This is a genomic window from Larkinella terrae, from assembly GCF_009668025.1.
Taxonomy (GTDB): domain Bacteria; phylum Bacteroidota; class Bacteroidia; order Cytophagales; family Spirosomataceae; genus Larkinella; species Larkinella terrae.
The window spans coordinates 980886-1038556 of the sequence record NZ_WJXZ01000001.1; the positions used below are offsets into that span (position 1 = coordinate 980886).

Here is a 57671-nt window from a genome sequence, read left to right on the forward strand (position 1 = left end):
AATATTCACTAATCATTTGATCGAAAGTACGAATAAGATGAAAACCCATTCTTTTCTTTAATCTCGATAAAATACAATAAATATGAAGAACAATCACTACTCTCTGAGCAAACTCACGCTCTGCATTCTCCTGGCGACGATCATTAGTCGCGAAGGTTATTCCCGGATTCCGGCGTCGGTGGCCGAAACCGGTGCTTCCGGCCGACTGGTGTCAAAAACCGCCATCGGTGTAAAAGGCCGGGTCACTTCCGAAAAAGGCGAAGCACTGGTGGGCGTGAATGTCATTCTGAAAGGCACTTCGACCGGGATGACGACCGATGCCAACGGCGATTACACCATTAACGTTCCGGACGGTTCTTCGGTACTGGTTTTTAGTTTCATCGGCTACAAAAAACAGGAAATTCTGGTCGGCAACCAGAGCATTCTGAACGTGACGATGGCCCCCGACGACCAGACGCTGAACGAGGTGGTGGTGACGGCCTACAGCTCCCAGCGGAAAAAAGACATTACCGGGGCGGTTTCGGTTGTCAACGTGAGCGAGATCACCAAACAGCCGACCGGTTTCATAACCAACCAGTTACAGGGGCAGGCGGCTGGCGTCACGGTCATTTCGTCGGGGCAGCCGGGTAGTGATCCGCAAATCCGGATTCGCGGCATCAACACCTTCGGAAATAATACCCCGCTCTACATCGTCGATGGTGTGCCGACGCAGAACATCACCAACCTGAATCCCAACGACGTGGGCTCGATTCAGGTGCTGAAAGACGCCGGAGCGGCCTCCATTTACGGGTCGAGGGCGTCGAACGGGGTGATTATCATTACGACCAAAAGAGGACACGGGAAAATTAATGTCCAGTATGATGGCTATTACGGCACGCAAACGCCCCGGAAAGGCAACGTCTGGGACCTGCTGAGCCCGCAGGAGGAGGCCAATTTGCGGTGGGTGGCCAACAAAAACTCGGGCATTCCAATCAACGATCCGATGTACGGCAAGGGTGCGACACCGATTTTGCCGGACTACATCCTGCCGCTCGGGAAAATGGAAGGCGATCCGACGGTCGATCCGGCCAAATATTACGTCAACCCGAATTACACCAGCGCCGACGATTACAACACGTTTTACCGCATCATCAAAGCCAACAAAACCGGTACGGACTGGTTTCACGAAGTCTTCAAACCGGCCACCAACACCAGCCACAACATCACGGTAAACGGCGGCACCGAACGCGGAAGCTACTTATTTTCATTGAATTACCTTCATCAGCAGGGAACGCTCCTGAGCACGTATCTCAAACGGTATTCGCTGCGGTCCAACTCCCAGTTCAACGTTTCCGACCATGTCCGCATCGGTGAAAACCTCACGTACACCATCAGCCAGAACCCCAAAATTGACGAACAGGCCGCCAACAACGTCATTACGGTCACATACGCGATGGCTCCGATTCTGCCGGTTTACGACATTATGGGCAATTACGCCGGTGCGTTCAACACGGGTTACAACGGCAACAATCCTGTCGCCAATCTGCAGCGCCAGGCCCGCAGCAACCGCGACATGGGCCACCGGTTATTCGGTAATATGTACGCCGAGGTCGATTTCCTGAAAAATTTCACGCTCCGCACCAATTTCGGGGGCGAAACCTACTTCAATTCAGCGCGCTCGTTCTGGTATCCGATGTACGAAAATCCGGAAAACTCGAACACCAATTCCTATTCCCAAAGCTCGAACAACGGTTACACCTGGACCTGGACCAACACGCTGACGTACCAGCAACAGTTCGGCACCGACCACGACCTGAAAGCCGTGGTCGGCACGGAAGCGTATCAGAACATTTTTGAGAATCTCGGCGGAACCACCCTGAGCTACTTCACCTTCGACCCGAATTACACGACGCTTTCGACCGGTTCGGGCATTCAAACCAACTACAGCGGCCGCAGCCAGGAAACGCTGCGCTCCGAATTCGGGCGGGTCGATTACAGTTTCCGGGATAAATACCTGCTGAGCGGCACCATCCGGCACGACGGTTCGTCCAAATTCGTGCAGTACCAGTACGGCTGGTTTCCGGCGGTCAGCGCGGGCTGGCGGGTTTCGAAAGAAAGCTTTATGACGGGCGTCAAATGGCTTTCCGACCTCAAACTGCGCGGAAGCTGGGGCGTGATGGGGAATCAGTTGAACGTCAACGCCAACAACGGTTATTACACCTTCGTGATGGACAAAAGTGCCTCGTATTACGATCTGGGCCGCACGAACAATTCCAACATGGCCGGTTTTCAGGTGGGGCAAATCGGGAATCCGAACGCCAAATGGGAGAAAAACATCAACGCCAACATCGGAATTGACGCGACGCTGCTGAACGGCGCGATCGACATTACGGCGGATTTTTTCCGGAAAGACATCAAGGATCTGCTCTACAATCCGGCGATTCCGGGCACGCAGGGTGTCGGTACGGTACCGTTCGTCAACATTGCGGGCGTTAAAAATACCGGTCTGGATCTGTCCGTCAACGGCCATAAAACGTTCGGCAACGACCTGAAACTGAACGTCGGCCTGACCTTCACGACCTACAAGAACGAAGTAACGCGCGTCACCGACAACACCAATTTCTTCTATTCGACGGGCCGTCAGCACAACGGCGTTGACTTTGTCCGCAACGAAGTCGGCCATCCGATCGGTTCGTTTTACGGCTACCAGATTGAGGGGTTCTGGAACTCGACGGAGGAACTCAATCAGGCCAACGCGAAGGCACAGCAGGCCACTGGCAGCCCAACTGCCGTGTACCAAACCGATCAGGCGCTGGGCCGTTTCCGGTATTCGGATACCAACGGCGACGGCCGGATTACGCCCGAAGACCGGATTTTTCTGGGCAACCCCAACCCGGATTTCAACTACGGGATCAACATCGGCCTGAATTACAGGCAGTTCGATCTGAGCGCGTTCTTCTACGGCGTTCAGGGCAACGACCTCTGGAATTACAACCGCTACTACACCGATTTCTTCGCGTCGTTTTTACAGGCCAAAAGCAAAACCGCCTATTACGACGCCTGGACGCCCGAAAACCACAACGCGAAAGTGGCGATTCAGGAAACCAAGATGACCTTCAGCACGAACGGCGCGCCCAACTCGTACTACGTCGAGAACGGTTCGTACCTGAAACTCAAGAATGTCCAGATCGGGTACAATTTACCGACGGCGCTGGCGAAAAAAGTGGGCGTCGCCAACCTGCGGGTGTATGTGCAGGCGGCCAACCTCTTTACGCTGACCAAATACACGGGTCTGGACCCGGAAATCAGCGGTTCGGCGGTCAGTTTTGGCGTCGATCGGGGCGTTTACCCCAACGATCGCCAGTATTTAGCCGGACTTCGGTTTAGTTTCTAACATACCCCCAACCCCCTGAAGGGGGCTTAACTCATCCGGTTTTTTAGCCCCCTTTAGGGGGTTGGGGGCAAATTTCTAACGCTAAAAATCATTCTCATGAAACCCATACGACTCATTCTGTTACTGCTCACGGCCGTCGGTTTTTCTGCGCAGTCGTGCAAAGAAAACTTTCTGGATTACACCCCGCAGGGTGCGCTGAGTGAAGACGTTCTGGCCACCAAAGCCGGGGTAACGTCTTTATTGATCGGGGCTTATGCCGCTTTGGACGGGCAGGGTGCCTACGGCGGCAACATCAGCGGTGGAACGGCCTGGGCCACGCCCCCCGACAACTGGATTTACGGCAGCGAATACGGCGGGGAAGCCCACGCCAACGCCCTGTCAACCAGTATTGAAGCCACCAACGCGTTCTTCAACGAAAAATGGAAGGCCGATTACGCCGGTGTCAGCCGCTGCAATGCCGTGTTGCGGGTGGTTAACAAAGCCAGTGACATGTCCACGGCCGAAAAAAACAACGTTATCGGACAAGCCCGGTTTCTGCGGGGGTATTTCTATTTCGATCTGAAGAAAATGTTCAATAAGGTGCCGTGGATCGACGAAACAACGACGGATTTCAAGCAACCGAACGACAAGGATATCTGGCCAAAACTCATCGACGATTTCAAGTTCGGGATGGACAACATGCCTGAAATCCAGAAGGATGCCGCCAGTGCGAACAAATGGGCGGCAGCGGCTTTTCTGGCGAAATCGTATCTGTATCAGCACAAATACGCCGAAGCGAAAACACTGTTCGACCAGGTGATTACCAGTGGAAAAACCGCTAAAGGGCTGGCCTTCGATTTGAATCCCGAATTTGAAGACAACCAGCGCCCCGAAAAAGAATTGACCAGTCCCGAAGCACTTTTCTCGGTGGAAATGTCGGCCAACGTCGGCAACGGAACCATCGCAACGGCCAATCAGGGCAGCATGCTCAACTTCCCGATCAACAGCCCGTTCCGGTGCTGCGGCAATTTCACACCTTCCATGGATCTGGTCAATTCGTTCCGTACCAATCCCGAAACCGGTCTGCCGTATCTCGACGATTACAACGCGAACGGGGTCAAATCGGACATGGGAGTACTTGCCAATCAACCGTTTACGCCCGATGCGGGCACCATCGATCCGCGTCTCGACTGGACGGCCGGTCGGCGGGGCATTCCGTTTAAAGACTGGGGCTTGATGCCGGGGCAAGCCTGGATTCGGACGCAGTCGGCAACGGGGCCGTACGTCAACCTGAAAAATATTTACTGGAAAGCCACCAGCGATAAATATTACGACGGAATTGCCTGGGCACCAGGCTCGGCCATCAATTACATCGTGATCGGTTTTTCCGACGTATTGCTGATGGCGGCCGAAACCGAAGCGCAACTCGGCAATCTCGACAAGGCGCAGACGTACGTCAACCGGGTCCGAAACCGGGCGGCCAATCCGGCGGGATTTGTCTACAAATACAACGACGACGCCAAGCCGGAAGCCGGTTTTTCGAAGATTCCGGCGGCCAATTACAAAATTGCTGCGTATCCGGCCGGAGCCTTTGCGGCCGGGGGAAAGGACTTTGCGCTCAAGGCCGTTTACTTCGAACGAAAACTGGAACTGGCGATGCAGGGCCACCGGTTTTTCGACCTGGTTCGCTGGGGCATTGCGGATAAAACACTGAACACCTACTACGCGTTTGAGTCCAAACTGGTTTCGGAAGCGATCGGGATGAGTTTCATTCCGAATAAAAACGAATATTACCCGATTCCGCAGGCCCAGATCGACATCAGCACGATCAACGGCAAGCCCACCTTGATTCAGAATCCGGGCTATAAATAATGGACGCTTCAGTGAGTATGTAAAGATGGATTTCGGCTACTCACGGTAGAACAAAGGACTGATTTCATGAAGCCACTGCGCCGGTATTTGACACTCTTATTAGGATTTTGGATGATGTACCCAATGACGCTCTCCGCGCAGCAAACCCGCAACCTCTTAAGCCGGTTTTCAGCCGACGAGGTTGCGCGCTCGCTGCTGCCCCGGGCGGACTGGAAACCGTTTCCGAAAACCGCCGAGGAATGGCGCAGCCTGTTACCGGATTCGGCGCGAAATGCCATCGTTCAGAATGCCGAAAAATACCGGCAGACTCCGTTTGAAGCCATTCCGGCGTCGCTGATGCTGGAATACCAGCGGACGGGAATCCGGATCAATTACGAAAACGTTTCGCTCCAAAAACGAACGCAGTTATTCGCCCTGATTCTGGGTGAAGTGATGGAAAATAAAGGCCGGTTTATGGACGCCATAACGGACGGAATCTGGTCGATTTGCGAGGAAAGTTTCTGGGGCGTTCCGGCGCATTTATACCAGCAGAAGGCCGGTTTGGGGCTGGTCGATACCGAAGATCCGTCCGTTGATTTATTCGTCAGTGATACCGGCACCTTACTGGCGCTGGCGGATTACTTTTTAGGTGCCAAATTGGATGCGGTTTCGCCCCTGCTGCGGAAACGGATTTACAACGAGGTCAACACCCGGATGTTCACGCCTTTCGAAAAAGACAGCGGGCGGTATTGGTACCTGAAAAAAGGAACGAAAGAAACGCCGGTCAACAACTGGAATCCGTGGGTGATCAGCAACTGGATGGCGAGTTTACTGCTGCTGGAAAAGGATGACGCGCGCCGGGCCAGCGAGATTCGGCACGCGATGACGTTGCTGGATCACTACCTGAACTGGCTCGGCGACGACGGCGCCATCGACGAAGGACCCAGCTACTGGAACGGTGCCATCGGGCGGCTCTTCGATGCGCTGGTGGTGCTGGAAAGTGCCTCCGCGGGCCGCCTGACCATTTACCGGGAACCGCTCATTCAGAACACGGGTGCCTACCTGTACAAAATGCACATCGCCGGAAACTATTTCATCAACGTCGCCGACGCATCGCCGGTTGTGAATGCCGACGGTCTGCAATTGTACCGGATTGGAAAAACCGTGCACAACACGACGATGCGCCATTTTGGTGCCTGGCTATTTCACCGGAGCGCGGGCCAGCGGGCGCTTTCCAACGGCTCGACCCGCCTGTCGGTGCTCCTGAATCTGCTGGCTTTTCAGGAATGCGTGGCTCAGAAAGGCCGTCCGCCGATGCTGCCCGATGTCTGGTTATCCAGCATTCAGCAGATGGCGGGCCGGACGACAGGCGGTTTATTTGTGGCTTCCCACGGCGGTCACAATGCCGAAAGTCACAACCACAACGACGTCGGCGATTTCATCGTTTATGCCGACGGGCAACCGGTTATCATCGATGTCGGCTTCGGGACCTACACCGCCAAAACGTTTTCCAAAGACCGGTATTCACTCTGGTACAACAGTTCGGCCTACCATAACCTCCCGGTAATCAACGGTTTTCAGCAGGCAGCGGGCGGCCAATTCGAAGCCCGGAATGTACATTACAACAAAACCACAGGCCGCTCTGCTTTACAAATGGACATTGCGGCTGCGTACCCGGCCGAAGCGGGCGTGCAGCAATGGCAGCGAACCGTGGCGCTGGAGAAAACGGCCAATACCGTGTCCATTACTGACACTTACGTTCTGAAAAAACCTGTCCGGGAATTAACCCAAACGTTCATGACGGTTTGCCCGGTCGATCTGAGTCAGGCCGGGCAAATCCGGTTTGACCTGCCGGGTTCCAGACCGGTTTCGCTGGCGTACGATGCCTCGGCCTGGTCAGTCAGAAAAGAGCAGATGCCGGGCGATGCGCCGGACGAAAAACGGCTGGTCGAAAACTGGGGCCACCGCCCCATCTGGCGCCTGTTGCTGGTCAGCAAAACCAACAAAAAAGCGGGCACATTCAAGTATACAATCAAGCAATAAACCACCCTGTCAGCGGCTGAAAGCCCTGACAGCGGTGGAAATTTTCGACTTAAATCAACCACCACCGCTGTCAGGGCTTTCAGCCGCTGACAGGGTTTGGCTATTCCTAAACCCATGATGAACTACCGCATTCTGATCCAACTTCTAATCGTCTGGCTGTTACCTCTTTTAGCCTTTCCGCAGGACGATCTTTCCCAAAAACCGTACCGCGACCTGACGCACGAAAGCCGGGTTTTCGGTCATCCGAAATCGTACCGGCTGTACCTTCCGCAGGGGTATGAAAACTCGGCGAAACGTTACCCGGTCGTGTATTTTTTTCACGGTTGGGGCGGTCGGCATTCCATGGATGACAACGCCAAACTCGAGTATGCAATGCTGAAACGACTGGTGGATAAATACGACCTGATTATGGTCATGTGGGACGGTAACATCGACGGAAAAGAACCACGTCCCTACAATGTTGGCAATCACGAAGACGTCAAGTTTTCGGTCCAGATGAAGGATTATTTTCCGGAACTGGTGTCCTACATCGACCAGACCTACCGAACGTTAACCGACCGCAATCACCGGGGTATCATTGGCTTTAGCATGGGCGGTTTTATGTCTTTGTTTTTGTCTGGTAAATACCCCGATCAGGTGTGTGCGGGTGTCAGTATCATGGGCAGTCCGGAGTTTTTTGTGGGGTCGCCGGAAAACCATACGCTGTACCCGGTTCGCTACACGTTTAAAAATTTACAGGACGTGGATTTCCGCATTCATACCAGCGACACCGACATTCTGTACAACCTGAACGAAGAAGTGAAATACGGAGCGGCCTGGGAGGGCAAACCGGTTGAATCCGAGACTTTTCCCGGCGGGCACCGGGTCGATAACGCGGGCGAAACCATCATTTTCGAAAAGGCGTTGAAATTCGTGGCCGACTCGTTTAAAAAAGTCCATCAGGCACCCGAACGCTGGTCGCATTACGATCTCTACCCAAGCTTTCGTTTGTGGGGTTATTCGGTCGAAAGCAACAAACAGCAACCCGGTTTTATCTTTCTTAAAAATGTGGACAAAACCGGGTTTGGCGGTTATACGCGTCAATGGCTCCCCGACGGACCACCGCTCGCCATCGCCCCCCTGAAAGTGACAACAGCCCCGATTTATGCTCCCAACAAAACCTACCAGGTTGTTACGTATTCGGCCACGACCGGCAAAATCGTTTTTAGTGAAAAAACGAGCAATTCGACGGGGCAGGTAGCGGTTGAACTGGACGCGAAGGGGAGCGAGGTCGGGATTTTCAATAAAACCGATGCGCCCAACTGGGTGTGTCTGGATTATAAAATCAACGGAAAAAGCCGCTTTCTGACGGCCGGATCGACGAATAAGCTGGCGCTTCGGCTATTTAATCGGGGCGGTGAAAAAATGGGGGCACAGCCGGTTCGGGTCGTTATTCGCTCGGCGGATGGAGCGGTTGTTTTGCAGGATTCGGTGGTTCAGGCAAAGCCCGTCGCCAGCGAACACATTTTGTCGTTATCACCCTTTTTGATTGCCTGTTCTAAAAAACCGCCCCTGCACTCCGAACCCTCCTCCATCAAATTGAAGGTAGCGATATACACAGGCAATCAGGTATTTACGGACGAAATCAGCGTTCCCGTTCGCTACGATGTACCGGTTTTTAGTGAGCTCAAAGTCGATGATGGGCTGGTGATCCGGGACAAATCCAAAGGGACCGGCAACGCCAACGGCGTCGTAAATCCCGGCGAAAAGATCATGCTGTATGCAGGCAAAAACCGGCTCCGGCTGTATCCTGAAGATCCGTGGGTGCGGGAAGAATGGGCCGACGAAATGATTCCGGCGCGCTGGCCGGACGGTTTTACGCAGCAATCCGTGATTCAGATTTCCCCCGATTGCCCGGACGGCCACGAGATCGAATGTCTGGCAAGTTACGAAACCAAGACGTTCAACCCCATCGAGCGCAAAGTAACCTGGGGAAAAGTCAAATTCACGGTTCGGCGAAAGTGAACGTTAGACAAAGGAGGATAGACAATCGACTAAAAGTCAATAAAATACTCTCCCCTCTCCTATCTCTTGTCTAATGGTCTGGTATAGCAATAGAAGATGGTGAAAAAGTAAAAACCGGGCGAGGTTTCCTCCGCCCGGTTTTTTGTATACAATTGATTACAGCAAAAACTTCAGCCGGATTACTTCTTTTTCGTTCAGATACCGCCACGATCCGCGCGGCAATTCTTTCTTCGTTAAACCGGCATAAACCGTCCGGTCCAGCTTCGTCACTTCGTACCCGAAATGCTCAAAAATCCGGCGGACAATGCGGTTGCGGCCGCTGTGAATTTCGATGCCAACCACCTGCGCATCCGGCGTTACAATGCCCAGATCGTCGGGTTTGATGTAGCCGTCTTCCAGTTCAAAACCATCCCGAATCGCTTCGAAATGCTCGTTGGTCAACGGTTTATCGAGTTCGGCCTGGTATACTTTCCGGATTTCATTCGACGGATGCGTCAGTTTTTCCACCAGTTCGCCGTCGTTCGTCAGCAGCAGCAAACCGGTCGTATTGCGGTCTAACCGGCCCACCGGATAAATGCGGTATGGCGTTGCCCCGGCCACCAGTTCCATGACGGTATGGCGATCTTCCGGATCTTCGGTCGTCGTGATGTAATCTTTTGGCTTGTTCAGTAACACGTACGTCATCTTCTCTGGATTCAGAACCCGGCTGCCGTATTTGATCACGTCGGTAGGCTGCACTTTGTAACCCATTTCGGTCACGACCTTGCCATTGACACTGACATCTCCCCGGGCAATCAGTTCGTCGGCGTCCCGGCGCGAGCAAATGCCCGAATTGGCAATGTAGCGGTTCAGCCGAATCAGTCCCGAATCCGGATCACGCGGCTTTTTATCGTTGCTGCGCTCACCATTTTTAACCTTTTCGTGACCGATTCGCTTCTGTTTTTTATCACGCGGATCACGGCCTCCGAAGGCCTTTTCCTTCATTTTGTCCAGATCATATTCCGGTGCCCGCGAGCTGCCCACCTGGCGGCTCCGGCTATCTTCAATCTGGCGTTGTTTTTCTTCCTCGTTTTCGTCGCGACGTGGCCGGTCAAAACGCGGTTCACGCTCATTTCGCCGGGGCCGATCCGACGGGAACCGGTCTGCATCCCGGCGCGGGCTACTGCCCTCAAATCGGCCGCTGTCCCGCTGACCTCCCCGGTTTTCATCCCGATTAAAACGCGGACGATCATTCCGGTCCGCATCCCGCCGGTCGGGGCGGTCGCCATAGCTGCGTTCGTTGCCAAACCGGTTTTCCCGGCGCTCGGGCTGGTCCGAATTGGACCCCGATTCGCGATTACGGGACCGGTCGCCGTAGGAACGCTCTCCACCAAAACGGTCGTTCCGCGATTCCGACTGGCCGGAACGACCAAACCGGGGCCGTTCTTCGCGCGATTCCGGGTTACCAAACCGGCCTTCCCGGTTTTCGTTCCGATCCGAGCGGTCGTTGTCCCGGCGGAAGCCCCGGTTTTCATCCGGATTAAAACGCGGGCGCTCGTCCCGGTCGCGGTTGAAGTCCCGGCGCGGGCCACCACCTTCGAACCGACCGCTGCGGTTTTCATTGCGATCCGGCCGGTCATCATTCCGGTCGAAACGCGGGCGATCCGAACGATCGTTGTCATTCCGGCGGAAACCCCGGTTTTCGTCCCGATTGAAACGTGGACGCTCTTCCCGATTGCGGTCAAAATCACGGCGTTCACCGTAACCGCGTTCATTGCCGGACGGGTTGTCCCGGCGCGGTCCGCCTTCGAACCGGCCCCCGCGCGGATTTTCGTTGCGGAACGAATCGTTGCGTTGCCGATCCGACCGATCAAAGGAACGACGGTCGTCATTCCGTTCAAAACGCGGGCGATCGCCGGAAAACCGGTTGGAGCGGTTGTCGTCCGACCGCCGACCACCGTCGTCCGGGCGGTTTCCGCGCGGTTTATCGTAGCTCCGTTCCCGGCGTTCGAAGTCCGTATTGCCGTCTTTCCGATCGGCATCTTTGTTGAATTTGCTGTAAAATTGCGGGTTTGATTCCGGCCTTCCTGACCCCTCTTTCCTGTCGCCCCGGCGGCCTTCTGATTCGTCTCTTTTCTTGCTCATAGAAGTTGCAGTATCACTACTGTAATTATAGTTAACCAAATTGATTTTCAGCCAGTTTCAAAACGGATTCTGAAATGGGATGCAAAGTTAGCGTATTTTAACGTAACTTCTGGCTTTGTTCTGAAACGGAACATTTTTTAGTCCGAAAAGGATTTCGGAAATTACCGAAATTACGATTCTGCCCCTATTCCCCTACGAGATGGCTGCTGCAAAAACGCCGAAACAACCTGAAACCAAAAAACCGCTCTGGAAACCGGACCGGCGACTCATCGACCAATCCCAGCTAAAGCGGTACCTGGACTGGCTTTTCGTCAAGAAAGGACTCTATTTCCGCGATTATCACGATTTGTGGGACTGGTCGGTCACGGATCTGGAAGATTTCTGGCAAAGTATCTGGCAGTTTTTCAACGTACAAAGCCACCGCGATTACCAGGAAGTGATCGAAAAACCGGCTTCGGGTATGATCGGAACGCGCTGGTTTGTGGGCGCCACGCTGAACTACGCCGAGCACGTTTTCCGCAACAAAACCAGCGAACGTCCGGCCCTTCTTTTTCAGTCGGAACAGCACCCGCTGACTTCCGTCAGTTGGTCGGAGCTGGAACAAAAGGTAGCCGCCATCGCCCAGTTCCTGCGCGAAAACAACGTCAGGCCCGGCGACCGCGTGGTATCGGTGCTGCCCAATATTCCGGAAGCGGTCGTTGCCTTTCTGGCTACCACCAGCGTGGGAGCCATCTGGTCGAGTTGTTCGCCGGATTTTGGTACCCCCAGCATTGTCGACCGGTTTCGGCAAATCGAACCCAAAGTCTTGTTTGCCGTCGATGGCTATTCGTATAACGGAAAAAAAATCGATAAAACCGACGCTCTGGAAGATTTGCAATTGGCTTTGCCCAGCCTGAAAAGGGTGGTTTGGGTGTCGAACCTCGACCCGCATTTTGAGCCAGCGCCGACGGGCCGCAGCAAGTCGATTTTGTGGAATACGGTTTTGCAAACCGATCCGGCGGTGCCGCTGACGTTCGAACCGGTGCCGTTCGACCACCCGATCTGGATTCTGTTTTCGTCAGGAACAACGGGCAAGCCGAAAGCCATTACCCACAGCGTCGGGGGCTGTTTGCTCGAACACCTGAAAGCGCTGGCGTTACATCAGGACGTTCAGCCCGGCGACCGGTATTTCTGGTATTCAACGACGGGCTGGATGATGTGGAATTATTCGGTGGCGTCGCTGCTGGTGGGCGCCACGCTGGTTATTTACGACGGTTCGGCGGGTTATCCCACCATGGACGTGCTCTGGAACCTGGCCGACCGCGTCCGCATCAACCATTTCGGGGCGGGAGCGGCTTATTTGCTGGCGTGTATGCGCGCGGGCCTGTCCTATACCGACGGTTCGAAACTGGCTCATCTCAAAACCATCGGCTCCACGGGTTCGCCCCTGCCGCCCGAAGGGTTCCGTTGGGTGTACGAGTCGGTCAAGAAAGACGTCTGGCTAATTTCCATCAGTGGCGGCACGGACATTTGCAGCGCGTTTGTCGGCGGCTGTCCGCTCCTGCCGGTTTACGAAGGCGAAATTCAGTGCCGGTTGCTGGGCTGTAAACTGGAATCGTTCGACGAAAATGCCAAACCGGTTCGGGAGGAACTCGGCGAAATGGTCATTCTGGAACCCATGCCCTCAATGCCACTTTATTTCTGGAACGATAACAACGGCGAACCCAACGGAAATCAGAAATACCGGGCCAGTTACTTTGAACAATACGACGGCATCTGGCGCCACGGCGACTGGATTAAAATTACCGACCGAAAAACCGTCATCATTTACGGCCGCTCCGACGCGACGCTCAACCGCGACGGCGTGCGAATCGGTACGAGCGAGGTTTACAGCGCCGTCGAGAGCATTCCCGAAGTGGCCGACAGCCTGGTGGTTTGCCTGGAACTGCCCGGCGGGCGGTATTTTATGCCGCTTTTTGTGGTCCTGAAAGGCCAAACCGACGGACCGGCGACCGAACTCAGGGAAGATGTGGCCCAGCAAATCCGGCTGGCACTCCGCTCGCAATACAGCCCCCGACATGTGCCGGATGCGCTTTTTCAGGTGCCGGAAATCCCGTATACAATCAGTGGAAAAAAGGTGGAAACACCGATCAAAAAGATTCTGATGGGCCTCTCTTCCGAGCGGGTTGCCAGCCGCGATACGCTCCGGAATCCGTCGGCCCTGGACGTCTTTATTCAGCTCGCCGACACCATGAAATCGGATTTGATGGTAAAATAGGAGACTCGAAATAAATTCTATATCTTTCAATATAAATGGGCAAACATTTTGCCTGTATTTTAACGTTAAATACATACCCACGGAATGCTCCATTTAGTCCGTGGAATTCGTCACAACTAATACCAAGAACCTACAGAATGTTTCGCGGATGAATGTCCGTATTTACGACTTATGAGAGAACCTGAACGCGAAAAAATCCAGAACGACAGGGCGTCCGTCCGGCTGCCGATGTTACTGGGCATTACGCTGGCGGCCGGCATGTTGATCGGCGCAACGTTTTTTGGGGGCGGAAAAAGCATCAACAACATTGGACGAGGTTATTCCAAATTCAAGGAAGTTCTGCAACTGATTGAGAATAACTACGTTGACTCGGTCAATACGGATGATCTGGTGGATTATTCCATCTCCAAAATGCTGGAAAAACTCGATCCGCACACGACGTATATGAACCCGACCGATGCCGTGGCGGCCCGCACGCAACTGGAAGGCGGTTTCGATGGCATTGGGGTTGAATTCAACATTTATAAAGACACGGTTTACGTCGTAACGCCAATGGCCGGGGGACCGTCGGAAACCGCCGGTATCCTGAGCGGTGATAAAATCATCAAGGTCGACGATACCGACATGACGGGCAGCAAGCTCGACAATGCCCTGGTTTTCAAAAAATTACGCGGCAAAAAAGGCTCGGAAGTCAAGCTATACGTGCTGCGGAAAGGCGAGAAAAAACCGCTGACGTTTACCATTCATCGCGACCGGATTCCGACCTACTCGGTCGATGCGGCTTACATGGTCGATGACAAAACCGGTTACATCAAGGTAAACCGCTTCTCGGAAACAACCTACGATGAATTCAAGAAAGCGCTGGGAACGTTGAAACAGAAAGGCATGACCCAGATGGTGCTCGACCTGCGCAACAACCCCGGCGGTTACATGGATCGGGCGACGAGCCTGGCCGACGAGTTCATTTCCGGCGACAAACTGCTGGTGTATACTGATGGCAAGGATGATCGCTACGACCGCCAGACTAAGGCCCGAATTGCCGGACAGTTTGAAGACGGCCCCGTGATTGTGCTGATGGACGAAGGCAGCGCGTCGGCGTCGGAGATTGTGGCGGGTGCGTTGCAGGATCAGGACCGGGCGCTGATTGTCGGACGGCGGTCGTTCGGAAAAGGGCTGGTGCAAATGCCGGTGATGCTGTCCGATGGCTCCGAACTCCGGCTGACGATTTCCCGGTATTACACGCCAAGCGGCCGGAGTATTCAAAAACCGTACGTCGCCGGTCACGGGGAGGATTACGAAAAAGACCTGGAAATGCGCTCGAAAAGCGGGGAATATTACATCGCCGACAGCATCAAGAACAACGAAAAATACAAGTTCAAAACGATGGGTGGCCGGACGGTTTTTGGTGCCGGTGGGATTACGCCCGACGTTTTCGTTCCCCGCGACACGCTTTTCATGACCAAGTACCTGATTCAGTTGTTTAACAAAAACATTGTGCGGGAAATGGCGATGGAATACGCCAACGATCACCGCAAACAACTGGAAAAAGACGGTTTCCCGGCTTACAAGAAGAACTTTGTCGTCAGCGAAACGATGTTGAAACGCCTGACAGACGACGCGTCGGCGCAGGGCATCAAGTTTAACGAAGCTGAATACAAGCGTTCGAAGAAATACATCCAGACACAGCTCAAGGCCTATATTGCCCAATATGCGTGGCGGCAAGGCCACCGCGACGGTCTGAATAACGAGTTCTTCGAAATGCTGTCGGAAGGCGACGAAACGTATAAAAAAGCCCTGACGCTCTTCGATCAGGCCCGGCTGCTGGAAAAAGGCGGTTATGCCTCCCACAAGTAATCAAAAAAAAGGGCGGTTTTAAAACCGCCCTTTTTTCATTTCATCATCTTGCTCAGTTTACCAGATGCGTTCATCTGGTTCATTTTCTTCATCATTTTTCGCATCTCGTCGAACTGTTTCAGCAGGTTGTTCACTTCCTGAATCGATGTTCCGCTGCCGTTGGCGATGCGTTTTTTGCGGTTTCCGTCAATAATATCGGGGCGTTCGCGTTCGATGGGCGTCATCGAGCCGATGATGGCTTCGATGGGTTTGAACGAATCGTTGTCGATATCGACGCCCTTCATCATTTTGCCCATGCCGGGAATCATGCCGATGAGGTCTTTAATATTCCCCATCTTCTTGATTTGCTGCAACTGGCCCCGGAAATCGTTGAAATCGAACTTGTTCTGCCGCATTTTGGAGCTGATGCGCTTGGCTTCGTCTTCGTCGAACGCCTGTTGCGCCCGCTCAACGAGCGAAATCACATCACCCATACCCAGAATCCGGCTCGCCATCCGATCAGGGTAGAAGATATCGAGGGCTTCCATCTTCTCGCCCGTACTGATAAACTTGATCGGTTTCTGCACCACGCCCCGAATCGAGAGCGCGGCCCCACCGCGGGCGTCACCGTCCAGCTTGGTCAGCACCACGCCATCGAAATTCAGCCGGTCGTTGAAGGTTTTGGCCGTATTAACCGCATCCTGACCCGTCATCGAATCCACGACGAACAGCGTTTCGGTCGGGTTCAGCGATCTTTTGAGGTTTTCCACCTCTTTCATCATCACCTCATCGACGGCCAGACGACCGGCAGTATCGACGATGACAACTTTCTTACCGGTTTTGCGGGCGTGCGCCAGGGCGTTCTGCGCAATTTCGACGGCATTTTTGTTTTCCGGTTCGGCATAGACCTCCACGCCCACCTGCTCGCCCAGAACTTTCAACTGGTCGATAGCCGCCGGGCGGTAAATATCGCAGGCCGTCAGCAATACATTGCGGCCCTGTTTTTTGAGGTAAGCCGCCAGTTTCCCCGAGAAGGTCGTTTTACCCGAACCCTGCAAACCGGCAATCAGAATAATGGCCGGGTCGCCTTTGAGGTTGATGCTCTGCGCTTCACCGCCCATCAGGTCGGTCAGCTCTTCCTGAACGATCTTGACGAACAGTTGGCCCGGTTCAACGGCGATGAGGACTTTGCGGTCGAGCGCCTTCTCCTTGACGCGGTCGGTCACCTCTTTGGCCACTTTGTAGTTAACGTCGGCATCGGTCAAAGCCCGACGTACTTCCTTAACAGTTGTGGCAACGTTAATCTCGGTAATCCGGCCCTGGCCTTTTAAGGTCTTGAAAGCCTGATTGAGTTTATCCTGAAGATTTTCAAACATGATTCAATTTCTAATTTACCTCCGTTTAACTCTGATTTTCTCCGCTCAACTCCGCGAAAGAGCTTAAAATTATTTCGCGGAGTTAAGCGGAGAAAACAGAGCTAAGCTGAGAATTACAAAGTTAGTGAATTTAGGGGAGGTTGGAAATACCTGCCGGTAGTCTACCCGGCGATTTGCCGTTGCCGCCGGGTCGAAGCCTGCTGCAGCGAGGTTTTCAGGACATTCAGCAGGATAGGCTTGGAAATGTAATCATCCATTCCGGCTTCCATACATTCTTCCCGGTCTTCTTTCATGGCATTGGCGGTCATGGCAATGATAACGGGTTGCGGCCCCGGTTGCTGGCGAATGTACCGGGTTGCATCCAGCCCATTCATTTCCGGCATCTGCACATCCATCAGGACAACATCATAAAACTGCTCCCGCAACATGGAGACAACTTCCAGCCCGTTCTGGGCCAGTTTGGGCTGATAACCCAGCTTATGCAGAATGTTCAGAATCAGTTTCTGGTTAGCCAGGTAATCTTCGGCGATCAGAATACTGAGCGGATTTTCTTTCGCAAACTCGTTCGATAAAAGCTGCTGGGCCGGTCGGGCAGCCGCGATAAGGCTTTCGTCGGGTTGTTTGAGCTGTTTCTGAACCAGATCGAAAAGCTGCTGCTGCCGGATGGGCTTGGTCAGAATCGCCGAAAAAAGATTGGGGTGCGATTTGCGGGTGTCTTCACCAATAGAACTCAACAGAATGATCGACAGCCGCGGGTGCAGTTCCTTGATGCGCAGCGCCAACTCGACCCCGTTCATTCCCGGCATTTGCATATCGGTGATAACCAGGTGAAAAGGCGGATTTTCAGCCAGCAACGTCAGCGCCTGCTGACCCGATAAAGCCGTCACCGGAACTAATTTCCACTGCTCAAACTGCGTTTTTAAAATGGTGAGATTCGTCTGGTTATCATCGACGATCAGCACCCGCTTTCCTTCATTTTCGCCGGTGTTGAACAACACATAATGCCGTTTGGCCTCCTGACTGACCTGGCAGCGCATCGTAAAGGTAAAGGTGGTTCCCCGACCTTCGTCACTTTCGACCTCGATGGCACCGCCCATGAGCTTCACCAGCCGCTCGCTGATGGCCAGCCCTAAACCCGTCCCGCCGTACTTCCGGGTCATCGACGAATCGACCTGTGAGAACGCCTTGAAAAGCCGTGGAATTTTGTCTTCGGCAATACCGATCCCGGTATCCCGCACCTGAAAAACCAGTTCCAGCTCCTGGTCACTGATGCGCTCTTTCACGGCCGCCTTGACAAACACCTCGCCCCGCTCGGTAAATTTGACGGCATTTCCGACCAGGTTAATCAAAATCTGGCGCAAACGGAGGCCGTCGCCGATGATGTGCAGCGGCACATTGTGTTCAAACTGATAGACCAGATCCAGACCGGTTTCGGTCGCTTTTCGGGCAAACAGGTCGAGCACATCTTCGACGCAATGCCGCAGGTCGATATCGCCCAGTTCCAGCTCCAGACTGCCGGACTCGATCTTGGAAAAGTCCAGAATGTCGTTGATGACGCCCAGCAGGTTGGTTCCGCACTGGTGAATCGTATCGACGTATTCGTATTGCTCTTCCGAGAGCTCGGTTTCCTGAAGCAGGTACGTCATGCCCAGCACGCCGTTCATAGGCGTCCGGATTTCGTGGCTCATTGTGGCCAGAAAGACGCTTTTGGCCATATTGGCTTTTTCGGCTTCTTCCCGCGCCTGTTTCTCCTGTACGCGCTGTTCGTGAATTTCTTCGACAAGAGCCTGTAAATGTTCCGACTGGCTTTGCAACTCTTCGGTCTGGTGCAGCACCTCCGCGGTTCGCTCACTCACAATTTCTTCCAGTTTCTCTTTCTGGGCTTTGAGGGCACGGGTACGCAGGCGGTAGAGCAGGTAAGGGCTGGCGAGAAAAGCCAGTGCCATGATCGATCCAAACCACCACGTCTGGTAGAGGGGCGGTTTGATGATGAGCCGGAAGGCGGTTCCGGTGTTGTTCCAGACGCCATCGTTGTTCGAAGCCCTCACCCGGAATGTGTACAGACCGGGGTCCAGATTGGTGTACGTAACGGTTCGTTTGTTGCTTTTGTAATTCCAGTCTTCGTCAAACCCTTCCAGTTTGTACGCATACTGGTTTTTTTCGGGTAATGAATAATTCAACGCGGCAAATTCGAACGTTACGCTGGACTTTTTGTAGGAGAGCGTCATTTTGTTCGACCGGATCAATACCGGCTTATCGAAAACCAGCATTTTCGTGATAAAAACCGCCGGAATGAAGGGATTATCCCGCAGGCTATCGGGAAAAAACGAATTCAGGCCGGAAATGCCCCCAAAAAACAATTCGCCCCGGTGGCCTTTAAAAACCGACATCCGGTTAAACGGGCTCTTCTGTAACCCATCGCCCGCGTCGAAATTCCGGAACGCCTTTTTCTCGAGATTAAGCCGGGACAAGCCCTTGTTGGTGCTCACCCAAACGTCACCCCGGCGATCGCTGGCAATGCCCTGAATCACTTCATTGGCCAAACCCTGTTTTTGCCGGTAGGCCACAAACGACTGCGTTTTGGAATCAAAACGGTTCAGGCCGCCGTTGGTACCGACCCACAGCCGTCCCTGTTCGTCTTCGTATAAACTATTGATCAGGTTGTGGCTCAAGCTGTTCGGAACTGCGCGGTCGTGCTGGAAAGACGTAAAGGTGTTGGTTTGGGGATTGAACAAATTCAGCCCTCCGCCTTCCGTGCCAACCCACAAATTGCCGTTGTGGTCGTAGCAGATCGAGCTGATATACCCCTGGCTGATGCTGCCCGGGCGGGCGGGGTCCGGGCGAAAATGGGTAAAAATGCCGGTTTTTTTGTCATACCGGCTAATCCCGTTGCCGATCGTTCCCAGCCAGATTTCTCCTTTCTTCCCTTCGACAATGGTGCTGATGGATTCGCTGCTGAGTCCGGTCCCATCGTCGCGGTATCTAAAGTTCACGAACCTGTTCGTCCCTTTTTTCAGCAGACTTAGTCCGGCTTTGTAATTTCCCACCCAAATATCTTCATCGCTGTCCTGGTAAACGCTCATGATGAAATTACTCCCAACGCTCTTCGGATCAGCCGCACTGTGCCGGTAGCGGATGTACTGATTGGTGGCTCTCATCAGGACATTTAAACCGCCCCCATCCGTTCCCATCCACAAATTACCCTGGCGGTCTTCCAGAACCGACATTATATTGTTGTTATTCAGGCTGTTCGGATTGTTGTTGTCTTTCTGATACAGCTCGAATTTAGCGGGTTCGTGATCGATAAAATTGATCCCACCGCTGTAGGTTCCGATCCACATATTCCCGCTGCGGTCCTGACAGATGGCGTAGATCGAGCCGTTATTGATTCCCTGGCTATTGTTTTCGTCGTATCCATACCGGGTAAATGCGGTCCGGTTTTTGTTAAGCACGCTGATGCCGCCATTTTCGGTACCGACCCACAAATTCCCTTTGTCGTCTTCTTCCAGCGAATTCAGGTCATTATGACTAATTGATGTCGGAACGGCCGGATTATTCAGAAATCGAGTGAACGTTTCCTGATCCGGATTCAGCCGGTTTAAACCGCCCCCTTCCGTCGCAATCCAGATTTTCCCGCTCGCATCCTGCAATAACCTTTTAAGGTTGTTGTGGCTTATGGAGGATTTATTGGCCGGATTATTTTCAAAATGCCGGAAGGAATTAGTGGCCGCATCGAGCCGATTCAATCCCCCGCCGAACGTAGCCACCCAAACCTGCCCACCGCGATCGACCAGCACATCCCGAATCAGGTCATTACTCAGGCTGCTGCTATTGCCGGGTTGGTTCATGTAGCGGGTAAACGTGTGACTGACGGTATCAAACCGGTTGAGTCCGCCGTCGGTTCCCACCCAGAGCCGACCCCGGCCATCTTCCGTAATGGACATTACCCGGTTGTTACTGAGGCTCTTATCATCGTTTTTGGCGTGTCTGTAAATTGTAAAACCGCCGGTTCGATTATTCAGCATACACAAACCGCCATCGTCGGTTCCGACCCACAGCCGCCCCTGCCGGTCTTCATAAAGTGAGCGAACGTAATTGTCGCTCAGACTGGTGGGCCGTTGCGGATCGTTGCGGTAAACCGTAAATGTATAGCCATCGAACAGATTCAGTCCGTCCTGCGTGCCAAACCACATGAACCCTCTTTTATCCTGCAAAATGCAGGTCACATTGCTTTGCGAAAGACCTTCGTTGGTAGTTATGTGCTTAAACTGAACGGTACCCGTTTGAGCCCCAGCTGAATGGAAAAGCAGAAAAAAAATCAAACCCGCAACTATAAAGCTTTTCATGGAAGGCCAGAAAGTTCTTAACTTACAAATTTATACTATTTCGAATGGAATCATATTAATGTCTGATAATTGAGTATAACTAACAAAAATTGGTCCTAAGTCTTAAACTTGAACGACTTTGGATTAAGTCAATGAAAAATCAATCCGCCAAACACCTGTCTTCGCCATATCTTACAGGGAGGTAACTGATTATTTTTTTTATTTTTCGATTTAAAGTACAATCCGGGCAGGAATAAAAAGTGGCATCAACTTGACACACAAATGCCATTAACTAATTTATGATCAGCTATTTGACAGATTCACAAAACTAATTTCGGCTGGATTATGGCGCGCAGCGAACAAACCGTAGATCTTCCGCCCGTCCGCTGCTAATCTTCGGGAAACGGCGATAAATCTACGGGATGTGGTGCTCAATTAATTGCCAAAAGATATTGCAGGCGCTCCTTTTTATACGACGGCATGGGAGGCCATAAGTAGATTCACTTACGACTTGCCGGAAGCAGTCCGCTGCCTGCGATAAACGAGCCGGGTTTCTGCTCAGGTATTGGTATTTAAACCGGTCTATTCGGCTTTTTTCACGTTATGCGCGTTGAGTCCTTTCGGCGTCGTTTCCACTTCAAAAGCGACTTTGTCGCCATCTTTTACGGCATCCACCAGGCCGCTGATATGAACAAAAATACTATCCTGCGTTTCCTGATCCCTGATAAAGCCGTAGCCTTTCGACTCATTGAAGAACGTCACCGTACCTTTTCTGATTACATCTGCCGGTACGCCGACTTCCTGTCTGGAAACACCAATCTGGATATCTTCCGTATTGATCGTTTTCTTTTTTCGCAGGTCCGGGGGCGTTGACGAAATGTTGCCATTTTCATCGACGTACGCCATCATTTCGTCCAGCCCTTTTCCTCTATCCGAATTGGCTTTCCGCTCTTCTTTTTTTTCCGCTTTTTCTTTGTTCTTTCTTTGCCGGTTTTTTTCTTTTTCTTTCTTATTAAAGGTTTCCTGCGTTCTGCCCATACTATCGTTTGTGTTTAATGATAAATTGTCTTTATACGCCGTTACGCACAGCCCCTGAATCCGGAGGCTTTTAGATTTGATGAAGATCTGACAAGGAAGCGGAGTCGTGACGAGAAGGGGTCTTCTTTTTTAAGCCGGTTCTCCGAAAATTAGTTCATTTCCGGTTGGATTGACCGACAAACGAATTCGTGGGCGATTCGGGCCGCAACCCTGCCTAATCCGGAATTTCAGGCAATTTATTGGGCGTCGGAGGAGTTTGCCTGAACCTGAAACGGTAAAAATTATTTCACTGAAATCCGCCCGAAGACCGCTAACTTGCTGCTGGAGAAACCCATCAAATTCTATTCCCGCAAGGTACGGAAATAATTTACCGATCGCACGAAGGAATGAAACTCCATTTAAATTAAAACCGCCCAAAAACCGCAGGCGCATCCTTTCCAATGGCTGACCCAAACCATCGAAGACAACAAAGAAGGAACTTAACCTTTCTTATCCTCCTGTTAATCAGAAGCTTTACTACCCTTGCGCAGGAAGCAAAGTGGGACAGCACCATCCGGCCGGACATTTACAAGGCCCGGGTTGATCTGTTTCGCTCGCTGCCGCATTCGCGGAAAGACGTGGTTTTTCTGGGTAACAGCCTCACATTCTGGGCCGACTGGAGCGACATGCTGGGCGATACGCGCTACAAAAACCGGGGCATTCCGGGCGACATGACGTTTGGCGTGCTCGAACGACTGGACGAAGTTATTCAGGGAAAACCGGCCAAAGTGTTCATCCTGATCGGGATTAATGATCTGGCCCGCAACGTCCCCGACAGCCTTATTGTGCGGAATTACCGCCGAATGGTCCGGCGGATCAAAACCGGGTCGCCCGCAACCCGCATTTATTTCCAGACGCTGCTGCCGACCAACGATTCGTTTCAGAAGCTAAAGAGCCATTACAACAAGGAGCAACACATTCAGACGCTCAATTCGGCCCTGAAAGAGATGGCCGCAGCCGGGCAGTTTGAGGTGATCGACCTCCACCCGCATTTCGTGGACGAAACCGGCAAGCTCAAAAAAGAATACACCTGGGACGGCGTTCACCTGACGCTGGCCGGCAACCAGAAGTGGGTGGAAGTTTTAAGCAACGGTGGGTACGTGAAAGTCCGGCGTTGACGTCCGGTTTCGGCCTCAGGCATTCAAACCGCCATCCATCAGCAGGTTCTCGCCATTGATGTAGGCCCCGGCCTGCGACGCCAGCAACACGATGGGCCCTTTGATGTCGTCCCGGTTGGCCATGCGACGCAGCGGTACTTTTTTGGTATAATTCTCCAGAAACCGCTCCGGCTGGTGGTTGAACAAACCGCCGGGACTGATGCAGTTGACCCGCACGTTTTTGCCCGCCAGCACCTGCGCCATGTACTTCGTCAGGTTGAGCAAACCCGCGTTGTGGAAGAAATAATCGGGGGGCGGAGTGCCCATCGTCGTGCCTTCATAATTGGACAAATCCGGGCCGTACATGCCCATCATCGAGCCAATGTTGATGATGCTGCCGCCACCGGCCTGCACAATCAGATCGGCCATTTCGCGCAGAATATCCATTGAACCGGTTGCGTTGACCCGCATCGATTCCGCAAAATCGGCCATCGAGCCGTCGTAGCCTTTCATTGGCCGCGAAACCGCATTGTTGACGAACACATCCAACTTGCCAAACTGCGAAAGAATCTGCGCTTTCAGATTTTGGACAGAAACCGGATCGCCCTGGTCGACTTGTAAGGCGTGGACATCCAGTCCGCTGGCCCGAAACTGAGCCGCAACCTCTTCACTGGCTTCTAAATTCCGGGAGGCAATAATCACCGTAGACCCGGCTTCGGCCAGCCCTTCCGCAATGCATTTTCCGTATTTCCCGGCACCACCCGTCACCAGACTGACTTTGCCTTTTAAGCTAAATAACTCGTTGATATGCATGAAGTTGTTTGCGTTTAGTTGAGCCAGCCCATCCGGTCCCAATGTGGTAGATCCAGAAATTTCGGGTTGGGATACGCCAGGGCTTTCGCCCGCGCCATCGTGTCGGCGTCGAGAAGCGGTCCGTTGATCGACGCCAGGGATTGGTTGAGGTAATTCAGGTTATCAATTCCGACCAGAAGCGCTGAAACGGCGGGAAAGGACGCCACAAACCGGATGGCGAGCGTCGATAAATTCGGAAAACCGGTCTGCACCAGTTCATCAAACCGGCGAATGTGGTTTTCAACCTCGGCCAGAGCCGGATGCAGTTGCTGGCCTTTGCTCGTCAGCAAGCCTTTGAGCAACACCGACCGCACCACGATGCCGACGCCTTTTTCGGCCGCCAGATCAAACAAAGCCGCCTGCCGCTGATCCATCAGGTTGAACGGCAATTGAACCACGTCCCAGACGCCGGATTCGATGGCTTTCCGGGTTTCTTCGACGGAATAAGTGGAAACCCCGGTACTCCGAATTGCGCCCTGCGCTTTTAGAGTGGCAAATACTTCCGGGATTTCGTCATTCGCCAGAATGCCCAGATCAGCCTGGTGGAGCATGTAAACATCGATGTAATCGGTTTGCAAAGCCGTCAGACTTTCCAGCAACGACGTTTTGATGATCTTTTTCAGCGTGGCACCGTCCGGCAAATCGCCGTTCGTGTCCCGAATCTGGCGGCATTTGGTTTCCAGAATCACCTGCCCGCGCCGGTCGTGAAATGCCTTGCCCATGATGGTTTCGCTGTCGCCATAAAGCCGGGCCGTGTCGAAAAAATTAACGCCGGACTCGATGGCGGTGTGCAACAACTGAACGGCTTCCGACTCCGTGATCATATCGGCCTGGCTCTTGACGCCAATGCCGTACGGCATGCCAATTTCGACTCCTCCGAAGGCTAATTCCGAAACCTCAATCCCGGTTTTTCCCAGTGGTTTTTTTCTCATCACTTATAACCGCCCTGCGCCGGTTGAGCGGCCGTGACGTCGTTGTTGAATTTGCTGACCAGACTATGACAGTAGTTGCTGACGCCCACGACATCGGCCCCGACATTGATGAATTTGTAACCCAGCGAAATAAATTCTTCCAGCCGGTCGATGGGTCCGGTGGTAGCGGCAAACTTACCGTGTCGGATGCATGCTTCCGCGACGCGTTTCCGGGCATCCACCAGCCGGGGGTGATTCCACTCGCCGGGCGCACCGATGGCCTGGCTGAAATCGCCGGGGCCGAAAAACAGCATGTCCACGCCGTCGAGGGCCGCAATTTCGTCCAGTTCGTCGAGCGGTTCGGGGTCTTCGATCTGGAGTCCCACAAACCGCTGCCGGTTGGCTTGCTCGAGGTAGTCACTGAACGCCATGTTGGTATACGCGCCATCGGCATTTCCGCCGTCGATCGCCCGCAGGCCCTGCGGATGAAACCGGGTCATTTTCACCACGTTCTTCGCGTCTTCCACGCCCATGCAGTGCGGCACCAGAATACCGCTGGCGTCCAGCTCAAGCGGCCTGACGTAATCGCTGTAACTGCCGCGCGGCACCCGCACCATGATGTCGGCCTGCTGCGATTTGGTGGCCCAGATGTGGGAGCTCACCACCGACCAGTCCTGTCCCTGGTGTTCCTGATCGATCCAGATGCAGTCAAAACCGGTCATTGCCACCAGCTCCGACACCTGTGCATCACCAATATTTACTTTAAAACAACTGACGACTTCGCCAGCTCGTAACTTCTTCAAAACCCGGCTTTCGCGCATGTTCATGGTAAAATCTGTTTTCCGTTTCGTTATACCCGCTTCAACTGCATGGGATAGACTTTATTGGCATTCCACTGACAAACATACACATTCTCGTCCGCGTCGATGCAAACGTCGTGCGGATGAACAAAAACCGGTTGTTGCTGGAGTTGGGTCTGTAATTTTCCGTCGACATAAACCGGTTCCGTTCCGCCGGGTGTCGAGATCACGCGGTCGTTTTCGTCCAGAATAGTGAGGTAGCCCGAACCGAAATTCCGGTTGGTCGTCGACCGGAAAACCGCAGCAAAAACGAATCGATCGTGCAAAACCGGTCGGCAGACAAAGGAACCGGGCAGCGAAATAGTAGCCAGGTAGTTGCCGTCCAACGTAAAGCGCTTCAGGACGTTATCGTTCCGGGAAGTAATCAGCAAGGTCGGCTCACCCGGTTTTCGGGTGTCGAGCGCAATCCCGTGAACGCAGTCAAACTGCTCGTTTTCGCTGCCCCGGCCACCCCAGTGCCGGATGTATTCGCCCTGCGGAGTATACTGGATGACGTACTGCAAGCCGTAGCCGTCGGTGACGTAAATGTCGCCGGTGGGGCCAATGGCGGTTTCGGTCGGCATAAACTGTTCCGCCGAGGTGTAGTGAGCAATTTCTTTGGGATAATCGATCGTCATTATTTCCCGGCCTTCCAGCGTCGTTTTAATGACCTGATGGCGTTCAATATCGGTGATGAACAAAAATTCCTCGCCGTTTTCGTTGGCCAGGGTCATTCCGTGCCCGCCGGGATAATCCGTTCCCCACGCATCCAGCAGTTTCCCCGAGCGGTCGTAGATCAGGATGTTGTTACGGGTTTCATTGGTCAGCATGAAAATCCGGCCGCGGGCGTCGATTCCCATTTCGTGGCAGTCGTTCACCGGATGCGTCGCCGGATTCAGATTTCCCCAGTCCTGCAACACCCGGTAGCGGTGGGTGTTGTGACCAATAACGGTGTTCGGATCGATCATTTTACGCGGTTTCAGCCTGGAGTTTCTTCTGGTAAGCCGCTTTGGCTTCGGTATCTTCCTGCGCCGATGCCGCCCAGTAAATCCAGCCGAGCGCCTTGCGCGTGCGCTCGCTGCGGTTGGCTTCCGCCCAGTGAATGGTCATCGAATGGTGAATCAGCAGATCACCCGGTTTGGCCGGAAATGCCACGGCTTTGGCCTGATCGTCGTCGGTCCAGAAATCCGTAATGCCCTGCGAAAAACCGAGCGTCTGCGTCCGGCCGTGCGGACGAACGCCGTGGAGGTGCGAACCGGTCACGTACCGAACGCAGCCGTTTTCGGCGTCGACGTCTTCCAGTGCCAGCCACATGGTGGCGGCTTCGGCCGGTTTCAGCATGAAATAGTAATTATCCTGGTGCGGGGGAGTCGGTTTGCCGATGCGGGGCGGTTTGTTGAAATATTCCAGCGTTTTCGGAATCACTGCGTCATCGAGCAGCAGTTCGGCCAGTTGCTTGAACTTGCTGTCGTTCAACATGATGTCGAAATACGGATCGTACCGCTGCATATCGATCAACTGCTTCAGGGTCGTCGGATCATTCTTATCCTCGTAAAAAATATGCCCCCAGGGCATTTTACCTACCTGATTGGCGATAAAATGCTGCACTTTTTCGTTCAGTTCTGTTACTTCTTCGGCGGATAAAAAACCGGGCAGAAAAACGTAGCCATTGGTTCGAAACGACTCTTTCAGGGCTTGGGTGTCGATTGTTTCCATCTGATTTTGAACAGTTTTGTATAATTTTCACTGCCCCTAATCTCCTGAAGGGGACTTGGACGCAGCATCCTCCAGATGCTATTAGTCCCCTTCAGGGGATTAGGGGCAAAAGGCTATTTTTCCAGCAATTCAGCCAGTTTGGTTCGAATGGTTTCTTCGGCGCTCAGTTCCAGGAAACTGGTCCGGCAACGCCAGGTTTCGTAGCCACCCCGCTCAATTTCGTGCGCGGGCGGAATGTAGCCGATGTAGCCGTTCGCCATCGTGATCGTAAAATACGGCGAGCGGTTTTCCTTGAGCCGCAGGCCGGTTTCGGCAAAAAACTCCCCGCCCAGTGCGCCGATCTGGCCATTGCCAATCCGGATGGCCTGCACCGGAAACACATTGGTGTCCGGATAGTCGTTGAGCAACACCTGTTCGCGGGCGTAAATCCGGCGCAGCACGTCCATGTCCAAGTGCTGAATGTTCTCGTAATACGTTTCGGCCACCAGCACTTTAGCCGCTTCCAGTTCCTCCGCCGACGGTTTTCGAACCCCGGCTTCCACGTCAGCATACTGCGCCGACAAAGCCGGATCGCTCTGCCAATCAACACTTTGCAACGCTTCCGCGACCTTACCGGCAATGGCCTTTCCGATCAAATCGCTTTTGGCAAAATGCGCCTTCGGGTAGCGATCCGGGTCCAGAAAATCCCAGATGTTGGCTTCACCACTGGTGCCGTTGCTCATCATCCCGACGAAACCCGGACCGGCCTGCAGCAAGCGACCGATTTCGTTGGAAAACACGCCGAAATAGTCGGCGGTAATCGTGCCGTTTTCCCAATCGCCGACGTAGTGCAGTGAATAATTTGCCAGCAGGCTAATCCACTGATCATCCGCCCCTTTTACCGCCAGAAAACTCACCTGCGGATCAACGGGAACCACCCGCCGGTCGATCTGTTGTTCATCCCCGAACGGATTGGTTTTCACGCCATCGACTCCCCCACTGACGGGATTGCGGGCGACGTAACCTTCTTTCATGAAAAACCGCCGACACACCACGTGTTCCGGTACATCCACCGCCCCGAAACCGATTTTAGCCGGACGCAACGTTTGCAACGCGGCTTTTACTGATTCAATGAGTAAACCGGGCAGTTTCTGGCGGTACGGTAAATCAGCCGCGCCCAGCAACAGGCTGGCAATGGAACCGCCCGCGTGCGTATGTGTGCTGGCAATCAGCACATTCTGGGGCAAAAGGCCGGTTTCTTCCTGAATGCTGATTTTTACCGCATCCAGAAAATCCCGCGGCATGGCGCAGATATCGACAATCACCAGCGCCACCAGCGTGTCGCCCTGCTGCAAAACCAGCGCTTTGGCGAATAAGGGATCGTGGATCGAACGGGCGTAATGCGTAATGAAATCGCCGTTGATCAACGTTCCCAGCGGGGGCGTAATGTCCACCTGAGCCGCTCCGGCTTGAAAATTCATAAGTTTCGTTCGGTTTTAGGTTCAGGTTTTCTAAAAATAGATCTAGCCCTTCTTTGGCACCCAACTCTTGCCGCTGTCAGGGTCTTCGACCGCTGACAGGGCCGTCACACCCTGTCAGCGGTTGAAAACCCTGACAGCGGTGAAAATTTCATCTCCAGGCCCGGCGCAAAAACCGCAGCCAGTTTCCGTGAAAAATATTGTCAATATCTTCAGCCTTATAGCCTCTTTTTTCCAGAATAGCCTCGTATTTCTGCAAATCCGCAATCGAGTTCATGTCCCAGGGCGACTGCTCGGTGCCGAAAATACCGTCCAGGTCACTGCCGATGGCGACGTGCCGACTGTTCCCGGCAATCTGGCAGATGTGATCCCAGTGATCGACGAGATTTTCGAGCCGGATGTTCAGTTGCCAAGGGTCCGAAACCGTATCGATAAACCGGATGTCCATTGCCCAGCAATCGAGCATTCCGCCAATGACCGCATCGCGTTCGATCAGTCGTTTAATCTGTTCGTCCGTCAGTTGGCGCTGGTTCGGAACAATCGCCCGAACGTTGTGGTGGCTGGCCCAAACCGGTCCCGAATACAGCTCCAGCGCCTGATCGAAGCCTTCGTCGGTCAGGTGGGTCACGTCCAGAATCAGGTTCAGTTGCCCCATTTCCTTCAGCAAATCCAGCCCCGGCGGAGTCAGCGGACCTTCCATTTTCGTGCCCGGCGCGTAGCGACCCGGCCCGAAATGCGATAGCCCCATCGCCCGCAAACCGTAGTCGTAAGCCCGGTACAGGTACGAAATATCGACCAACGAATCGGCCCCTTCGAGACTTAAAATATATCCGATCGGTTTTTCCTCATCCGGTTTTTCCTGGTTTTCCCAGAGCGCCAGATGGGCTTCCAGTTGCGCCAGATTGGTGATCTGTACCATTTCGCCGAGGGCTTCCATTTCACGGTACCAGACCAGTTGCGCCTGCGTCATGGCCCAGGCCTGCTGGGGCGAATGCCAGCCGGGCAGCGAACTCCCCGGCGGGGTCACCCGCGACAGTTGCGTGGCCACCACCAGCCCAATGCCGCCTTTCCGCAGCTCCGGCAAACAAACCGTGCCCCGGCCCCGGTCGGGTTTGTCTTTCATTCCCATTTCCCGCTGCCGGATTTCGACCAGCGGGCGCGACAGATCCCGGTTCCACTCCAGCGCGTTCATCGCCAGGTCCAGATGGGCGTCGAAAATCAACCGCTTTGTCATTGCACCACGGGCTGTTTGGTAATCCGCTGCGGAACTTCGGCGTAATTGAAGGGATATTTGCTGATCAGGTGCCGGATTTGCTGGCTAAACTCCCGAAACGACTCTTCCCATTGCTCGGGTTCGTCTTTTTTGTAGGTATAAAATCCTTTTTCGGTCACCATGCCCAAACCGCCATCCTGCACGGTTTCGTTGAAAAACCGGGGAACGTGCCGGGCTTTCGACAGTTCGGGGAACAAATCCTGCATCACCACGCCGTAAATGAACGTCCCCATCAAATCCATGTACCGGAAATTCCCGGCAAATGGCAGGTAATAACCGGGGTCGTTCCGGCAGGCGCGGTCGACATCCTCGACGGTCACGTAGCCATTTTCCACCAGAAAGAACGCTTCCCGAATCATGGCGCACAACAGGCGCGTGCGAATGCCGTTGTCGCTGTGAATAAGGTACGGATCTTTTTGCCAGACTAACCGGGCCGTCGAATAAAAGGCATTCACTTGTCGGGTATCGGTTTTGTCGTTGGCAATAATTTCCAGGAAATAGGTTGTATCGGCGGGAATCGTCCAGTTGGCGCCAATGATGCGCTCCGGATGGCGGGCATCCTCCTGAAGCGCGCTGAGCGGAATGCTTTCGGTATTGATGGCGATCAGTACATCCGGCGAAAAAACCGTTTCCAGCTGCCGGATCAGGGCTTTTTTCTGGTCCTCATTTTCATCCGTACAGGCAATGACCAGACTACTATCGGCCGCTTCCTCCAGTTGCTCGACCACCGTTACAAACCGGTCCGAAGGATTGATTTCCAGTTGATTCGCTGAAACCGGGAGGCTTTCAAGCGGGTTACCGGCATAGACCGTGACCGGATGACCCGCCTGTCGTAAGCAGCTGATAATCCCGGTCGTCAGTTTGCTCCAGCCCGTGACGAGTACAGGTTCTCTTTCAGGTGATGTGTGATTCATAATTCAGGTGTGTTAAAACGCAGGGAACACTCGCTTCGACTTTCTGCAATTATTTCCGATTTTCCAACTACATATTTTTCAGCACTTCGCGGGCGGTTTCGATGGCGTGGTCGATGTCGGCTTCGGTATGGGCCGCACTGATGTACCACAAACCCCGGCCAATGACCCGAACGCCCCTGTCGTGCATGCCCGCAATGAATTTGCCGAGTTTCGCCTTGTCGTACGACAGCGTGTCCCGGTAATCGGTAACGGTTTCGAGTGCCGTAAAACCGGAATGAAACATGGGCCCCAGTCCCTGCACCCGCAGATTCTGGCCGGTTTCGGCGGCCGCCTGCTGCAAACCCACCATCAGTTTCTGACCAAACCGGTACAGCCGTTCGTGCGGTTGCTCCCGTTCCAGAACCTGAATCGTGGCCAACGCGGCCGCAATCGTCGGATTCCCGGCGTTCATCGTGCCCGCGTGAATCACTTTGGCTTCTTCAATCAGGCGCATCCAGTCGCGTTTGCCGACAATGGCGCTGATCGGATAACCGCTGGCGATGGCTTTAGCGAAAATGGACAGGTCGGGCGTGATGCCAAAATAATGCTGCGCCCCCCGGAGCGAAACCCGAAAACCGGTGATCACTTCGTCGAAAATGAGCGCAATGCCATATTCATCGCAGATAGCCCGCAGTCCTTGCAAAAAACCGGCTTTGGGTAAAATGCAGCCATTATTGCACATAATCGGCTCGGTAATGATCGCGGCCAGCTCGTGCTGGTGTTCGGCCACGGTTTTGCGGACCAGCTCCAGATCGTTCCACGGCAGAATAATGAATTCGTCGCGGGCGTGATCGGCCAGCCCGGCGCTCCACGGATACGCATTCGGCGATTCCCGGTCGCCCAGGGCGTCGGCGGAGGGCTGCGAAAGTCCCCAGGCGACGTTATCGAGCCAGCCGTGGTAATGGCCTTCAAAACGGAGAAATTTGGGTTTGCCGGTTTTGGCGCGGGCAATTCGAAAAGCGGTTTGCACGGCTTCGGAACCGTCCAGGCAAAACCGCATCAGTTCGGCAGAGGGAATCAGGTCGGCGAGTTTCTCGGCGAGTTCAATTTCTTTGTGGTGCTGTCCGGCAAATAGCTGACCTTTCTCGGAATAGTCGTTGATGGCCTGCAACACTTCCGGGTGCGAATGGCCCAGCAGCAGCGGCCCCTGACTCAGCGTAAAATCCAGGTATTCGTTACCGTCGACGTCGTAAATCCGGCTGCCTTTGCCGTGCGTATAGAAGATAGCGTGCGGATGATTGTACTTGCGAAACTCGGACGAAACGCCCCCGGCCAGCACTTTTTTCGCCCGTTCGAGCAGGGCGGCCGATTCAGAATAGGTTGTCATTATGTTGGTTACCCAATTCGCTGGTCGGTCCGGAACGGATACCGGGCGGCCAATTGATAAATGTCTTTGTTAAAAACCGCAAAGGCCTTGTCCCATTCCTTCGCTTCTTCTTCGGTGTAATCGTACAGGCCCTGGGCGCTCTGCGTTCCCCGCAATTGCCGGTCGACCAGTTGCTGCATCAGGTCGGGAACCTCGTCAGAATTCGACAGCAGCGGGAAAATGCGCCGGAAAATTTCGGGATAATCCTGCAAACCGGTGTAATCCATCCGTCTGAAAATTCCCATCATGGTGATCCAGGAACCGGCGTCGTACCGGAAGGCTTTGTCCACATCTTCCAGCGTTGCGTCACCTTTTTCAACCAGGTGCAAACCCTCACGGTAAATGGCGTACATCAGCCGGTTGGTGACAAAACCGCGAATATCTTTCCGCAGCAGCGTAGGCTCTTTTTGCCAGTAATGGGCCAGTTCAAACGCCCAGTTGGCGCGTTCCAGCGAGGTTTGCGTGCCGCAGGTGATTTCCATAAACCGGGTCATGTACGCCGGTTCGGCCCAATGAATGCCCAAAAACCGCTCCGGATTAGGCACCAGTTGCTGCAGCATGCTGATCGGAATGGCCGATGTATTGCTGGCAATCACCGTTTCGCTGCTCACCACGGCGGCAATTTTCTGATAGACGATTTGCTTGATGGCGATTTTTTCGGTCACGCATTCCAGCACCAGCCGACAATCGGCCAAAACGCCATAATCCGCCGAAACCGTCAGTTGCGCGATGTACGCATCCGGTGCCTGGGCCAACAAATCCGCTTCGTCGGCGTGCCTGATCTGGCTTAAAATTCGGTCGGGCGCGTCGGCCAGTTCGGTTGGCAGCGGAGCAATGGCTTTCACCGGATGCCCCGCCAGCAGGAGCGCGGCCACGATGCTGCTGCCCATCAACCCCAGTCCGACAACTCCGACGCTGATCTCCCTCGTTTGTATAATCTCCTCCATTCGCCGATCCGGTTTTCAGGCCGGTAGTTTAACAATGCAATCAATTTCAACTTTCAGCCCCTCGGCCAGCACCGATTGCACGGTGGTTCGGGCGGGTTTGATGCCCGGGAAATACTGGGCATAAACGGTATTGTACCGGTCGAACTCGGCGATGTCGGCCAGGTGAACCGTGCATTTGACGACGTCTTCCATCGTGGCGCCCGCCGATTCGATAATGGTTTTGATGTTCTGCAGGGTGCGGTGGGTTTCGTCTTCAATGGTACCGAGTACAAACTGCGAGGTTTTAAAATCGACGGCGGCCTGGCCACTGACAAACAGAAAGCCGCCGGCAACGACCCCGTCCGAATAAGCGCCGGTGGCAAAGGCCGGATCGCGGTCGGGGTGGATTACTTTGGATTTACTCATGCGTGAAAAGCAGGTAGAAAGGTTGTCGTCGGGAAACCGGGAATTACCGGACCGTGAACGTACAGCAAAAGTAGTCGCCGAAGTTTGCTAATTCTGTTACTTTTATCCATATTTCTGATACTATTTTTCAAATCATTCCGGTGAATTCAGGAATTTCGGTATACTTAAGGGGCCCTTTAATACTATAAGTCATTTTTGCCATGAAAACAGTCGAAGTTCGGTTACCGCAGGAATATGACAAATCTTTTATTGTCTTTCAGGAGATTGGCCAATTTTTTCCCTGCCCGTGGCATTACCACCCCGAATACGAATTGGTACTGGTGTTGAAAAGTACCGGTCGCCGGATGGTGGGCGATCACATCGGGTATTTCGACGCCGGTGATCTGGTCTTCATGGGGCCGTCGCTGCCCCACGTCTGGGTCAACGATCCGGAGTTTTTCAAGGGCGAAGCCGGTTACCAGGCCAACGCCATTGTGGTGCAGTTTGTCGATAATTTTCTGGGAAAACCGTTCATGGAGATTCCGGAGATGGATGCCTTCCGGAGCTTCCTGAAGCGGTCGAGCCGGGGAATGGAACTGACCGGCACCACCCGGACCCGGATCACGAACCTCATGAAGCGCATGATTCTGATGAGCGGTCTGCAACGGCTGTCGGCGCTGCTGGAGATCTTTGACATTCTCGCCCATACCACTGAATATGAGATGCTTGCCAGCCCGGGTTATGTCCAGAATGTACACCTCAAATCGTCGGATCACCTCCGGAAAATCAACCAGTATATTATGCAGAATTTTCAGGAGGAGATTTCGCTACCCGAAATTGCCAGCGTGGCCAACATGGCCCTGACGACGTTCTGCTGTTTTTTCAAGGAGCATTACCGCGTCTCGTTTGTCGAATACCTCAACACCGTCCGGATTGGTCACGCGTGTAAATTAATCTCGGAAAAGGAATTGAACATCGTGGAAGCGGCCGCCGAGAGCGGTTTTAACAACCTGGCCAATTTCAACCGGCAGTTCAAAAAGATCAAGAATATGACGCCCAGCGAATACCGCCGGACGCTGAATGCGGCCGTTTGACGGTTTTATTTCCGTAAAAAAATACCGGTACGGTTTTTCTGAAAAATAGTATCACAAATACAAATAAAAGTAGCAGATTCCGATAGGTACGAAACTTAATTTTGCTTTCGTCAAATTCTGCACGACTTTCTATTTGGGATACTATGAAAAAGAGAACTTTACCTGCTTTTTTTATCGAAAAGCGCGTTTTCCTGCTGATAACACTCCTTTGTTGCAGCCTGGCGGTTTTCGCCCAGCAAGCGCGCACGGTGAAAGGGAAAATTACGGACGAACGCAACGAAGGTTTGCCGGGCGTCAGCATTGTTCTGAAGGGAACCACGACCGGAGCTACCACGGATGCGGGCGGTCAGTACACCATCAACGTGCCAAATAACCAGGCGATTCTGGTCTTCAGTTTTCTGGGGTACGAATCCCAGGAAATCACCGTTGGCAACCAGACGCTGCTGGACGTCACCCTGAAAGGCGATAGCAAAACGCTGAATGAGGTGGTCGTGGTCGGCTACGGTTCCCAGTCGCGCGAGGTGCTGACGACCTCCGTTTCCAAGCTGGACACGAAAGTGCTGGAAAACATTCCGTATGCCAACGCGGCTTCGGCCTTACAGGGTACGCTACCGGGCGTCCGGGTGCAGGGAACCGAATCCGGTGGTCAACCGGGCGCGGCTCCCCGGATCATTATTCGCGGGGGTACGTCGATCAACAACCCCAACGGCGCGGCCCCGCTGTACATCATCGACGGGATCATCCGAACCAACATGAACGACATCAACCCCGACGATATTGAGTCGCTGCAGGTGCTGAAAGATGCCGCTTCGACGGCCATTTACGGCGCACGGGGTTCCAACGGGGTTGTCATCATTACGACCAAAACCGGTAAGAGCGGCAAAACCCGCGTCACCTATTCCTATGACCTGATTTTCTCAAAACCGGGTAAAATGTACGAAATGGCGACCGCCCGCGACTACATTTACCTGCAGCGGCTCGGGGCCGTTCGCTCGGCGAAAAAAGACCCGACGGCCACCCGCCAATTGACGCTGGCGACCGGTGCCGGAACCGGTAATGACCTGACGAACAACACGGTATATACGACTCAATACCTTACGGAAGCCAATAAATACAAGCTGAATGAAGGCTGGGAAAGCATGCCCGACCCGCTGGATTCGACCAAAACCATCATTTTCCAGGGGACCGATTACCAGAAACTGATTTATCAGGACGGCGTTTCGCACAACCACTACGTTTCGCTGACGGGCGGTTCCGAAAAAGCGACGTTCAATGCGGGCGTGGGGTACCTGAACAACCAGGGAACGGTAATTACGACCCGGTACGACCGCCTGACGTTCAACCTGAACGGCGACCTCAAGGTGCGGGACAACCTGACGTTCTTCGGCCGGACGATGTACACCCGCTCGAGCAACAACGAGGTTTACAACATTTCGCAGATTTTCTACCGCTCAGCGGCCAACGTGCCCACCTCAAAATTGTATTACGAAGACGGTTCGCTGGCACCGGGTGCTAACCGGGGCAATGGAAACCCGTTGTACTTTCTGAACAAGGACAAGCGCGGCAATTCCATCGAAAACATGACGCTGTCGGTGGGCGGGCGCTGGGATATTCTGCCGGGTTTGGCTTTCGAACCCCAGGTTTCGATGTATAAACTGGGCACCGACGGTTATTCGTTCCTGCCTTCGTATTACAACGGAACCACGGCGGTAACTACCCGATCGGCTTCGGCGAGCTATACCAAACTGACCCAGTGGCAGGCTGATGCGGTTTTATCGTACGACAAAACGTTTGCGACCTCCCACAATGTGTCGTTAAAAGGCGGTTTTTCCTACTTTGGGCGGAACAGTTACGCCATGTCGGCCAGCGGCCAGGGCGCGGCTACGGACCTGATCCCAACCCTGAACGCGGCTACCACGCCGGTTTCGGTGGGCGGTTCGGTGAGTGATCAGGTGATTCTGGGTTATTTTGGCCGGTTCAACTACGATTACAAGCAGAAATACCTGTTCTCCCTAAACGCCCGCTACGACGGCGCTTCCAACCTCGGTGCCAACCACAAATGGGGCTTTTTCCCGGGGGTTTCGGTCGGCTGGAACCTGCACCACGAAGAGTTCTGGAAAGCCCTGCCCGCCGATCTGATTCAATTGAAACTACGCGGAAGCTACGGGGTGAACGGAAACATCAGCGGCCTTACCGACTTCCAGTCGCAGGGTGAATACGGTGTCGGAGCGCGTTATCTGGGCGTTTCAGCCGTACAGAACACCGTGATTCCGAACCCGTCGCTGAAGTGGGAACAGTCTAAAACCTTTAACGTCGGGGCTGATCTTGGCCTGTTCAAAAGCCGGGTGAACGTGATCGTCGATGTGTACCGGCGCGTGACCGACAACCTGCTGACCAGCCTGACGCTGCCGCCCTCGACCGGTTTTGCCAGCATCTTTACCAACCTGGGTAGCCTCGAAAACAAGGGTGTTGAACTGGAGCTCAGCGCGCAGATTCTGCCGCCGTCATCCGCTTTGCAATGGCAGATTGGCCTGAATGCCGCCAAAACGACCCACAAAATTCTGACGCTGCCTTACAACGGTACGGAAAACAATCGGATTGGCGGTTACAACGTGTATGATGCCGCCAGCGGCACGTACGTCTGGGGTGGCGGTTTGCGCGAAGGGGGCCGGATCGGTGATCTTTACGCCTGGAAACAGACTGGCGTGTATGCCACCGACGAAGCCGCCAAATCGGCGCCGGTCGATCAGCTCATCACCTACGCCGACAAGACCAAATACGGGGGCGACGCCATTTTCCAGGATCTGGATGGCAATAACATCATCGACGAACGGGATCGCGTTTACATGGGCAATCCGTTCCCGCTCTGGACCGGCGGTATTTCCAACACGCTGTCGTACAAGAACTTCAACTTCCTGATTCGGATGGATTACGCGACGGGCCACACGATTTACAACTACGCCCGGGCGTTCATGGACGGTCAGTGGGCCGGGGTGAGCATGACGAAGGAAATGGTTGACAAATCCTGGAAAAAACAGGGCGATATTGCCAGCATGGTGCAGTACCAGCCGGGGATCGGCAACTACAGCAACTGGCGCGGAACGGCCTGGCACGAGTTAACGACCAATTCCATCTATTACGAGAAAGGCGATTACCTCTGCCTCCGGGAAGTCACCCTGAGCTACAGCGTGCCGACGGCGGTTTTGCAAAAGCTGAAACTGAGCAACCTGCGCTTCAACCTGACCGGTAGCAACCTGCATTACTTCACGGCCTACAAAGGGCTGAACCCGGAAGATGGCACCCGGGACAACGGTCGGTATCCGATTCCGAAGAACATCGCGTTTGGGGCTTCTCTTACCTTCTAATCACTCGCTGAACCATGAAATCACCCTATAAACTTTTTTCGGGATTGCTGCTGGGCCTGCTGATCAGTACCACCTCCTGCACCGATCAATTGAATGTCGAACCGACGAGCGTCATCACCAATGCGTCGTTCTGGAAAACGGAAGACGACGCCAAAGGCGGTTTGAACGGGATGTACGTCAAACTGCGGAACGAAGCGCTGCTCAACCTGTTCATCTACGGCGAAGGCCGGAGCGAGGTGATGCAGAAGTCGCTGGCCGGAACGCTCGATTACGACCGGTATTACCTGAATACGCTCAACCAGGCCGCCACCGCGCCCGACTGGATCGGTTTGTACTCGGGCGTCAATGCGGCCAACCTGATTCTGAAATACGCGCCGACGATTACCTTTAGTTCGGAAAACGTCAAAAACACCACGCTGGCGCAGGCTTACGCGATGCGGGCGTACCTCTATTTTGTCATGGTCCGGACCTGGGGCGATTTGCCGCTGCGAACCCTGCCCACGGAAGGCTACGACCCGGAAACAACCTTTCTGGAACGATCGCCCGCTGCGGACGTTTTTAAGCTGATCAAAGAGGATATTGAAAAAGCGCTGCAACTCTTTCCGGACAACAACTTTACGAACGGTCGGAGCATGTGGTCGAAACCGGCGGTCAACGCGCTGAAAGCCGATGTTTATTTGTGGACGGGCAAACGCGCCAACGGCGGTCAGGCCGACTTCACAACGGCACTGGCGGCCTGCGACGAAGTGGGTAAAGCCGATGTGACGCTGCTGGCCGATTACGCCAGCCTGTTCAAATATGGCAACAAAGGCAGCAAGGAAATCCTGATGTCGGTGGGATTCCGGTACCTGGAAGCAACCGATAACTACTTCAATAACATCTACATGGCCGTCGGTGCGCTTCCGGCCAATGCCGAAGCCGCTTCCAAAACCATTGTGGGTGTTTCGGGTGGCAATAACGTGTGGGAGCCCAGTGCGCTCGTCCGCAACCAGTTTTCGGTCGACGACCAACGCCGGGCCGGGACGTTCCATGAAGTTTACACCACCGGTACCAACGGCGCCCGCAATTATTTCATCTCGGTGCAGACGAAAGGGCAGGGAACGGTTGAAGGCGGGGTGCGGTTTTTCGTCGATGACATCATTCTGTACCGCTACGCCGACGTGCTGCTGCTAAAAGCCGAAGCCAAAAATGCGCTCGGACAAGACCCCAGCACCGAAATGAACCTGATCCGGCAACGGGCCTATGGCACCAAATTCGACGCCTACAAATTCGTCAACGGCACGAAGGAAGCGAACGACGCGGCCATTCTGAAAGAGCGCCTGCTGGAACTGATGCTGGAAGGCAAGCGCTGGTGGGATCTGGTGCGGTTTGGCAAAGCGTTTGACATCGTACCGTCGCTGCAGGCGCAGAAAGGGAAGGATTACCTGTTGCTGTTCCCGATTTCCAGCAACGTGCTGAGTCTGGAACCCAAGATTAAACAGAATCCCGGTTATTAAAAGATGGTTTAAGGTTTATAGTTCTCAGTACTGGACATAAAATGTACAACGGAGTGTCACTCCGTTGCTGGACCTGAACAAGCATCTGTTAATGAAGCCATTACCACGATGGAGTACCACTCCGTCGTACAAATGTCCAGTACTGAGTTTATGGTTCATTGTTTAAAGCTAATCACTTTTATAGGAACGTATTGAGTCAAAACCTTAAACGATAAACAAATATATCCCTAACCCAAAACCCGTTTAGCCCGTGAAAAAGAAATGCCTTTTTCTGGTCGGTTTCGTGTGCCAATGCTGGGCCTTTACGGCCCAGCATTTTTCTCCCACGGTTTGGGAAGAACGAAAAAATGCCAGCTTCACCGTCATTGCGCCCGGTATTCCGGCCTATGAAAAAACGGCCGGAATCTACAAACGGGATGGCAATGAAAAATACCAAATCAAACTGGGCGAACCCGTTGTCGTGACCGTCGCGGAAAAACCGGTAGGCTGGGGATTTTACCAGTTTCCGAAAATCTACCGCAGCACGGACGGCGCGCTGGTGGCCGTCTGGGCAATGCATACCGACCACGCCGAGAGTTACGGCAAAGACAGCGACGGTTTTGCGGTTTCGAAGGATGGCGGAAAAACCTGGACGTTTCCCGGTGGACCCAAACCGCCGGGCGATGGGCTGTTGCTGCCCAATGGCGATATCATCCGGAATTACACGCCCCCCGCGCTGGACACCGCCAGCCTGAAACTGCCCCAAAAAATTGCAACCAAGGCGGAGAACTACGGCCGGACGTTTTCCTATTACAAAATGGATCAACTTCCGGAGAACCTACAGGGCGTTTACCTGAACCGGTTGAAAAAAGGCCAGAAAGAATGGACGCTGGAACACAGTCAACTGCTTGATCCAACGGCGGTGCGCTATACCGACAATAAGTTGTTTACGCTGGTGTGGTGGGGTGATATGAAAGTGGAATCGACCAACGACATTGTGACGGGCATCTACCCCGGTTTATCGCTCGAAAACGGCACCGTACCGCCCTCGGGTGTGCTTTTTTACCGTTCGTCCGATCTGGGGAAAACCTGGAAAGCAGTCGGCAAAATTCCGTACGTACCCGATGTGACGCAGGACCCCAACGGCAACAAACGGCTGGCGCTGGGGTTTACGGAACCGGCGTTTGAAATTCTGGCCGACGGTTCATATCTCTGCGTTCTGCGGACTTCCGATGGGCTGGGCAATAGTCCGATGTACCTCAGCCGCTCGGTCGATAAAGGCGCAACCTGGAGCCAGCCGAAAGTTTTCACCAGTTCGGGTGTGTTGCCCCATTTGCTCCAGTTGAAGAACGGTGTGACGGTGCTGGCTTCGGGCCGACCGGGCATGCAAGTGCGGTTTTCCAACGGATCAAACGGTTTGCAGTGGACCGATGCCTTCGAAATGCTGCCGTTCACGGACCAGAAAGATGCCGTTTCCTGCGGTTATCCTGACCTGATTGCCACCGGCCCGGATAAATTTCTGCTCATTTATTCCGACTTTAAATACAAAAATGCGCAGGGCGAAACCCGGAAGGCCATTAAAGTGCGGGAGATCACGGTCACCCCGCGCTGACGATTTTCCGGTTTTTTGCTCAACTACCCCAACATGATCAAATCGTACCTCCTGTTTCTTGGACTCCTTCTGGGCGGTGTGGCAACCGCCCAGAAAACCGCTGTTCCGACGACCGACTGGACTGAACGGAGCAACGAGCCCCTTTCCGTGATTACCAACGGCATTCCGGCTTACAACAAAACCGCTATTCAGTATAAACAGAATGGCAAGCTAACATACCGCGTCACGCTGAGCGAACCGGTGGTGGTGAGCGTGGCCGACAAGGAAGAAAAATGGGGCCATTTTCAGTTTCCGGACATCGCCCGCAACCTCGACGGCGCTATCGTGGTGAAGTGGCAAATGGCCAACGATGCGATGGAATCGTACGGCGGCACCTCTTCGCCGACGGCGGTTTCCACCGACGGCGGAAAAACCTGGAAACCGGGCGCTACGGATTGGGAACATTCCGTGCTGGACGAGGGCGTTCTGCTGAAAAATGGGGAACGGATCAAAGTGGTGACCCCGAAACCGGTCAAAGAGTCCGAGCTGGCGATGCCAAAACCGGTCGGGTCGTTCAAGCGGAGAAATTCGGTCCACACTTTTTACAAACTGACCGAACTGCCCGCCAGTCGCCAGGGCGTTTTTCTGGCCCGGCGTGGTAAAGGGGAACGGGTTTGGAAAGATGAACAAGCGGTTCTGGACGACCCGCAAGCCCTGCGCTACAGCCTGCGCGGCATGGTGCCGGTGGTCTGGTGGGGCGATCTGAAAACCGCTAACGATGGTTCCGTTGTCGCCTGTGTGTATCCCGGTTTTCACATTCGGGACGATGGCAGCCCGGACCTGAAAGGTGGGGTTTTCTTTTACCGCTCTACGGATGCCGGGCATTCCTGGAAAATCCTGAGCCGCATTCCGTACCAGCCGGACACCAAAATCGATACAAATGGCGTGAATAAATTCTGGTTTACGGAACCGGCTTTCGAGATTCTGGCCAATGGCACCTACCTCAGCGTCATTCGCTCGCATGACATTTACAGCGGCCCGCTATACGCCAGCCGTTCCACGGATCAGGGCAAAACATTTACCAAACCGGAGGTCATGGCCCCGAACGGCGTCTTTCCGCGCCTGTTGCAGTTGAAAAATGGCGTGGTCGTGACCGCTTCCGGTCGGCCGGGCGTGCAAATCCGGTTTTCGAACGACGGTAAGGGCAAATCCTGGACAAATGCCTTTGAAATGCTGCCGTTTGGCCCGAACAGCACCTACGACCAGGTTTCCTGCGGCTACACCGGTTTGCTGCCCACCGGCGACAATTCGTTCCTGATCGTCTATTCGGATTTTGATTTCAAGAATCCACAGGGTCAGATTCGCAAAGCGATCAAGGTGCGCGAGGTGACGGTTTCTGCGCTTTGAACAGCGTCTGTTTTTTTGTTTGAAGTGGTTGGTTTGAGAAGGATTTCGGTTTGGGAATAGTCCCGGGTCGCATAGCGACCAAATGTTTGTAGCCCAAATGCGTTCTTCATCGGCCAATGATCGCGTAGCGATCGAACCGGTTTTGACGGGTTTGTTCGGTCGCTACGCGACCTGTCTCAACTTCGAGTCAAGAACTTCTACAAACATTCGGTCGCTACGCGACCACGATTTAGAAGGTTATTCAATCGGGTTTGTATTACTCAATTTTATTCAACATGAATTATCGCAACTGGTTTTTGCTGGCATTTACCTTAGGCTGTGCGGTTTTCGCCGGAGCAACGTATGGAAACGGAAACCGACCTAATGCGACAAAAAAACCGGTAATCGCCGATTCGAGCCAGACGGCCCGCACGAAAAAGCCGAAGAAAGAAGCCACACCATTTTTATACAGTCCGCAGGCGGCTCCAAGCCCCAAACTGCTGTTTGATTATTACCACCGCAAAGGGCCCAGCACCAAAGTAGGCAACTACATGGTGACCGGGGCCTGGACCACGATTAACGGCCGCTACGGTTGGGACGATTTTGTGCACACCAACTCGTTCGACCCGGTTTTTGTGGCGCTGGAAAAAGAGTTCGCCATTTCGATGGCGCAGGAACCCTACTCCGACGCGACCCTGGCGACGAAAGACGCGGTGGTCATCGTAAATCCCGACAACCCGAAATTGGACCCGACAGCCAACGTCCTGACCGACGCCGAAATTGCGATGCTCCGGCGGTACGTCGAGAAGGGCGGCAGTTTGATGGTCATGATCAACAGCGGGGGCAGCGACCGGGCCGCCGAGGATTTTGAAGGCGTTCAGTTGCGCAAACTAACCCGCAGTTTTGGTCTCGACTGGAACAGCGACGACACGCATTATTCCGACGTGTCCATTGGCGAAAACCACCCCTATTTCTACGACGTGCCCATTTTTCACTACGGTTCGGGCTGTACGCTCCGAATTCTGCCGGAAGCAAAGAATCCGACGGTGTTGATGCAGGTGGCGTCCGATGCGGGCTACCCCGACCGCAACGTCAAGGGCCCCGGCATCGTGCTGGTGCGGCCGGGCAAAGGGAAGTTTATTCTGGTGGGCGACAACGGTTCCTGGACCGGTAACATGTCGCGCCCCTGGGCCGAAAACGAGCGGATTCTCAAGCAATTGTTCCGGTATTTAAAACCGGATCAGGGTGTTAAAACTCCGCAGCTTCCGGCCGACAAATCGTTTCAGTACGAAGTCACGGTAGCAGAGTTGCAGGGCATTCCGGTTACCAATACGCTTAAGGAAATTGAGCACCCGCACTTCAAAATGTTTTCGCCCCGCCCGGCCACGAACATGCCGTACCTGGAAGCCACGGCCGATCTGACGCTGAAAATTGGCAAACACGGGCCCGAAGAAGCCGCCCCGCTGACCGCCGAGGTGAACGGTTTTCGGTGGTTTGAAGAAAGTCCGCAGGAAAAACAGCAGATTCAGCTAGTGGCCAGTCGGCAGGGAAAAGTAAGCCAGCTTGCCGCCAAAGGTCAGGGCGCCCGGTGGCTGGCGCCGGATGTGTCGATTCTGGTCCCACTGCTGCCCGTCGATGGCATTCGGCCGGGCGACCGCTGGGAAAGCATTGAAAATGTGCGGGTTCCGATGCTGAACGGCACAGACTTACCCCCATTGAAACCGACTCCGATGAGCTTGACTTATATTTCTGACACTGAACTGGACGGCCGGGCGTGTCGGCTAATCCGGGCGACTGGCGAACTCTGGCTCAGCGACCTCGGCGTTCGGGTGGAGGAGTTGCTGCCCGACGAGGAAGTCCGGCAGGTGGGCGGTTCGCGCTACCGGTTTTTCAACGAACACGGCGGAAAAATCCTGTACAAACGCGAGCAGTGGGTCGATCGGGAAACCGGGACGGTGATCAAGGGCCGGGTGCAGACCCGCATTGTCGCCTGGATTCAGGACAAAACCGTACCGGTCGGCAGCAGCAATGCCGTCAAGGATCAGCAAATGATTGTGTCGATGGCGCACAGCACCACGTTTAAGCTCAAGGACGCCAAATGATGACCCGCCGGGAGCTGATCAAAAAAGCGGGTGGTTTGGGCGCCGGACTGGCGTTTGGACCATTTCCGCTTCAGCGATTAGCTGGTACCGGGCGGATGTCGGACGTGAACGATACGGATATTCCGGGCGCAATTGTCCTCGGCTGCGAAACAATGAGCAACGTTTTCAATGCCGACGATGGTGACATTGCCCATTTTGGCTCGGCTATTTCGACCGTCGGGGGTGAGTCCTATTTCCGGTTTAGCAGCACGCACACGGAATCACATATTCCCGGGCGGCACCTGAACGCGCTGCTGAATGCCGAAGATGCGATCGGTTACCAGATTGCTCCGGGGGTGGTTGAGAAACACGCGAAAACCGCCTGTCAATGAGTTCATAACCATCCCGTTCATGTTGCCAGCGCGGGAGCTGACCTTGAATCACCGTACGCGGACAATCCGGGTTCGATTGAAAGGCGACCGCGTCCTGGCCATGGACAACTTCGGCGCCAATTTCACTTTTTTTGATCGCTTCTAACCTGGACACATGTATGCCAATTCGTCTACCTACACGGTTGTTGCCAATCGGAAGTGTTCGTGAATAGCCGTCAGTGCGTGGCGGTGCGGATATATCCGGGTCGCAGCGACAGCCAGGGCGTTTCCATTCGGGCCCACGGCAGCCCGGCTACGCTCCAATCGCTGGAAGCCTGGCAACTGGAAAACCTGTTTGCCAAACCGTAAGATTGATACAATCATTCAAAAACCGCCCGGATGAAAGATAATCTCGGCGGTAACTTTGAAAAATAGTACAACAAATCGAAATAAAAGTAGGAGGATCACTAATCGACAAAACTTAATTTTGCGTACGATCCATCCAAAAGAATAAAATATCGATGAATTTCAAATCGATAAAAAAATAACCAGTCCTAATCCATCCCCATGACCCTCAATCTGAAAAGTGCCGGTTCGTTTTTCCTGCTTTCCGGCGTTATGGCCCTCGGCCTGACGTCGTTTGTTGCGAACAACGCCCCGAAACCGGTAACCGACGATGCGCCCGCCCGGAAAGTCAAAGATTTCGTGATTTACCAGGACGAGCGGTTTTATTCGACCTTTCCGTCGATCGTCAAAAAGCCCAACGGCGAATACCTGGTCGCTTTCCGGCGCGCGCCGGAGCGCCGGGGTTTCGGCGAGAAAGGGTCCAACCACGTTGACCCGAATAGCTATCTGGTGGCGGTTCGCTCGAAAGACGGCGAAACCTGGACGAAAGAACCGGAACTGATTTACGCCCATGCGTTCGGTGGGTCGCAGGACCCGTGTTTACTGCAATTGAAAAACGGCGACATTCTGTGCGCCAGCTACGGCTGGGCGTTCCTCCGTCCCGACGGCATGGCAAATCTGAAAAAACCGTATTTTGAAACATCCGGGGCCGTTTTTCTGGGCGGTTACCTGGTGCGTTCGACGGATGGCGGCAAAAACTGGCAGGGTCCCATTTACCCCACGCACATTGCGCCGGAAATCAATTTAAGTCCGCTGGGCGGAGTACCTCTTCCGGCCTACAACCGGGGGGCGTTGTACGAAGGAAAAAGCGGCCGGATTTACTGGATCGTGGCTTCCAGCGACTCCAATTCGCCGAAGAAAACGTCCAACCATTTGATTGTTTCGGATGACAAGGGCCTGACCTGGAAGTATGCAAGCGTGGTGGCCATCGACGACAAAGTGTTGTTCAACGAAGCCTCGGCTTACGAAACGCCCAAAGGCGACATCATCGGTTTTCTGCGCACGGCCAACCTCGACGATCAGGCGTGTATTGCCCGCTCAACCGACGGCGGCAAGAGCTTCAAATGGGAATCGATGGGTTTTCAGGGCCACCCGATGCAGGCCACGCGGCTGGCCGACAACCGGGTGTTGCTGGTCTACGGCTACCGGCATAAACCCTACGGTATCCGCGCCCGCATTCTGAACGCCGAGTGTACCGATTATAAAACCGCTCCCGAAATTGTGTTGCGCGAAGACGGCGGCAGCACCGATATCGGCTATCCGTGGTCGGTACAGCTCGACAAAAAACGGGTGCTGGTTGTCTATTACTTTAACCTGGACAACGGAACCCGCCAGATTGCCGGATCGATTCTGGAACTGAAATGAAGGACTGTGTAGAATTACAAGAACCTTTTTAAAGTTGCCCCCAACCCCCTAAAGGGGGCTTTAGCAAACCTGTTTAAGCCCCCTTTAGGGGGTTGGGGGCAACCGCTGACTCGTTATGAAAACCGAAACTCTTTCCGTTTCTCCGAAAACCGCCGTCGTTCCGGCGCGGGCGTGGCTCGTGGTGGCGCTGCTCTGCGTGGTGGGCTGCCTGAATTACCTCGACCGCATCATGATCACCACCATGCGCGAGTCGATCAAGGCGGCTATTCCGATGACCGACGCGCAGTTTGGGCTCCTGACGGCGGTTTTTCTCTGGATTTACGGATTGCTGAGTCCTTACGCCGGTTTTCTGGCCGACCGCTTCAACCGCAGCCGGGTGATCGTCGGGAGCCTGTTCATCTGGTCGCTGGTGACCTGGCTGACGGCTCACGCGACTACCTTCGAGGAACTGCTGGCGACCCGGGCGTTGATGGGCATCAGTGAAGCCTGTTACATTCCGGCGGCTATGGCGCTGATTGTCGATTACCACCGGGGGGCCACGCGCTCGCTGGCGACGGGCATTCACATCGCGGGCGTGATGGTCGGGCAGAGTCTGGGGTTTCTGGGTGGGATGATTGCCGAACAACGCGACTGGAGTGCCGCTTTCAGCGTTTTTGGGCTGGTGGGCGTTCTGTACGCCGTGGTGCTGGTGTTTTTCTTACGCGATGCACCCAAATCGGCTGAAACCGAAACCGACGTTCCGAAAATCGTCGAAACCGTCCGGTTTGGCGAGGCCGTCCGGAATTTGTTCAGCAAACCGGCGTTTAGCATTCTGCTGCTGTTCTGGGCTTTGTTGGGCGTGGTGGGCTGGCTGATTGTCGGCTGGTTACCCACGTTTTACCAGGAACAATTCGGCTTGCCGCAATCGCAGGCTGGTTTATACGCAACCGGCTATTTCCACACCGCAGCCCTGGTCGGCGTTCTGACCGGCGGGGCACTCACCGACCGCGTGAGCCGGAACAATCCGCGCGGGCGTATTCTGGTTCCGGCCATTGCGCTCTGTATTGCGGCTCCGGCCATTTTCATCGCCAGCACGACCTCCGTGTTGCCGATCGCCATTGTCGGATTTATTTTTTACGCCTTCACGCGGGTGTTCAGCGATACGAACATGATGCCGATTCTGTGCCTGATTGCCGACGAACGCTACCGGGCCACGGGCTACGGCATTCTGAATCTGGGCAGTTGCATCGTGGGCGGTTTGGGCCTGTACGCGGGCGGGGCGCTGCGCGATGCGCACGTAAGTTTCAATCAGTTATTTCAGGTCGCAGCGGTTTTGTTGCTGATCTGCGCGGGCACCCTGTTTTTGCTCAGATCCCGAAAAAGTCTTAACCCGTCCGAATCGTAAGCACTATCCCGATGAAAAAAGTACGACTATTCCTATTCCTTTTGAGTTGTTCCGCACCGGTGCTGGCGCAGGATGCGGTTTTCCCGGATTATGTAAAAGTGACCAAAATCTGGGATCAGCCGCCCCACAGTGCCTTTACGGACCTGGTGTTGTTCAACAACGCATTTTACTGCACCTTCCGGGAAGGGTTTTCGCACGTCGATACCACCAACAGCGGCAAGGTGCGCGTGCTGAAATCGAACGACGGAAAAAGCTGGTCGAGCGTGGCCCTGCTCGCTATTCCCAAGATCGACCTGCGCGACCCGAAACTGACCGTTACGCCGGATAAAAAGCTGATGGTGACGATGGCGGGGGCGGTTTTTGCGTCCCTCAACAACAAGAACAAAGTGCAGCGAATTGCGCCGATGGTTTCATTTTCTGACACGAAAGGCGCAAATTTTTCGGCACCCCAAAAATCGACCCTTGACCCGGCGATTTCGCCCTCCAAAGACTGGATATGGCGCACCACCTGGTACAACGGTACGGGTTACGCAATTGATTACCAGGTAGTTACCGACGATCACTGGGTGGTTTATCTCCTAAAAACCAAAGACGGCATCAAATACGACAAAGTCTCCGATCTGGACGTCAGCGGCAAACCCAACGAATCGACGATCCGGTTCGATAAAAACGGCAACATGCTCGTCCTGATCCGGCGCGAATCGGAAGACCAGATGGGAATCATGGCGGAAAGCAAAGCGCCGTACACGAACTGGACGTACCACAAAATGACGATCCGGCTGGGCGGCCCTAACTTCCTGTTTCTGAACGAAAACCGCCTGGTCATTGGCTCCCGGAATTACGCATCGCCCAACAAAATGGCGCTGTACCTGACCGATCGGACTGGTAACATTTCCAAAATTATCCCGTTCCCGAGCAGTGGCGACGCGAGTTACCCGGGCATGGTGATTCACCAGAACAAACTCTGGGTTTCGTATTATTCGACCCACGACGGGAAATCGGCCATTTACCTGGCGGAAGTCCCGCTCGACAAACTTTGACAATTCCGAAACCTGTTTGCATGCCGACTGTCACCCGCCCGCTTGAAGCCGCCGACATTCGCGGCACCTGGGCCACGCTGATGCTCCCGATCAACGCGGATGACTCCATCGACTTCAAAAGGTTGGAAACGGAGCTCGAGCGAGTCATCGGGTTTGACATCGACGGGTTGTATACCAACGGCACGGCAGGCGAGTTTTACAACCAGACCGAAGCCGAATTCCGGCGGATTCATCGGTTGCTGGCGCAGCATTGCCGGGCCGCCGGTTTGCCGTTTCAGATCGGCGTCAGTCACATGAGTCCCTGGATTTCACTCAACCGCCTGAAATGGGCCATTCGGCAGGAACCGGGCGCGGTGCAACTCATTCTGCCCGACTGGTTTCCACCCACCGAAGCCGAAATGATTGTGTTTCTGAAGAAAATGGCCGCGGTTTCGTCGGACGTTCGGCTGGTGCTGTACAATCCGTCCCACGCCAAAATCCGGCTGACACCCGTACAGTTTGGTCGCTTGAAAGACGCCGTTCCGCAACTCGTGGGCGTGAAAGTGGCCGGAGGTGACGCGGTCTGGTACGAACAGATGCGGGAACACATGGCCGACCGACTGGCGGTTTTTGTACCGGGCCACCGCCTGGCGACCGGTTTTCGGGAAGGCGCGCACGGTTCGTATTCCAACATCGCCTGCCTGCACCCGCAACTGGCGCAGGCGTGGTACCAGTTGATGCAAACCGATCCGAACGAAGCCCTGCGCTGGGAGTCTGCTATCCAGCAATTTATGAACGACTATATTCTGCCGTACATCCGCGACCAGCAGTATTCCGACCCCGCCTGCGACAAATTGCTGGCGGCTGTGGGCGGTTGGTCAGTGGGTGATACCCGGATGCGCTGGCCGTACCGTTCCATTCCGATGGCGGAGGTGTCGGCGGTGCGGACCGGCGCGCGAAAATTAATCCCGGTTTTTTCAACCCTTGTGCCCGAATGAAACCGTTACAAACCCTGCTAGCTATTTTTTTGCTCATGACAAATCTTGCCAAACCTGCCGCTTCGGCCCAGCCCGTTTCCGATGCGTTGCGAAATCAATGTCTTCAGGAATTGCGAACGGTTTTGCGGACGGAACAGGAATGGATCAAAGTCCACGCGGCCGAATACCTGCTCTGGATCGGCGAACGCGCTGGCGTTCAGGACGTATACCTGGACGAACTTCAAAAATTTTCGACCAAAGCGCCTTACCGCATCGGCATCTGGCGGGTGCTGGCGCAGGCGGCTGCGACACCCGAAGAAAAGAAAAAATGGACCGATCAGATTGCGGCTGCGTTTGCCGACCCCAACGGCACTGACCGTATTCATGCCGCCGAAACACTCGCCAAACTCGGTATTTCGCCAACAACCATCGACGCCGATGCGACCCGAAAAGCCATCGCCGGAGAAAACCGCCCTTTGTCGCTGTATACGCTCTGGGGCGCTACCTTGGCTGACGCAAAAACCGCCCCGGCCAATCGCCGGAAATTTCTGGATCTGGCCCTGAACCGGCAGGAAGAAGCCGCTCCCCGTCGGCTCGGTGCCTTTATTACCCGGAAACTGGGCGGTTTGACCAGCGCGGAATGGAAGCAACTGGCCGAGGCCGCGTTGGCCGAACCAGCCGCGTCGGGGCTTCAGCTCAATCTGGTGCATGCGGCTCTGGTGACGGCTTCGGCGGAAGCCCGGCGGTCGGAACCGTTCCGGCTGCTCCGAATTAAACTGCTCGCGGCCCAACAGTCGCCAGCGGTTGGCGATCAGCTGGAACTGGTCACGGCACTGGCCGAAACCGGCCTCCCGGCTGATGTAGCGGTTTTGACCCCGCTGCTGAAGCACGAAAACGCCGACGTTCGGGCGGGAGCCGCGTATGCAATTTTGAATATTGGGACGAAAAAAAGATAGGAATACAACCCTTCACTTTCTGCCCCTAAATCCCCTAAAGGGGGACTTTTAAAAATCGGATTAATCGTGTACAAGTCTCCTTTAGGGGATTTAGGGGCAGAAAGTGAAGGGTTGAACGAAAGTTCTAAACCGATAACACTGTGGTAAAAATTGGAATCATTGGCATGAGTGCGGGCAACGCCCACCCGTACTCCTGGTCGGCCATCATCAACGGTTTTTTTGATGCGGAGGAAATCACCCGCGTGGGCTATCCCGGCGTTTCGGCCTATCTGACGGCCAACCGCGACCTCCTCGGCATTCCGGGAGCGCGGGTCACGCACGTCTGGGCGCAGGACCGGGCCATTTCGGAAAGCATCGCCAAAGCCGTGCAGGTCGAAAACGTCATGGACGAAATGACGGATTTGATCGGTCAGGTCGATGCGGTGATTCTGGGTCGCGACGATCCGGAAAACCACGTCGAAATGGCGAAACCGTTTATCGAAGCCGGGGTGCCGCTTTTTATCGACAAACCGCTGGCGGGCAGCCTCGACGATCTGGCCTATTTTGCGGAGCAGGTCGCCAATGGCAAGTTCGTGATGTCGTGTTCGTCGATGCGTTACGCGACGGAACTGCGGGCGGTCAAGAATGAATTTGGCTTGTTGGGCAAGCTGCAACTGGCCACGGCGGTCGGCAAAAAAGACTGGATTCACTACGGGGTTCACATGCTCGAAGGGCTGTTTATGCTGCTGGATGATCCGACGCCGGTTTCCGTCCGGCACGTCGGGCGCGACGGCGGTGATGTGGTTTATCTGGAATTTGCCGATGGCTTTCAGGCCACTGTGCACCTGTTCATGGACATCTCTTTAACGTTCCAGATTTCGCTGTTCGGCAAAGACGGCTGGCGGCTGATCGAAGTCAAGAACTGGTTCGGGATGTTCCGCGACAACCTGATCGAGTTCATCCGTTCGGTGGAAGAAAACCGCCCGCGTCTGGATTTCGTCAAAACCGAACGCATCATTCGAACGCTGGTGGCCGCCCACGAAAGCCTGGCCGCAGGTGGGAAAACCGTATACTTAAACTCCTAAAATGGCTGATTTACTGACGGGTACCTTTGGCCTGAACGGAAAAGAAATCTGGGTGATTGGTGGCGCCGGTTATCTGGGCCAGGCCACGGTTCGGCTGTTGCAGGCTGTGGGCGCCCGCATCCTCTGCGCTGATCTGGAAAACCGGGCCTTCGATTTTGTGCAGACTGCCGGTTTTGACGATCAGGTTACACCCGCCACGCTCGACATTCGGCAGGGAGTGGCCATCCGGGAATTTGTAACCGAACAAATCCAAAACCGGGGGGTGCCGAACGGGTTGGTCAATCTGGCGTTTGCCTCGACCGGCAAAAAGCTGGAAGACCTGACCGAGCAGGATTTCGACGAAGTCAACCACGGCGGCCTGACGGCGACGTTTCTGCTGGCCCGGCAGGTTGGGCAGGAAATGGCGAAACTGGGCCGGGGAAGCCTGGTTTTGTTTTCGAGCATGTACGGTTCCGTCTCGCCCGATCCGGCGGCTTACGAAGCGCCGATGAACAAAAATCCCATCGAATACGGGGTCGGCAAAGCCGGTATCATCCAGATGACGCGCTACCTGGCCGTGCATTGGGGCCGGCAGGGCGTTCGCTGCAACTGCATTTCGCCCGGGCCGTTTCCCAATCCGGCAGTGCAGCAGAACGAACCGGCTTTTGTCGAACGCCTTTCGCAGAAAACCCCGCTGGGGCGCGTTGGTCAATCGCCCGAAATTGCGGGGGCGGTGACGTTCCTGCTGTCGGATGCAGCTTCCTACATCACCGGGCAAAACCTGTTTGTCGATGGTGGCTGGACGAGCTGGTAACATTGTTTCCAAACGAATTGATTGAAAATATTCCACTCTCCTCTCGATGATACGGGCATGAAAAAAAACGGTATCAACTCTTCGTCCAGAAGAAATTTCCTGCAAAAAACGGCGCTGCTGGCCGCCTTAACTCCGAAACAATTGCTGACGCCAACGCCCGAAGCTCACAGCCAGGCGGTTCTGGACGGTAACGTTCCCGAAATGATCGAAGCGGATGGCCGTTTGCGCCTGAGTTTTGGCGAGGAAGTGACGGTGGTGCCAAAAGGATTGCAGCCGTATCTGCTGGTGACAAAAACCGGGACCCTTGTTGCCCAGGCGCAGTTGCCGGAAAAACCGTTTCCGTCGCCCCGTATGCATTATTCAGCCGCTTTGGGCACCTACATCTCCCGCGATGATGCCAAAACCTGGACGAATATTCCGCTAAAACCCGGTGAAAACGGACTGAATCTGGAAGGGGGTGGCCTTCAATTAAAAGACGGAACCCTGATTGCGCTGGATACGTACATTACGCCGGGAAAAAAGGACGGCCAGGGCGTGGGGCAGCTTTACACATCGCGGGATGACTGGCAGACCGTGGAGGGACCAATCGACGTTCATTTTGATCTGCCGGGTGCTGATTTTTACGCATCCAAGGACGATGGCGGCCACCCGCACGAAGCGCTGCGGCTACACCGACGGATTCTTGAAATGCCCAATGGTGACTTGCTGACCACTTATTACGGCTGGATCAAAGGCGACCGGACGCCCTCGACGTACATGCCGACCATGATGAAAACCCGGGTTTTGCTGGTGCGTTCAACCGATAAGGGAAAGAACTGGAAACTGGTTTCAACCATCGCCGTTGGTCCCGAAATTGGCACGGAAGGGCTGGACGAACCGGTGATTACCCGCATCAGCAAAGGGCCGAATGCGGGGCGGCTGCTCTGTTTGATGCGCACCGGTCGGGAACTTCGGGAGTCTCATTCAGACGACAACGGGGCTACCTGGAGCCCGCACCAACCCCGGATTTTTGCCGGACTGGACATTTATCGGACGGAATTGTGGGTGGACTGGCTCCGTACGCGAACCGACTCGAAAGGCAAGCTGCTCGATGAAACCAACCCGGACGAACTCCGGGGCGCCGTGGTAGACCCTGACCTGATTGAGCTGCGCAGTGGATTGCTGGTGGCGGCATTTGGGGTACGGGTTCCGCAGAAAGCATGCTGGAAATATCCCGACCACTCCTGGAATGGTAATTATTTAGCCATCAGTCAGGATCACGGAAAAACCTGGCCGAACGTCGTCCGGCTGACATCGGGCGTCATGACGACCCATTACATGGCTATTGAAGAGATGCGAACCGACAACAAGGTATTTGTCAGTTATGATCTGGGAGCCTGGGGAAAAAACCCCAGAAATAGTGTCGGACGAACCGTTGAGATAGCGATTAAATCCTGATCGTAAACCGGCATAACCTCCAGAAATTCAACCTTTAAGCAACTCATCTGGGCGAAACTTCCACAATCACCCGCTTGTAGCGGGTCAATGCCGGACTGCCTTTGTCGGTCACTTTCAGGATAAAATGAATAGTCTGCGGGCTGGTAACGTCCGGCGCTTTGACGGTGTGCAGGTTAGCCAGGTTGGGTGAAAACGGGGCAAACGAAACCCGATCCTTGTACGTTCCGGCTTCGGGATACTGGAACCAGTAGTAGCTCAGCGCGTCGCCGTCGGGGTCGTACGTTCCCGTTGCGTTCAAACCAAAAATGTCGCCCGATTTGACTTTCAGTACTGCCGCGTGGTCCAGTTTCGGAACCGGCGGGTGGTTGGCATTTTTGTATTCGTTCACCATCCAGTCCATCCGGGCGGCAAAATCGTTCTGAAAATCTTCCCGCCAGCGCCACAAGGTCACCTGACTGCTTTTGTATCGGGCGGTATCGGCAACGAAAGGCCGACCCCAGCGCGACGCAACGAGTGGCGAATATGTATCTTCGGCGTTTGTCCAGATCGGGCGGGTTTCCGGTTCTGAAACCGGGCCGGTCACCATCTGTCCGCCCTGCGTCCGAACCGGATTGCTGGCAGTTGCCGGTTCAGCTTTGGGAATATAGAGCTCGTACCGCCCACCCCAGCCGCCGTATTCCGGGTGTTCCGGCACATTCAATCCATTGGGGATCAGATTCATAAAAGAGGGTGTATCCCCTTCCATGCCGTAAGCCACATCCGGGTATTCGACGCCCAGCGGCCCGTGCCCCTGCTGAATGTTCCGGGCAATCCACTCGTTGCTGTTCACCTCGTTGTTGGCGCCGGAAAAATTGCGGGTAATGCCCGCCCAGGTCGCGTTCCGGTAGCTGCCGGGGCTCACAATGAAGAAAACGCCGGGAAACGTTTTTCGAATCCACGGCCCGGAATCGTCCTGATCGGAAATGGTGTAAACGCGCAGTTTCTGGTAGAGTTTAGCGGCTTCCGCAGCGGTTTTGGTTTTCTGTATTTTCCACAAGGCCTGCGCCAGGCAGTTCGGCCCGCCCCAAACCGGTATCCAGAGCGGGCGCGCATCCGGTTTTTCCAATGTTTTGATGATCCAGTCCGACCCTTCCGAATCCTTGCCTTCGCCGACGCCTTCCATACCGTAGGCAGCCCGCCCTTTTTTGACTTTCGTTTTCAGTTCCGCTTCGGTTGGAAAGCCCTTGGCGTGTTTCAGCAAATTGGGCTGCACCTTGCCGTAAGCCATCAGAATCTGGTGAATTGTTTCGGGTGCCACCCGGTTTCGCTGGTGCGTCGAGGTCGTGGCAATCAGTCCTTCCACCTCAAACTCATTGGCATACGCCAGAAACCGCACCAGCGATTGCGCATCGTCGGGGTCCGCTTCAATGTCCGTCAGCACCAGTACCCGAACCTTAGGATCCGGCTGGGCCCAAAGGAATAGGGGACTGAAAAGCAAAACCGTAAGAGGAAATATCCATTTTTTCATCATAAGGGCCATTTTTGCAGAAAATCGATTAGTCCGTCACCGTCGCAATCACCCGCTGGTAGCGCGTCAAACGGGGGGCTTTGGCATCCGTCACTTCTAGAATCAGGTGAATGGTGTTCCCGGATTTCGCATCTTTCGGAACCGTAAAAGCCGCTTTAGCCTGATCCCCGTTCTGAATTGCCACTTTTCCCGAATACGAGCCCACTTCTTCATACTGCCACCAGCGGTAGCTCAACGCATCGCCGTCCGGATCGGTGGCCGAACCGCTCAGCGTCACGTTCTGACCCGGTTTGACCCGAAGATTCGGCGCGTGATTGAGCTTCACAACGGGCGGATGATTGGCTTCGTTGTAGGGCTTGACGCACCAATCGGCGCGGGCGGCAAAATCGTTCTGCAGCACCGGAATCCAGCGCGTCTGCGGGTAAGCCGCATCGGCTTTCTGGGTATACGGATTGTAATCGGTAACGGTTTTTCCGTCTTCCCAGCGGTACGGATTCGTCGGCGACTTCACCATGCGGCCACCCCAACCGCCGTAAGCCACGTCTTCCTTGCTCCGCAGCCCAACGTCGATCAGGTAAAAAAAGGCGGGCGAATCGCCTTCCGAAATAAAATCGTACTGGCTCAAACCGTATTTTTTAGCTTCCTCCAGGTCGCCATGCGTGTGTTCGGGATCGCCGGGGAGTTTCCGGCCATCGCCCCACAAATAGTAGGCTTCCAGCAAGGGACCGTGCCCAAACCGGATGTTTTCGGCAAACCATTTTCCGCCCAGGTACGGTTTTAGCTCCGCCGGAACGACGCGGGGCCACAAATACGCAAAACTCCAGAACTGATCCGAATTATACAGTACCTTGATCTGCGGCCAGTTCGGGGCAATGTATTTCTGATAGGTCGCGTCCTGATCCAGAACCGCATAAATAATCGCCTTTTCGGAGATTTTTTTAGCAATTTTCGCCCAGTCAGCCGTGTTTTTGTACTGATCCTCAATGGATTTCAGGGCGCGGGCGACCGTGTTCGTACCTCCCCAGATTTGCAGGTAAACCGGACTGGCGTTGTTGTCGAGCAGAATCTTTTTGATGAAATCGGACCCTTCGGTGTCGCGGCTCATTTCCCCTTCAAAATCAATATTTCCGACCCGCACCAGACTCCGCAGGTGTTCGGGCGTCGGGTAGCCTTTGGCGTGTTTGATCAGGTTCGGATAGACTTTCCCGTATTTGTCGATGTACTCCTCCATCCAGCTGGTGCCGGGCCAGCGCAGTTCCGTGCGTTCGCCGTAGCGCTTGGCCGTGTTGGGCATTTCGGAGGTAAATTTGGTCCCTTTCCCATCGCCCTTGTAATGCCATTGCGAACTGCTGTAAACCAGACCA

Annotated in this window: 40 protein-coding genes (1 of these 40 only partly in view); 23 read left to right on the top strand and 17 right to left on the bottom strand. The window is 54.3% G+C overall.

The window, feature by feature from the left end; translation table 11 throughout:
- Window positions 1–82 precede the first annotated feature (82 nt).
- The 4 genes from GJJ30_RS03905 to GJJ30_RS03920 all read left to right on the top strand — a co-directional run bounded on the left by GJJ30_RS03905 (window position 83) and on the right by GJJ30_RS03920 (window position 9250).
- Window positions 83–3373, top strand: a complete 3291-nt coding sequence (locus tag GJJ30_RS03905) for a SusC/RagA family TonB-linked outer membrane protein (protein WP_154173324.1) — start codon at window positions 83–85, stop codon at window positions 3371–3373.
- A 96-nt stretch (window positions 3374–3469) separates the two neighbouring features.
- Window positions 3470–5224, top strand: coding sequence for a RagB/SusD family nutrient uptake outer membrane protein (locus GJJ30_RS03910; RefSeq protein WP_154173326.1), 1755 nt, complete (start codon window positions 3470–3472; stop codon window positions 5222–5224).
- 66 nt (window positions 5225–5290) lie between these two features.
- A complete protein-coding gene (locus GJJ30_RS03915) occupies window positions 5291–7246 on the top strand; it encodes a heparinase II/III domain-containing protein (RefSeq protein WP_154173328.1) in 1956 nt (651 codons plus the stop codon).
- Window positions 7247–7360: 114 nt separating this feature from the next.
- Entirely contained in the window at window positions 7361–9250 is a 1890-nt protein-coding gene (locus tag GJJ30_RS03920; RefSeq protein ID WP_154173331.1) for an alpha/beta hydrolase, read from the top strand.
- Window positions 9251–9406: 156 nt separating this feature from the next.
- On the opposite strand, the gene GJJ30_RS03925 is transcribed toward GJJ30_RS03920, so the two are convergent.
- Window positions 9407–11374 (bottom strand): pseudouridine synthase, encoded by a 1968-nt coding sequence (locus GJJ30_RS03925; RefSeq protein ID WP_154173333.1) that lies wholly within the window; start codon window positions 11372–11374, stop codon window positions 9407–9409.
- A 199-nt stretch (window positions 11375–11573) separates the two neighbouring features.
- On the opposite strand from GJJ30_RS03925, the gene GJJ30_RS03930 reads away from it, so the two are divergent.
- Both GJJ30_RS03930 and GJJ30_RS03935 read left to right on the top strand, forming a co-directional pair.
- On the top strand, window positions 11574–13631 hold the full coding sequence (locus GJJ30_RS03930; RefSeq protein ID WP_154173335.1) for an acetoacetate--CoA ligase: 2058 nt from the start codon (window positions 11574–11576) through the stop codon (window positions 13629–13631).
- A 171-nt stretch (window positions 13632–13802) separates the two neighbouring features.
- The gene (locus GJJ30_RS03935; protein WP_154173337.1) at window positions 13803–15485 is read left to right on the top strand and encodes a S41 family peptidase; all 1683 of its coding nucleotides are present in this window, start codon (window positions 13803–13805) and stop codon (window positions 15483–15485) included.
- A gap of 35 nt (window positions 15486–15520) precedes the next feature.
- Here GJJ30_RS03935 and ffh read toward each other — a convergent pair whose 3' ends face one another.
- From ffh to GJJ30_RS03950, 3 genes are all read right to left on the bottom strand, one after another.
- Entirely contained in the window at window positions 15521–16840 is a 1320-nt protein-coding gene (ffh, locus tag GJJ30_RS03940) for a signal recognition particle protein (protein WP_154173339.1), read from the bottom strand.
- Between the two features lie 161 nt (window positions 16841–17001).
- Window positions 17002–21186: a hybrid sensor histidine kinase/response regulator gene (locus GJJ30_RS03945; RefSeq protein WP_154173341.1), complete on the bottom strand. Its 4185-nt coding sequence runs from the start codon at window positions 21184–21186 to the stop codon at window positions 17002–17004.
- Between the two features lie 561 nt (window positions 21187–21747).
- Complete coding sequence (locus GJJ30_RS03950) at window positions 21748–22203, bottom strand: cold-shock protein (protein WP_154173343.1); 456 nt, start codon at window positions 22201–22203, stop codon at window positions 21748–21750.
- Window positions 22204–22643: 440 nt separating this feature from the next.
- Here GJJ30_RS03950 and GJJ30_RS03955 point away from each other — a divergent pair, with 440 nt between their 5' ends.
- A complete protein-coding gene (locus GJJ30_RS03955) occupies window positions 22644–23360 on the top strand; it encodes a GDSL-type esterase/lipase family protein (RefSeq protein WP_154173345.1) in 717 nt (238 codons plus the stop codon).
- 15 nt (window positions 23361–23375) lie between these two features.
- On the opposite strand, the gene GJJ30_RS03960 is transcribed toward GJJ30_RS03955, so the two are convergent.
- The 11 genes from GJJ30_RS03960 to GJJ30_RS04010 form a co-directional block, all read right to left on the bottom strand.
- A complete protein-coding gene (locus GJJ30_RS03960) occupies window positions 23376–24152 on the bottom strand; it encodes an SDR family oxidoreductase (RefSeq protein ID WP_154173347.1) in 777 nt (258 codons plus the stop codon).
- A 14-nt stretch (window positions 24153–24166) separates the two neighbouring features.
- The gene (locus tag GJJ30_RS03965; protein ID WP_154173349.1) at window positions 24167–25123 is read right to left on the bottom strand and encodes an aldo/keto reductase; all 957 of its coding nucleotides are present in this window, start codon (window positions 25121–25123) and stop codon (window positions 24167–24169) included.
- Window positions 25123–25929, bottom strand: a complete 807-nt coding sequence (locus GJJ30_RS03970) for an HpcH/HpaI aldolase family protein (protein WP_154173351.1) — start codon at window positions 25927–25929, stop codon at window positions 25123–25125. Before GJJ30_RS03970 ends, GJJ30_RS03965 begins: the two co-directional genes overlap by 1 nt.
- Window positions 25930–25952: 23 nt before the next feature.
- A complete protein-coding gene (locus GJJ30_RS03975) occupies window positions 25953–26909 on the bottom strand; it encodes an NHL repeat-containing protein (protein ID WP_154173353.1) in 957 nt (318 codons plus the stop codon).
- Window position 26910: 1 nt separating this feature from the next.
- On the bottom strand, window positions 26911–27657 hold the full coding sequence (locus tag GJJ30_RS03980) for a phytanoyl-CoA dioxygenase family protein (protein ID WP_154173355.1): 747 nt from the start codon (window positions 27655–27657) through the stop codon (window positions 26911–26913).
- A gap of 113 nt (window positions 27658–27770) precedes the next feature.
- Window positions 27771–29117 (bottom strand): hypothetical protein, encoded by a 1347-nt coding sequence (locus GJJ30_RS03985; RefSeq protein WP_154173357.1) that lies wholly within the window; start codon window positions 29115–29117, stop codon window positions 27771–27773.
- Window positions 29118–29265: 148 nt separating this feature from the next.
- Complete coding sequence (locus GJJ30_RS03990) at window positions 29266–30348, bottom strand: dipeptidase (RefSeq protein ID WP_154173359.1); 1083 nt, start codon at window positions 30346–30348, stop codon at window positions 29266–29268.
- Window positions 30345–31301, bottom strand: coding sequence for a 3-hydroxyacyl-CoA dehydrogenase family protein (locus GJJ30_RS03995; protein WP_154173361.1), 957 nt, complete (start codon window positions 31299–31301; stop codon window positions 30345–30347). Before GJJ30_RS03995 ends, GJJ30_RS03990 begins: the two co-directional genes overlap by 4 nt.
- A 67-nt stretch (window positions 31302–31368) precedes the next feature.
- Window positions 31369–32667 carry an aspartate aminotransferase family protein gene (locus GJJ30_RS04000; RefSeq protein ID WP_154173363.1) on the bottom strand — a complete coding sequence of 433 codons (1299 nt, stop codon included), beginning with the start codon at window positions 32665–32667 and terminating at the stop codon, window positions 31369–31371.
- An 8-nt stretch (window positions 32668–32675) separates the two neighbouring features.
- Window positions 32676–33653, bottom strand: a complete 978-nt coding sequence (locus tag GJJ30_RS04005) for a 3-hydroxyacyl-CoA dehydrogenase family protein (protein ID WP_154173365.1) — start codon at window positions 33651–33653, stop codon at window positions 32676–32678.
- Between the two features lie 15 nt (window positions 33654–33668).
- Window positions 33669–34058: a RidA family protein gene (locus GJJ30_RS04010; RefSeq protein WP_154173367.1), complete on the bottom strand. Its 390-nt coding sequence runs from the start codon at window positions 34056–34058 to the stop codon at window positions 33669–33671.
- A 200-nt stretch (window positions 34059–34258) separates the two neighbouring features.
- Here GJJ30_RS04010 and GJJ30_RS04015 point away from each other — a divergent pair, with 200 nt between their 5' ends.
- The 16 genes from GJJ30_RS04015 (at window position 34259) to GJJ30_RS04090 (ending at window position 54800) form a co-directional block, all read left to right on the top strand.
- The gene (locus GJJ30_RS04015; RefSeq protein WP_154173369.1) at window positions 34259–35131 is read left to right on the top strand and encodes an AraC family transcriptional regulator; all 873 of its coding nucleotides are present in this window, start codon (window positions 34259–34261) and stop codon (window positions 35129–35131) included.
- Between the two features lie 143 nt (window positions 35132–35274).
- Window positions 35275–38496: a SusC/RagA family TonB-linked outer membrane protein gene (locus tag GJJ30_RS04020; RefSeq protein ID WP_154173371.1), complete on the top strand. Its 3222-nt coding sequence runs from the start codon at window positions 35275–35277 to the stop codon at window positions 38494–38496.
- 14 nt (window positions 38497–38510) lie between these two features.
- Complete coding sequence (locus tag GJJ30_RS04025) at window positions 38511–39992, top strand: RagB/SusD family nutrient uptake outer membrane protein (protein ID WP_154173374.1); 1482 nt, start codon at window positions 38511–38513, stop codon at window positions 39990–39992.
- 250 nt (window positions 39993–40242) lie between these two features.
- Entirely contained in the window at window positions 40243–41583 is a 1341-nt protein-coding gene (locus GJJ30_RS04030; RefSeq protein ID WP_154173376.1) for a sialidase family protein, read from the top strand.
- 33 nt (window positions 41584–41616) lie between these two features.
- Window positions 41617–42969 (top strand): sialidase family protein, encoded by a 1353-nt coding sequence (locus GJJ30_RS04035; RefSeq protein WP_154173378.1) that lies wholly within the window; start codon window positions 41617–41619, stop codon window positions 42967–42969.
- Between the two features lie 275 nt (window positions 42970–43244).
- Window positions 43245–45050: a hypothetical protein gene (locus GJJ30_RS04040; RefSeq protein ID WP_154173380.1), complete on the top strand. Its 1806-nt coding sequence runs from the start codon at window positions 43245–43247 to the stop codon at window positions 45048–45050.
- A complete protein-coding gene (locus GJJ30_RS04045; RefSeq protein ID WP_154173382.1) occupies window positions 45047–45421 on the top strand; it encodes a twin-arginine translocation signal domain-containing protein in 375 nt (124 codons plus the stop codon). Before GJJ30_RS04040 ends, GJJ30_RS04045 begins: the two co-directional genes overlap by 4 nt.
- 204 nt (window positions 45422–45625) lie before the next feature.
- Entirely contained in the window at window positions 45626–45769 is a 144-nt protein-coding gene (locus GJJ30_RS32275; RefSeq protein WP_154173384.1) for a hypothetical protein, read from the top strand.
- Between the two features lie 198 nt (window positions 45770–45967).
- Window positions 45968–47170 (top strand): sialidase family protein, encoded by a 1203-nt coding sequence (locus tag GJJ30_RS04055; RefSeq protein ID WP_229312933.1) that lies wholly within the window; start codon window positions 45968–45970, stop codon window positions 47168–47170.
- A gap of 115 nt (window positions 47171–47285) precedes the next feature.
- Window positions 47286–48554 (top strand): MFS transporter, encoded by a 1269-nt coding sequence (locus GJJ30_RS04060; protein ID WP_154173386.1) that lies wholly within the window; start codon window positions 47286–47288, stop codon window positions 48552–48554.
- 41 nt (window positions 48555–48595) lie between these two features.
- Window positions 48596–49594: a hypothetical protein gene (locus tag GJJ30_RS04065; protein WP_154173388.1), complete on the top strand. Its 999-nt coding sequence runs from the start codon at window positions 48596–48598 to the stop codon at window positions 49592–49594.
- A gap of 20 nt (window positions 49595–49614) precedes the next feature.
- The gene (locus GJJ30_RS04070) at window positions 49615–50571 is read left to right on the top strand and encodes a dihydrodipicolinate synthase family protein (protein ID WP_154173390.1); all 957 of its coding nucleotides are present in this window, start codon (window positions 49615–49617) and stop codon (window positions 50569–50571) included.
- A gap of 35 nt (window positions 50572–50606) precedes the next feature.
- Complete coding sequence (locus GJJ30_RS04075; protein WP_154173392.1) at window positions 50607–51506, top strand: HEAT repeat domain-containing protein; 900 nt, start codon at window positions 50607–50609, stop codon at window positions 51504–51506.
- A 140-nt stretch (window positions 51507–51646) separates the two neighbouring features.
- Window positions 51647–52570: a Gfo/Idh/MocA family protein gene (locus GJJ30_RS04080; RefSeq protein WP_310588180.1), complete on the top strand. Its 924-nt coding sequence runs from the start codon at window positions 51647–51649 to the stop codon at window positions 52568–52570.
- Between the two features lies 1 nt (window position 52571).
- Window positions 52572–53363, top strand: coding sequence for an SDR family oxidoreductase (locus GJJ30_RS04085; RefSeq protein WP_154173394.1), 792 nt, complete (start codon window positions 52572–52574; stop codon window positions 53361–53363).
- A gap of 57 nt (window positions 53364–53420) precedes the next feature.
- A complete protein-coding gene (locus tag GJJ30_RS04090; RefSeq protein ID WP_154173396.1) occupies window positions 53421–54800 on the top strand; it encodes a sialidase family protein in 1380 nt (459 codons plus the stop codon).
- Window positions 54801–54843: 43 nt separating this feature from the next.
- Here GJJ30_RS04090 and GJJ30_RS04095 read toward each other — a convergent pair whose 3' ends face one another.
- Window positions 54844–56277: a DUF1593 domain-containing protein gene (locus GJJ30_RS04095; protein WP_229312934.1), complete on the bottom strand. Its 1434-nt coding sequence runs from the start codon at window positions 56275–56277 to the stop codon at window positions 54844–54846.
- Between the two features lie 58 nt (window positions 56278–56335).
- Window positions 56336–57671, bottom strand: the 3' portion of a protein-coding gene (locus GJJ30_RS04100; RefSeq protein WP_154173400.1) for a DUF1593 domain-containing protein. It continues 161 nt past the right edge of the window; 1336 of the gene's 1497 nt are visible here — the last part of the coding sequence; its start codon lies off the right edge, out of view; it ends in the stop codon at window positions 56336–56338.

Excerpts from the sequence above, each read along its gene's own strand:
- GJJ30_RS03905 (WP_154173324.1), top strand. The coding sequence starts at position 83 with ATGAAGAACAATCACTACTCTCTGAGCAAACTCACGCTCTGCATTCTC.
- GJJ30_RS03910 (WP_154173326.1), top strand. The coding sequence starts at position 3,470 with ATGAAACCCATACGACTCATTCTGTTACTGCTCACGGCCGTCGGTTTT.
- GJJ30_RS03915 (WP_154173328.1), top strand. The coding sequence starts at position 5,291 with ATGAAGCCACTGCGCCGGTATTTGACACTCTTATTAGGATTTTGGATG.
- GJJ30_RS03920 (WP_154173331.1), top strand. The coding sequence starts at position 7,361 with ATGATGAACTACCGCATTCTGATCCAACTTCTAATCGTCTGGCTGTTA.
- GJJ30_RS03925 (WP_154173333.1), bottom strand. The coding sequence starts at position 11,374 with ATGAGCAAGAAAAGAGACGAATCAGAAGGCCGCCGGGGCGACAGGAAA.
- GJJ30_RS03930 (WP_154173335.1), top strand. The coding sequence starts at position 11,574 with ATGGCTGCTGCAAAAACGCCGAAACAACCTGAAACCAAAAAACCGCTC.
- GJJ30_RS03935 (WP_154173337.1), top strand. The coding sequence starts at position 13,803 with ATGAGAGAACCTGAACGCGAAAAAATCCAGAACGACAGGGCGTCCGTC.
- ffh (WP_154173339.1), bottom strand. The coding sequence starts at position 16,840 with ATGTTTGAAAATCTTCAGGATAAACTCAATCAGGCTTTCAAGACCTTA.
- GJJ30_RS03945 (WP_154173341.1), bottom strand. The coding sequence starts at position 21,186 with ATGAAAAGCTTTATAGTTGCGGGTTTGATTTTTTTTCTGCTTTTCCAT.
- GJJ30_RS03950 (WP_154173343.1), bottom strand. The coding sequence starts at position 22,203 with ATGGGCAGAACGCAGGAAACCTTTAATAAGAAAGAAAAAGAAAAAAAC.
- GJJ30_RS03955 (WP_154173345.1), top strand. The coding sequence starts at position 22,644 with ATGGCTGACCCAAACCATCGAAGACAACAAAGAAGGAACTTAACCTTT.
- GJJ30_RS03960 (WP_154173347.1), bottom strand. The coding sequence starts at position 24,152 with ATGCATATCAACGAGTTATTTAGCTTAAAAGGCAAAGTCAGTCTGGTG.
- GJJ30_RS03965 (WP_154173349.1), bottom strand. The coding sequence starts at position 25,123 with ATGAGAAAAAAACCACTGGGAAAAACCGGGATTGAGGTTTCGGAATTA.
- GJJ30_RS03970 (WP_154173351.1), bottom strand. The coding sequence starts at position 25,929 with ATGAACATGCGCGAAAGCCGGGTTTTGAAGAAGTTACGAGCTGGCGAA.
- GJJ30_RS03975 (WP_154173353.1), bottom strand. The coding sequence starts at position 26,909 with ATGATCGATCCGAACACCGTTATTGGTCACAACACCCACCGCTACCGG.
- GJJ30_RS03980 (WP_154173355.1), bottom strand. The coding sequence starts at position 27,657 with ATGGAAACAATCGACACCCAAGCCCTGAAAGAGTCGTTTCGAACCAAT.
- GJJ30_RS03985 (WP_154173357.1), bottom strand. The coding sequence starts at position 29,117 with ATGAATTTTCAAGCCGGAGCGGCTCAGGTGGACATTACGCCCCCGCTG.
- GJJ30_RS03990 (WP_154173359.1), bottom strand. The coding sequence starts at position 30,348 with ATGACAAAGCGGTTGATTTTCGACGCCCATCTGGACCTGGCGATGAAC.
- GJJ30_RS03995 (WP_154173361.1), bottom strand. The coding sequence starts at position 31,301 with ATGAATCACACATCACCTGAAAGAGAACCTGTACTCGTCACGGGCTGG.
- GJJ30_RS04000 (WP_154173363.1), bottom strand. The coding sequence starts at position 32,667 with ATGACAACCTATTCTGAATCGGCCGCCCTGCTCGAACGGGCGAAAAAA.
- GJJ30_RS04005 (WP_154173365.1), bottom strand. The coding sequence starts at position 33,653 with ATGGAGGAGATTATACAAACGAGGGAGATCAGCGTCGGAGTTGTCGGA.
- GJJ30_RS04010 (WP_154173367.1), bottom strand. The coding sequence starts at position 34,058 with ATGAGTAAATCCAAAGTAATCCACCCCGACCGCGATCCGGCCTTTGCC.
- GJJ30_RS04015 (WP_154173369.1), top strand. The coding sequence starts at position 34,259 with ATGAAAACAGTCGAAGTTCGGTTACCGCAGGAATATGACAAATCTTTT.
- GJJ30_RS04020 (WP_154173371.1), top strand. The coding sequence starts at position 35,275 with ATGAAAAAGAGAACTTTACCTGCTTTTTTTATCGAAAAGCGCGTTTTC.
- GJJ30_RS04025 (WP_154173374.1), top strand. The coding sequence starts at position 38,511 with ATGAAATCACCCTATAAACTTTTTTCGGGATTGCTGCTGGGCCTGCTG.
- GJJ30_RS04035 (WP_154173378.1), top strand. The coding sequence starts at position 41,617 with ATGATCAAATCGTACCTCCTGTTTCTTGGACTCCTTCTGGGCGGTGTG.
- GJJ30_RS04040 (WP_154173380.1), top strand. The coding sequence starts at position 43,245 with ATGAATTATCGCAACTGGTTTTTGCTGGCATTTACCTTAGGCTGTGCG.
- GJJ30_RS04045 (WP_154173382.1), top strand. The coding sequence starts at position 45,047 with ATGATGACCCGCCGGGAGCTGATCAAAAAAGCGGGTGGTTTGGGCGCC.
- GJJ30_RS04055 (WP_229312933.1), top strand. The coding sequence starts at position 45,968 with ATGACCCTCAATCTGAAAAGTGCCGGTTCGTTTTTCCTGCTTTCCGGC.
- GJJ30_RS04060 (WP_154173386.1), top strand. The coding sequence starts at position 47,286 with ATGAAAACCGAAACTCTTTCCGTTTCTCCGAAAACCGCCGTCGTTCCG.
- GJJ30_RS04070 (WP_154173390.1), top strand. The coding sequence starts at position 49,615 with ATGCCGACTGTCACCCGCCCGCTTGAAGCCGCCGACATTCGCGGCACC.
- GJJ30_RS04075 (WP_154173392.1), top strand. The coding sequence starts at position 50,607 with ATGACAAATCTTGCCAAACCTGCCGCTTCGGCCCAGCCCGTTTCCGAT.
- GJJ30_RS04085 (WP_154173394.1), top strand. The coding sequence starts at position 52,572 with ATGGCTGATTTACTGACGGGTACCTTTGGCCTGAACGGAAAAGAAATC.
- GJJ30_RS04090 (WP_154173396.1), top strand. The coding sequence starts at position 53,421 with ATGAAAAAAAACGGTATCAACTCTTCGTCCAGAAGAAATTTCCTGCAA.